The 57671-nt window shown below is 39.4% G+C and carries 55 protein-coding genes (1 of these 55 only partly in view); 37 read left to right on the forward strand and 18 right to left on the reverse strand.

Annotated features, from left to right (window positions below; all coding sequences use genetic code 11):
- Positions 1 to 3: 3 nt before the first annotated feature.
- Complete coding sequence (locus tag IEV52_RS18745) at positions 4 to 315, forward strand: hypothetical protein (RefSeq protein ID WP_229754372.1); 312 nt, start codon at positions 4 to 6, stop codon at positions 313 to 315.
- Positions 316 to 404: 89 nt separating this feature from the next.
- On the opposite strand, the gene IEV52_RS18750 is transcribed toward IEV52_RS18745, so the two are convergent.
- A complete protein-coding gene (locus IEV52_RS18750) occupies positions 405 to 2066 on the reverse strand; it encodes a glutamine--tRNA ligase/YqeY domain fusion protein (protein WP_188404103.1) in 1662 nt (553 codons plus the stop codon).
- A 125-nt stretch (positions 2067 to 2191) separates the two neighbouring features.
- Between IEV52_RS18750 and IEV52_RS18755 the strand changes: the two genes are divergently transcribed.
- The 6 genes from IEV52_RS18755 (at position 2192) to IEV52_RS18780 (ending at position 6786) form a co-directional block, all read left to right on the forward strand.
- Entirely contained in the window at positions 2192 to 3121 is a 930-nt protein-coding gene (locus IEV52_RS18755; RefSeq protein ID WP_188404104.1) for a dipeptidase, read from the forward strand.
- Between the two features lie 109 nt (positions 3122 to 3230).
- Entirely contained in the window at positions 3231 to 3914 is a 684-nt protein-coding gene (locus tag IEV52_RS18760; protein WP_188404105.1) for an SIMPL domain-containing protein, read from the forward strand.
- Between the two features lie 49 nt (positions 3915 to 3963).
- Entirely contained in the window at positions 3964 to 4293 is a 330-nt protein-coding gene (locus IEV52_RS18765) for an ArsR/SmtB family transcription factor (RefSeq protein ID WP_188404106.1), read from the forward strand.
- 22 nt (positions 4294 to 4315) lie between these two features.
- A complete protein-coding gene (locus tag IEV52_RS18770; protein WP_188404107.1) occupies positions 4316 to 5245 on the forward strand; it encodes an ABC transporter ATP-binding protein in 930 nt (309 codons plus the stop codon).
- Complete coding sequence (locus tag IEV52_RS18775; RefSeq protein WP_188404108.1) at positions 5242 to 6339, forward strand: ABC transporter permease; 1098 nt, start codon at positions 5242 to 5244, stop codon at positions 6337 to 6339. The genes IEV52_RS18770 and IEV52_RS18775 overlap by 4 nt, the downstream gene beginning before the upstream one ends.
- A gap of 24 nt (positions 6340 to 6363) precedes the next feature.
- A complete protein-coding gene (locus tag IEV52_RS18780; protein ID WP_188404109.1) occupies positions 6364 to 6786 on the forward strand; it encodes a DUF6526 family protein in 423 nt (140 codons plus the stop codon).
- A gap of 47 nt (positions 6787 to 6833) precedes the next feature.
- Here the strand turns inward: IEV52_RS18780 and IEV52_RS18785 are convergent, their stop codons facing one another.
- From IEV52_RS18785 to IEV52_RS18810, 6 genes are all read right to left on the reverse strand, one after another.
- Positions 6834 to 7901 carry a hypothetical protein gene (locus IEV52_RS18785; RefSeq protein ID WP_188404110.1) on the reverse strand — a complete coding sequence of 356 codons (1068 nt, stop codon included), beginning with the start codon at positions 7899 to 7901 and terminating at the stop codon, positions 6834 to 6836.
- Positions 7902 to 7939: 38 nt separating this feature from the next.
- Positions 7940 to 8746 carry a hypothetical protein gene (locus IEV52_RS18790; RefSeq protein ID WP_188404111.1) on the reverse strand — a complete coding sequence of 269 codons (807 nt, stop codon included), beginning with the start codon at positions 8744 to 8746 and terminating at the stop codon, positions 7940 to 7942.
- Between the two features lie 29 nt (positions 8747 to 8775).
- Entirely contained in the window at positions 8776 to 9153 is a 378-nt protein-coding gene (locus IEV52_RS18795; protein WP_229754373.1) for a hypothetical protein, read from the reverse strand.
- Between the two features lie 76 nt (positions 9154 to 9229).
- A complete protein-coding gene (locus IEV52_RS18800; protein ID WP_188404113.1) occupies positions 9230 to 10792 on the reverse strand; it encodes an LXG domain-containing protein in 1563 nt (520 codons plus the stop codon).
- Positions 10793 to 10809: 17 nt separating this feature from the next.
- Entirely contained in the window at positions 10810 to 11079 is a 270-nt protein-coding gene (locus tag IEV52_RS18805) for a YwqI/YxiC family protein (protein ID WP_188404114.1), read from the reverse strand.
- Between the two features lie 16 nt (positions 11080 to 11095).
- On the reverse strand, positions 11096 to 11473 hold the full coding sequence (locus IEV52_RS18810) for a YwqH-like family protein (RefSeq protein WP_188404115.1): 378 nt from the start codon (positions 11471 to 11473) through the stop codon (positions 11096 to 11098).
- 518 nt (positions 11474 to 11991) lie between these two features.
- Between IEV52_RS18810 and IEV52_RS18815 the strand changes: the two genes are divergently transcribed.
- The 7 genes from IEV52_RS18815 to IEV52_RS22620 all read left to right on the forward strand — a co-directional run bounded on the left by IEV52_RS18815 (position 11992) and on the right by IEV52_RS22620 (position 21855).
- The gene (locus IEV52_RS18815; protein ID WP_188404116.1) at positions 11992 to 12285 is read left to right on the forward strand and encodes a WXG100 family type VII secretion target; all 294 of its coding nucleotides are present in this window, start codon (positions 11992 to 11994) and stop codon (positions 12283 to 12285) included.
- Between the two features lie 74 nt (positions 12286 to 12359).
- Positions 12360 to 12599, forward strand: coding sequence for an ESX secretion system protein YukD (yukD, locus tag IEV52_RS18820; RefSeq protein ID WP_188404117.1), 240 nt, complete (start codon positions 12360 to 12362; stop codon positions 12597 to 12599).
- A 15-nt stretch (positions 12600 to 12614) separates the two neighbouring features.
- Positions 12615 to 13937, forward strand: a complete 1323-nt coding sequence (gene essB, locus IEV52_RS18825) for a type VII secretion protein EssB (protein ID WP_188404118.1) — start codon at positions 12615 to 12617, stop codon at positions 13935 to 13937.
- 11 nt (positions 13938 to 13948) lie between these two features.
- On the forward strand, positions 13949 to 18439 hold the full coding sequence (gene essC / locus IEV52_RS18830) for a type VII secretion protein EssC (protein ID WP_188404119.1): 4491 nt from the start codon (positions 13949 to 13951) through the stop codon (positions 18437 to 18439).
- A complete protein-coding gene (gene esaA / locus IEV52_RS18835) occupies positions 18436 to 21171 on the forward strand; it encodes a type VII secretion protein EsaA (protein ID WP_188404120.1) in 2736 nt (911 codons plus the stop codon). Before essC ends, esaA begins: the two co-directional genes overlap by 4 nt.
- Positions 21158 to 21643 (forward strand): type VII secretion protein EssA, encoded by a 486-nt coding sequence (gene essA, locus IEV52_RS18840; RefSeq protein WP_188404121.1) that lies wholly within the window; start codon positions 21158 to 21160, stop codon positions 21641 to 21643. The genes esaA and essA overlap by 14 nt, the downstream gene beginning before the upstream one ends.
- 89 nt (positions 21644 to 21732) lie before the next feature.
- The gene (locus tag IEV52_RS22620) at positions 21733 to 21855 is read left to right on the forward strand and encodes a hypothetical protein (RefSeq protein WP_268234792.1); all 123 of its coding nucleotides are present in this window, start codon (positions 21733 to 21735) and stop codon (positions 21853 to 21855) included.
- Positions 21856 to 21890: 35 nt separating this feature from the next.
- Here IEV52_RS22620 and IEV52_RS18845 read toward each other — a convergent pair whose 3' ends face one another.
- Positions 21891 to 22853 (reverse strand): LacI family DNA-binding transcriptional regulator, encoded by a 963-nt coding sequence (locus IEV52_RS18845; RefSeq protein ID WP_188404245.1) that lies wholly within the window; start codon positions 22851 to 22853, stop codon positions 21891 to 21893.
- A gap of 88 nt (positions 22854 to 22941) precedes the next feature.
- Here IEV52_RS18845 and IEV52_RS18850 point away from each other — a divergent pair, with 88 nt between their 5' ends.
- The 8 genes from IEV52_RS18850 (at position 22942) to IEV52_RS18885 (ending at position 30882) form a co-directional block, all read left to right on the forward strand.
- Positions 22942 to 23103 (forward strand): hypothetical protein, encoded by a 162-nt coding sequence (locus IEV52_RS18850; protein WP_188404122.1) that lies wholly within the window; start codon positions 22942 to 22944, stop codon positions 23101 to 23103.
- Positions 23104 to 23243: 140 nt separating this feature from the next.
- Complete coding sequence (locus IEV52_RS18855; RefSeq protein WP_188404123.1) at positions 23244 to 24005, forward strand: threonine/serine exporter family protein; 762 nt, start codon at positions 23244 to 23246, stop codon at positions 24003 to 24005.
- A 14-nt stretch (positions 24006 to 24019) separates the two neighbouring features.
- Positions 24020 to 24475 (forward strand): threonine/serine exporter family protein, encoded by a 456-nt coding sequence (locus tag IEV52_RS18860; protein ID WP_188404124.1) that lies wholly within the window; start codon positions 24020 to 24022, stop codon positions 24473 to 24475.
- A gap of 140 nt (positions 24476 to 24615) precedes the next feature.
- Positions 24616 to 25614, forward strand: a complete 999-nt coding sequence (locus IEV52_RS18865) for a cation diffusion facilitator family transporter (RefSeq protein ID WP_229754374.1) — start codon at positions 24616 to 24618, stop codon at positions 25612 to 25614.
- 133 nt (positions 25615 to 25747) lie between these two features.
- Positions 25748 to 27505 carry an ABC transporter ATP-binding protein gene (locus tag IEV52_RS18870; protein WP_188404125.1) on the forward strand — a complete coding sequence of 586 codons (1758 nt, stop codon included), beginning with the start codon at positions 25748 to 25750 and terminating at the stop codon, positions 27503 to 27505.
- On the forward strand, positions 27471 to 29270 hold the full coding sequence (locus IEV52_RS18875) for an ABC transporter ATP-binding protein (RefSeq protein WP_188404126.1): 1800 nt from the start codon (positions 27471 to 27473) through the stop codon (positions 29268 to 29270). The genes IEV52_RS18870 and IEV52_RS18875 overlap by 35 nt, the downstream gene beginning before the upstream one ends.
- 129 nt (positions 29271 to 29399) lie before the next feature.
- On the forward strand, positions 29400 to 30668 hold the full coding sequence (locus IEV52_RS18880) for an ATP-binding protein (RefSeq protein ID WP_188404127.1): 1269 nt from the start codon (positions 29400 to 29402) through the stop codon (positions 30666 to 30668).
- A gap of 43 nt (positions 30669 to 30711) precedes the next feature.
- Positions 30712 to 30882: a hypothetical protein gene (locus IEV52_RS18885; RefSeq protein WP_188404128.1), complete on the forward strand. Its 171-nt coding sequence runs from the start codon at positions 30712 to 30714 to the stop codon at positions 30880 to 30882.
- Positions 30883 to 31071: 189 nt separating this feature from the next.
- On the opposite strand, the gene IEV52_RS18890 is transcribed toward IEV52_RS18885, so the two are convergent.
- On the reverse strand, positions 31072 to 31578 hold the full coding sequence (locus IEV52_RS18890; protein ID WP_188404129.1) for a GNAT family N-acetyltransferase: 507 nt from the start codon (positions 31576 to 31578) through the stop codon (positions 31072 to 31074).
- 506 nt (positions 31579 to 32084) lie between these two features.
- Here IEV52_RS18890 and fni point away from each other — a divergent pair.
- The gene (fni, locus tag IEV52_RS18895; RefSeq protein WP_188404130.1) at positions 32085 to 33128 is read left to right on the forward strand and encodes a type 2 isopentenyl-diphosphate Delta-isomerase; all 1044 of its coding nucleotides are present in this window, start codon (positions 32085 to 32087) and stop codon (positions 33126 to 33128) included.
- Positions 33129 to 33379: 251 nt separating this feature from the next.
- On the opposite strand, the gene putP is transcribed toward fni, so the two are convergent.
- Entirely contained in the window at positions 33380 to 34855 is a 1476-nt protein-coding gene (gene putP, locus IEV52_RS18900) for a sodium/proline symporter PutP (RefSeq protein WP_188404131.1), read from the reverse strand.
- 418 nt (positions 34856 to 35273) lie between these two features.
- Here putP and abc-f point away from each other — a divergent pair, with 418 nt between their 5' ends.
- Entirely contained in the window at positions 35274 to 37178 is a 1905-nt protein-coding gene (gene abc-f, locus IEV52_RS18905; protein ID WP_188404132.1) for a ribosomal protection-like ABC-F family protein, read from the forward strand.
- Between the two features lie 248 nt (positions 37179 to 37426).
- Here the strand turns inward: abc-f and IEV52_RS18910 are convergent, their stop codons facing one another.
- Together IEV52_RS18910 and IEV52_RS18915 are read right to left on the reverse strand one after the other, a co-directional pair.
- Positions 37427 to 38983: an ABC-F family ATP-binding cassette domain-containing protein gene (locus IEV52_RS18910; RefSeq protein ID WP_188404133.1), complete on the reverse strand. Its 1557-nt coding sequence runs from the start codon at positions 38981 to 38983 to the stop codon at positions 37427 to 37429.
- A gap of 136 nt (positions 38984 to 39119) precedes the next feature.
- Positions 39120 to 39281: a hypothetical protein gene (locus IEV52_RS18915; protein WP_188404134.1), complete on the reverse strand. Its 162-nt coding sequence runs from the start codon at positions 39279 to 39281 to the stop codon at positions 39120 to 39122.
- Between the two features lie 419 nt (positions 39282 to 39700).
- Here IEV52_RS18915 and IEV52_RS18920 point away from each other — a divergent pair, with 419 nt between their 5' ends.
- Positions 39701 to 41053 carry an L-cystine transporter gene (locus IEV52_RS18920; protein ID WP_188404247.1) on the forward strand — a complete coding sequence of 451 codons (1353 nt, stop codon included), beginning with the start codon at positions 39701 to 39703 and terminating at the stop codon, positions 41051 to 41053.
- A gap of 5 nt (positions 41054 to 41058) precedes the next feature.
- On the opposite strand, the gene IEV52_RS18925 is transcribed toward IEV52_RS18920, so the two are convergent.
- Positions 41059 to 41214, reverse strand: a complete 156-nt coding sequence (locus tag IEV52_RS18925; protein WP_188404135.1) for a hypothetical protein — start codon at positions 41212 to 41214, stop codon at positions 41059 to 41061.
- A 381-nt stretch (positions 41215 to 41595) separates the two neighbouring features.
- On the opposite strand from IEV52_RS18925, the gene IEV52_RS18930 reads away from it, so the two are divergent.
- The 6 genes from IEV52_RS18930 to IEV52_RS18955 all read left to right on the forward strand — a co-directional run bounded on the left by IEV52_RS18930 (position 41596) and on the right by IEV52_RS18955 (position 47140).
- Positions 41596 to 42303 carry a hypothetical protein gene (locus IEV52_RS18930; RefSeq protein WP_188404136.1) on the forward strand — a complete coding sequence of 236 codons (708 nt, stop codon included), beginning with the start codon at positions 41596 to 41598 and terminating at the stop codon, positions 42301 to 42303.
- A 405-nt stretch (positions 42304 to 42708) separates the two neighbouring features.
- Positions 42709 to 43680, forward strand: a complete 972-nt coding sequence (gene qoxA, locus IEV52_RS18935; protein WP_229754376.1) for a cytochrome aa3 quinol oxidase subunit II — start codon at positions 42709 to 42711, stop codon at positions 43678 to 43680.
- Between the two features lie 18 nt (positions 43681 to 43698).
- Entirely contained in the window at positions 43699 to 45639 is a 1941-nt protein-coding gene (qoxB, locus tag IEV52_RS18940; RefSeq protein WP_188404138.1) for a cytochrome aa3 quinol oxidase subunit I, read from the forward strand.
- Positions 45640 to 45653: 14 nt separating this feature from the next.
- Positions 45654 to 46274 carry a cytochrome aa3 quinol oxidase subunit III gene (qoxC, locus tag IEV52_RS18945; protein WP_188404139.1) on the forward strand — a complete coding sequence of 207 codons (621 nt, stop codon included), beginning with the start codon at positions 45654 to 45656 and terminating at the stop codon, positions 46272 to 46274.
- On the forward strand, positions 46267 to 46662 hold the full coding sequence (gene qoxD, locus IEV52_RS18950) for a cytochrome aa3 quinol oxidase subunit IV (protein WP_188404140.1): 396 nt from the start codon (positions 46267 to 46269) through the stop codon (positions 46660 to 46662). The genes qoxC and qoxD overlap by 8 nt, the downstream gene beginning before the upstream one ends.
- 151 nt (positions 46663 to 46813) lie before the next feature.
- On the forward strand, positions 46814 to 47140 hold the full coding sequence (locus IEV52_RS18955) for a hypothetical protein (RefSeq protein ID WP_188404141.1): 327 nt from the start codon (positions 46814 to 46816) through the stop codon (positions 47138 to 47140).
- Here IEV52_RS18955 and IEV52_RS18960 read toward each other — a convergent pair.
- The 5 genes from IEV52_RS18960 to pdxK all read right to left on the reverse strand — a co-directional run bounded on the left by IEV52_RS18960 (position 47116) and on the right by pdxK (position 50659).
- On the reverse strand, positions 47116 to 48078 hold the full coding sequence (locus tag IEV52_RS18960; protein WP_188404142.1) for a nuclease-related domain-containing protein: 963 nt from the start codon (positions 48076 to 48078) through the stop codon (positions 47116 to 47118). The two genes, IEV52_RS18955 and IEV52_RS18960, sit on opposite strands and share 25 nt — an antisense overlap.
- Before the next feature lie 159 nt (positions 48079 to 48237).
- Positions 48238 to 48513: a spore morphogenesis/germination protein YwcE gene (locus IEV52_RS18965; RefSeq protein ID WP_188404143.1), complete on the reverse strand. Its 276-nt coding sequence runs from the start codon at positions 48511 to 48513 to the stop codon at positions 48238 to 48240.
- A gap of 201 nt (positions 48514 to 48714) precedes the next feature.
- On the reverse strand, positions 48715 to 49359 hold the full coding sequence (gene bshB2 / locus IEV52_RS18970; RefSeq protein ID WP_188404144.1) for a bacillithiol biosynthesis deacetylase BshB2: 645 nt from the start codon (positions 49357 to 49359) through the stop codon (positions 48715 to 48717).
- A gap of 14 nt (positions 49360 to 49373) precedes the next feature.
- Positions 49374 to 49724 (reverse strand): YojF family protein, encoded by a 351-nt coding sequence (locus tag IEV52_RS18975; RefSeq protein WP_188404145.1) that lies wholly within the window; start codon positions 49722 to 49724, stop codon positions 49374 to 49376.
- Between the two features lie 122 nt (positions 49725 to 49846).
- Positions 49847 to 50659: a pyridoxine/pyridoxal/pyridoxamine kinase gene (pdxK, locus tag IEV52_RS18980; RefSeq protein ID WP_188404146.1), complete on the reverse strand. Its 813-nt coding sequence runs from the start codon at positions 50657 to 50659 to the stop codon at positions 49847 to 49849.
- A gap of 310 nt (positions 50660 to 50969) precedes the next feature.
- On the opposite strand from pdxK, the gene treP reads away from it, so the two are divergent.
- The 6 genes from treP to IEV52_RS19010 all read left to right on the forward strand — a co-directional run.
- Positions 50970 to 52373: a PTS system trehalose-specific EIIBC component gene (gene treP / locus IEV52_RS18985; protein WP_188404147.1), complete on the forward strand. Its 1404-nt coding sequence runs from the start codon at positions 50970 to 50972 to the stop codon at positions 52371 to 52373.
- Positions 52374 to 52456: 83 nt separating this feature from the next.
- Positions 52457 to 54145, forward strand: a complete 1689-nt coding sequence (treC, locus tag IEV52_RS18990; RefSeq protein WP_188404148.1) for an alpha,alpha-phosphotrehalase — start codon at positions 52457 to 52459, stop codon at positions 54143 to 54145.
- A gap of 26 nt (positions 54146 to 54171) precedes the next feature.
- Positions 54172 to 54888, forward strand: a complete 717-nt coding sequence (gene treR / locus IEV52_RS18995) for a trehalose operon repressor (protein WP_188404149.1) — start codon at positions 54172 to 54174, stop codon at positions 54886 to 54888.
- Positions 54889 to 55243: 355 nt separating this feature from the next.
- Positions 55244 to 56647, forward strand: coding sequence for a Na+/H+ antiporter NhaC (gene nhaC / locus IEV52_RS19000; protein ID WP_188404150.1), 1404 nt, complete (start codon positions 55244 to 55246; stop codon positions 56645 to 56647).
- 37 nt (positions 56648 to 56684) lie between these two features.
- Positions 56685 to 57287: a helix-turn-helix domain-containing protein gene (locus IEV52_RS19005; RefSeq protein ID WP_188404151.1), complete on the forward strand. Its 603-nt coding sequence runs from the start codon at positions 56685 to 56687 to the stop codon at positions 57285 to 57287.
- Positions 57288 to 57397: 110 nt separating this feature from the next.
- A protein-coding gene (locus tag IEV52_RS19010; RefSeq protein ID WP_188404152.1) for a phosphatidylserine decarboxylase crosses the window boundary here: on the forward strand, positions 57398 to 57671 show its beginning. The gene runs 512 nt beyond the window's last position; the window shows 274 of its 786 coding nt (coding positions 1-274); its start codon is at positions 57398 to 57400; its stop codon lies off the right edge, out of view.

The raw sequence follows: 57671 nt of genomic DNA on the forward strand, positions 1-57671 counted from the left end.
TAAATGGGATGGCAAAAGGCTAAACAGCTAGTCAAAGCACAGGAGCTAAACAGAGGACAAAAAATGAATAAAAATGATTTAGAAATAAAACTTAAAAATTTAGGAATAGAAGAAAATGATTATAACCTAGGGGAGAAACCTATCCGTGACTTAGAAATTGGGTTAATGAAAGAAGTTAATGAATGGAAGGTCTATCAATCATTAGAAAAAGGCGAAATTAATATTATTGATACTTTTGATAATGAAAGTGATGCATGTGAGCTTTTACTAAAATACTTGGTTATGAGAAAAAATAAGAAAGAAAGAAACAGGTAAGCTTTTGGAAGCTCAAGAAAACGAAAAAAAGTAAAAAAACGATAATCCATATACAAAAAAGAAGGGTCCACTCAGGACCCTTCTTTCTTTTATAATTTAAACGAACTCTTCAACGACACGATTTCGTTAAATACGATTTTGTCTTCTGATGTATGCTTCGGATCTACGTTGAAGTAGCCATGGCGGAAGAACTGGAACTTGTCCTGTGGTTTTGCGTCCTTCATGTTCGATTCGATATACCCTTGTTTTACGATTAACGAATCTTTGTTCACGTAATCCAAGAACGTTTTGCCTTCGCTATCTTCTTCACTTTCCATATCTGCATCAGAAATTAATGGCTGATATAGGCGGAACTCAGCAGGAACCGCTTGTGTAGCTTCTACCCAGTGCAGGGTTCCTTTTACTTTACGGCCTGTGAATCCAGTGCCGGATTTCGTTTCGACATCATACGTACAATGAAGTTCAACGACGTTACCATCTTCATCTTTTATAAAGTCCTCACATTTAATGAAGTAAGCATGCTTTAAGCGAACTTCGTTACCAGGGAAGAGACGGAAGTACTTTTTTGGAGGATCCTCCATAAAGTCTTCACGCTCGATATAGATTTCACGAGAGAATGGAATCTGGCGTGTTCCCATCTCAGGATTTTCCGGGTTGATCTCAGCATCAAGCATCTCTACTTGCCCTTCAGGGTAGTTCGTGATCACGACTTTTAACGGATCAAGGATTCCCATCGTGCGAGGAGCTTTTACCTTTAGATCTTCACGGATAAAATGCTCAAGCATGGCTGTATCAGCTGCGCCAGAACCTTTTGAAACACCAACCGCTTTTACGAACTCAACGATTGATTCCGGCGTGTATCCTTTACGGCGTAACCCAGAGATCGTCGGCATACGCGGATCGTCCCATCCATCCACATATTCTTCGTCTACAAGCTGCTTTAATTTACGCTTACTCATAACGGTATTCGTAAGACCTAGGCGGCCGAACTCGATTTGCTGCGGCTGGCTTTCCATTTCAGACTCTTCTACAACCCAGTTATAAAGAGGACGTTGATCCTCGAACTCTGTTGTACAAAGCGAGTGCGTTACACCTTCGATCGCATCCTCAATCGGGTGAGCGAATGCATACATCGGATAGATGCACCACGTGTCACCTGTATTGTGGTGAGTCGCATGAGAGACACGATAAATAACAGGATCGCGTAAGTTAATGTTAGGTGAACTCATATCGATCTTTGCACGAAGTACCTTCTGTCCGTTCTCGAACTCGCCTTTACGCATTCGATCGAACAGATCTAAGTTCTCTTCAACAGAACGGTCACGGTATGGACTTTCTTTTCCTGGTTGTGTAAGCGTTCCGCGATACTCACGAATTTCATCGGCCGTTAAGTCATCCACGTACGCTTTGCCTTTCTTGATCAGAAGAACGGCACGATCATACATTTCTTCAAAATAATCAGAAGCAAAGCGAAGGTTCTCCCATTCGAAGCCGAGCCATTCAACGTCTTTCTTGATGGCATCTACGTATTCTTGATCTTCTTTTAATGGGTTTGTATCATCAAAACGCAGATTTGTTTCTCCGCCAAACTCATCTGCCAGTCCGAAATTGATCACGATCGATTTTGCGTGTCCAATATGAAGATATCCATTAGGCTCTGGTGGAAAACGTGTAACTACTTTTTTATGTTTTCCAGATTCCAGGTCGTTTTGGATGATTGTTTTAATAAAATTAGAAGAACTATTCTCCATCCCGTATCAAGCCTTTCCTTATATGTAAACTAAGATATACTTTACATTATAACAAAAATAAATTTCAACTAAACGTATTCTTTTAGTGATATCAGGGATTATTTAAATGAAATGGTGGGATCAATATGAATGTTATTGACTTGCATTGCGATGCATTATTAAAACTTTGGGAAAGAAATGGGAGATTGAGGTTTGCAGATGCACCGGAACTGGCAACGAACAAAGAGCGGCTTCAAAAAGGAAAAATAAAGGTTCAGTTTTTTGCGATTTTTGTTGAACCGTTCATTCCGTACGATCAAAAGTTCCAGGCTGCTCTTCAGCAAGTGGATCACTTCTATAAGGAAGTTCTCGGTAAGAATCCAGAGATGAAGCATCTTAAGGATTGGACTGATTTTGACACGTTAAAGGAAGGCGAAGTCGGGGCGATGCTGACTTTAGAAGGTGTTGACGCTATTGGTGACGACATCACAAAACTTAGCATCCTTTATCAGTTAGGTGTTCGGTTGATCGGTCTCACATGGAACCATGCGAATCTAGCAGCGGACGGGGCGCAGGAACCACGTGGAGCAGGACTAACGCTTTTTGGAAAAGAAGTCGTGAAATTTAATAACGAGCATCAGATTCTAACAGATGTCTCTCATCTGTGTGACAGAGCGTTTTGGGACGTGATGGAGCTGGCAAAGTATCCGTTAGCGAGCCACTCTAACTCACGTAAGTTGTGTAATCACCCACGTAACTTAACAGATGAAATGGCAAAAGAGATGTTCAAAAAAGGCGGCGTCGTTCACGTCGTATATAATCCGCCTTTCACAACGGATGAAGGAACGGCAACTATCTCAGATCTCATTAAGCATATTGATCATTTCTGCGGACTAGGTGGTGTGAAACAGATTGGTTTAGGGTCGGACTTTGACGGAATCTCTCAGCTCATTACAGATCTAGAGGACGCATCTAAGACTCAAAACTTAATCAATGAACTATTAAAGCATTATTCTGAAGAAGAAGTACGAGGATTTGCCTGCCAAAACTTCTTGAACTATCTACCTAAAAATTAAGCAGGAAAAGCATTTGTCACATTCGTGTCAGATGCTTTTTTGTTATTTCTTCTTTTTATAAGAGAGCACGCATAGCTTTTAGGGAGTAGAACTTGAAAGGAGCTATTACATGTATTACAACACCTATGGATATCAGAATGCGGTAAATGGGAAGTATGATCGGCAAATTAAACCAAACCGTCTCACTGTAACAGGGGAAGGTACGGTAACAGCAGCATCTGATGAAGCCATTATCACAATTGGAGTAATAAATGAGAGTCCAAACCTAAGCGCAGCTCAAAAAGAGAACGCTGATAAAACGGCTGCTGTCATACAAGCATTGATGTCGCTCGGCATTCCTCAAAGTGACATTCAAACTTATGTGTATCGGATCGAACCTCAGTATAATTACGAAAACGGCCAGCAAATCTTTAGAGGGTATCGAGTTGAGCACCAGCTGCAGGTAACGGTAAGGGATATTAGTAAAACAGGTCAAGTGATCGATCAGGCAGTTGCCGCAGGCGCCAATTCTGTTTCGTCCATTCAGTTTACGGTATCGAACCCAAATGCTTTTTATAATCAGGCATTGACCATCGCTATTCGAAATGCTCAGGAGAAAGCCATTTCAATGGCAAGAGCATTACAAGTTACGCTGCAGCCAGTTCCTGTTATCGTTCAAGAATTGTCGCAGCCGCTGCCGCCAAGGCCAATTCCTTTTCAGGCAGCAATGCTTGCTCAAAGTGCAGAAACGCCTATACAGCCAGGTGAAAATAAAATTATGGCCACCGTTAAAGTGGAATTTACGTATAGCTAGTATACGTATAAATTGACAGGGGGCATGAATATAATTTATATTTAACCAAATGGTTAAATATAATACAGATAATTTGAATGATGTATTTTCTGTTCTGTCTGATCCTACAAGGAGGAGTATCATCGAGCAGCTGTCAAAGGGGGAAAGGAGTGTTCAAGAGTTAGCACAACCTTTTGATATGTCTCTCCCTGCGATCTCAAAGCATTTAAAGGTTTTAGAGAACGCTGGTCTTGTAACTCACCGAAAAGAGGGCCGTTATCGATACTATTCTATAAAGCCGGACTCAATGGATGATGCTTGTGAATGGATGGAAACGCTCAAACAGCTTTGGTCGAAATTCGGAGGTATGTTTGGCTGCAGCAAAAATACAAAGCAATAAAGTGTAGTTAGGAGAGTGAAAATTGGAGACTCAGCAGGAAATTATTAAGGTGCAGAAACTAGTGAAACGATACGGGAATTTTACTGCAGTAGATGGCAGTGAGTTCTCAGTACATAAAGGAGAAGTGTTTGGTTTGCTCGGACCAAACGGAGCAGGGAAGACAACAACCCTTGAGATGCTTGTGGGACTACGCAAGCCGGATGAAGGAACGGCGATCGTTGGTGGTTTCGATATATCGAAAGAGCTTGATCGAGTGAAAGAGGTAATTGGGGTACAGCTTCAATCGACCACTCTATTTGAGTTGTTAACCGTGGAAGAAATTCTTCATCTATACGGAAGTTTTTATCCTGAACACATTTCAATTCCTGATCTTATTGAGGACATGCTCTTAACGGAGAAGAAGAATAGCAGAATTAAAGGTTTGTCTGGAGGACAGAAGCAGCGGCTGGCGATTGCGCTGGCACTCGTGCACGATCCACAGATCATATTTTTAGATGAACCTACAACGGGGCTTGATCCACAAGCTCGCCGTACATTATGGGATATTATTTTGCGTTTGAAGGACCGAGGCAAGACAGTTGTGCTGACTACACATTACATGGATGAAGCACATGTATTATGTGACCGTATAGCCATCATGGATCAAGGGAAGCTCATCGCACTTGATACACCAAGCGAACTCGTAAAAAACTTGCAGTCTGATAGTGCGGTCGAGTTCAAGTTTAATGAGGAAGATGTTGACGTAATCTTGTCAGAGATTGATGGTGTCAAGCAAGTAGGAAGTCAGAAAGATGTTCATGTTTTGTACACGGATGATCTGCAGAACACGTTAATGAGTTTAATTGCTATTGCTTCTGAGAAAAATCTGAAGCTTGTTGATCTGCAAACAAGAACTGCAACGCTTGAAGACGTATTTATTCATATGACAGGAAGAAGGTTAAGAGAAGGATGAGAGCTTACTACTTACTAACATTAGCACAGCTGCGGATATTCCTTCGAAACCGGCAAGTTTTATTTTGGACTCTTGCCTTTCCAATTGTTCTGATGGTCATGTTAGGTTCTTTCTTAGGTAATGGCAGTGGCATATCATTAACGGTGGCCGTTGTGGACCAAGACAAAAGTGAACAGTCAAAAACACTAATAAAAGAACTAGAGAAGAATGAAGCAGTCTCACTGGAGAAAAGTTCTGAAGAAAAAAGTGTGTTAGATCAGCTGAAAAATGGTGATTTAACCCTAGTCGTTACCATTCCAAAAGGATATGGCAGCAATCTTACTTCCGGTAATAAGGCAGACCCTTTTGAACTGCCAGTCTATTATAATGAAACAAATATGGCGATGTCCCAAGTTGGGCTCCAGCTAGTCAATAATGCAGTGGATACGATAAGTAAGAAACAGCTGGATTATCAGCCTTTGGTTGTCACTGATTCAAAAGGTGTAGATGCCTTGAACCTGCGTTACATCGACTTCCTAGTCCCTGGTATCGTTGCGATGATGATTATGAGTAACAACATGAACGGGGTAGCAGGTCAGATCTCCTCATGGCGTGAACGCGGGATTCTGCGAAGAATGCAAGGAACGACATTAAAAGCATCCACTTTTATAGCGGCTCAAATAACAGCCCGTTTTATGCTGAACGGTTTGCAGGCGATGATTGTACTTGCTGTTGCGTGGCTAGCATTTGGGATTGAAGTACGTGGGTCCTGGCTAACTGTAATCGCATTCGTCACGCTTGGCACATTAGCGTTTATGGCGATCGGTTTTATTATTGCAGGGATAGCGAAGACCCCGGAGAGTGCGGGTCCTATCGCAGGATTTCTTTCCTTCCCGATGTTGTTTTTAGGCGGTGTGTTCTTCCCGATAAGAGATATGCCTGAATTTCTCCAGCCGTTCGTACAGGTTTTGCCTATTGCTCATTTAAGTCATGCACTCCGAGAAACCATGAACGTAGGAGCTTCATTTTTAGATCTTGGCATGGAGGCTATAATCCTAGGCGGATGGCTGATTGGAGCATTTATTGTGGCAAGCTTTACTTTTAAGTGGGAGTAAATAAGAAGAGAAAGAGGAGAAGAAATGAACACACAAAATTATAAAAATCATGCACGTATGCATCCGATCTATCATTATGTCTTGTCATTGCTGGTGCTGGTGGGATCAATAGCAAGCGTAGTTTATCTGTTTCAAAGAGAGGACATGTTTTTAGGCGTAGTTCTTGTTGTCCTATCGTTTAGTTTAATAGTTACATTTATACTTTTGCGCATATACCCATTGAAAGCACAAGACCGGGCAATACGAGCTGAAGAGAACCTGCGTTATTATGTGTTAACAGGAAAGCTTCTAGATGCAAAACTTACGCCAAGTCAGATCGTCGCACTTAGATTTGCACCAGATAATGAGTTTCCGAGTTTGGCAGAAAAAGCGGCAGCAGAGAACATGAAACCGAAAGAGATTAAGCAAGCCATTAAGAACTGGAAAGCGGATCATTACAGAATATAATTCCAAATACTAAAAACGCATGGGCAAAGATCCATGCGTTTTGTTTTCTATCTGTTAACTTTTTTTGGAAAGCAGCTAAAAAAAGATAATAGTACAATCATGACTTCAGATATCAATATGTACAATAGTAATGTTCCATATCCATCTTCTACCCAAGAGCTTTTATTGATTAAGATGAAAAAGCTCATGATTAATAATACTAAGTTGCTTTTCCAAAAGAAATTCAAACCTCTTTTTATAGAGAATGGCTCCGGCTTGTCCTTTTTTTGACTGTTCGTTCTTTGTGACTTTTTAATTTTAGCTTTAGGCTTTGTATCAGTCGGCACTTGCTCAAAAAACTCATAAATGGTATCTTCAATCTTTTTAAAGTAATCTGAGACTGAAACAGGGATAAAGTATACTTTGTGTTCGCTGACTTTTTCATATTCCAAATGCCAAACCATGTCGTCTCCAGGCACAGAGAAAGCAACTTGATCTGTTCTGCTTTTTCCATCTACATAGTCTGTTTCAGTAAAGGTAAACGGATTAAATACTTTCCCGTTCTTTTTAAAAGCAACAATGAACTCCTTAAAAGACTGGTTTTCATTTTCGTTATTGAACATTTGTTCTATTTCCTCATCTTTGAGCTCATGCAGGGAATTATACACTTCTTCTGAAACTTGAATAGGCTGCATCTTGCTAAGATTTTGAGATGACCCAGGATCCAATTTGTAAAACCGAGCTAATTCTTCCTTATAACCTTTTCTATGATCTAAATATGTAAACGTATGCTGTTCTCCATCAACGAACTGACAGATGGAAAAACTTAGATCGATTTGATGAATAAATAATTCATGACCAAGTCTTTTACAGTGGAAGTTCCTTTTAGATTGTCCGACAGCATTCATAAGATCCTCTAAATCTTTTGATAGGTTCGTTTCTGTCCGTGCATGCCAAAAGCCCTTTTCCCGTAAGGATTGTTCCGCTTCTTCACTGAATAGATTTACGTCTTTCTTTTTTTTAGAGACCATATTTTTAGCTGAAATTAAATGGCGGACGAAACTGTTATATCCACACAAGGCCATAGCGCTCGCAAGCTCTTTCGAAGTCAAAGTAATCTTATCCGTATAATTCATAACAGTTCTCCTTTTAATAAACTGATATTATTGGAGTTTTATTGGTTAATTATAGTTTTTAGTTGAAAGTGCGTTTCGATTGTCTCTTGAATCTTGGTTAAATATAGACTGATAGGAACAGGGACAATAAATAGCTTTTCTTGATCTACTTGCTCGTAGTCAAGATGCCAAATATAACCATCAGATGGCAGTAAAAAAACTACTTGGTCTGTCGTGGTTTTGTCTTTCACATAATTAGATTTTAAAAATGAAATGTTGTCTAATTTTTGTTCATTCCATTTAAAGTCTTTTAGGAATGTTCGTAATGACATGTTAAGTTCCATATCGTTGATCATAGTGTGAAGCACCGATTGATCTATAGTATGGAACTCATTAAATACTTCTGTTGATATTTCTACTGTTTGCAATTCTTTATGAATGGCTTCCCCTTCATTTTTTCTTTCCAGTTGATTTTTCATGAGAGTTTGATAGCCTTCTGAATGAGGGTAGAAGGTAAAAGAGTGTGTTTGATCAGTAACCTGCTGTACAAGAGAGTATTTGTTGTTTAGTAAATGAATAATCAGAAGATGGTTTCCATTCACAAAACGAACCTTATTACTTGATTGAACAAGAAGACGCATCATGCTCTCTAATCCGGAAGCAAGCTTTGTTTCCCTGTTATCTTCCCAATAACCACGATGCTTTAGCATTTGTTCTGATTGTTGGACAAATCGATCGAACTGTTCTTCACTTTGAATAAGATTCTGGTCGTTCAGTATCTGACTTGCTGCCTTATCGAAACCGCATAATGCAAGAACAGCCACTAATTCATTTGTTGTAAGAGAAATAGACTGTGAAGTATTCAATCATTTAACCTCCTATAATAAGTTAATCATTATCCGTTATAAATGTGCATGATAAGAATCCATTGTATAAATAAAAAGGCAAAGAAAATAAGGGAGAACAATTTGTTAATTAGAAAAGGCAAACGATTTAATGCTGATTGCGCAAAATAGTTTAATCCGAAAAAAGCGAGTGTTGTGTATTTATTAAACAAAGATAAGATGTTCTGTTTTTCTGTATGATAATTATATTCAAATAAACCTATAATCGCGTTTTGCATAAAGATAGATAGAAAAGCAAAGATAGCATTGGTTAAAATTAAAAGAAATAAAACAGAGGAAGGCAATGGAATATCTATTCCAATAAAAATTAATGAAAGCAGGGAACAAAAAAGAATAGATAGTAGCATACTAGCAGATTTTGCGTTCATAATAATTCCTTTCTTTAAGGATTTTAATAATTGGCTTTAGAATAGCACATTTAAATGCAAATAGTTCAAATGAAAATTATCTAAACCATCCTGAGACAAAATCCGATGCATCTGATAAGGCATCTTTTACATTTTCTGTGGTATCTGAGATCGTTTCCTCAGTCCATTTACCAGCTTTCTCTCCCCAGCCTTTAACTGTGTCTTCAACAGCCCAAGAGCCAACTATACCGATTCCTGCACCAACTGCTCCTCCGATCACAGTTCCTACACCTGGGAAAATCATGGTACCAATAGCTGCTCCACCAGCAGTTAACCCGGCAATCCCAACATCCATACCAATTCCTGCTGCAAATCGCCCACCTTTTTCCCAATCAGATTTATACTGATTCTCATCGTTGAAAAACTCTCCAGAATTGGTGACTAAAGAAAACGCAACACCAACAATAGGAATTCTCTTCCCAACAGTGGTCAAACCTTTTGCCGTTTTGAATTGATCCACAGTTTTAGGAACATCTACCTTTGCTTTATAAGATTTTAAATCTCCTTCTTTAAATGCAAAAATTCCTTTATGCTCACTAATGATCTTGCCAAAACTTATTCTGGTAGTCCCTTTTTCTAATCCTATAATCTCTTTTAGGACACCACTTGGTTTATTATTGTATTTTCCTAAATACTTTAAAACTGGATTGCCAGATGTTTTATCTCCTGATTTAAGCAATTTATATATATTTTCTGCTAATTTGGATTCGTATTTCTTATTGCTTCCTTTAATCCATTTTGGCGATGCTTTCACGATAAAATTCCCGTTCCCATCTTTTGTTAGCTCAAGCATTTTAGAGGAAAGGATTGTAACTGCAAGTGCACCTTTTACTAAATCAAGGCCCCCAGTTCCTTTGCCTAGAGTATCTAGCCATTCAGAGATATCACCCATAAATGTAGAATCGCCTTGTTCTACAGATAATTCTATTGCATCATCAATCATGTTCTGTATTGTATCTGATGTCATAAAATATTCTTCGATTTCTAAAACCGTTTTTTCTGACAAATAGATACCACTGCTTGACCAGCCTTCAACTTTTCCAATAAACTCCGATACTTTGGATAAGTCAGCAGAATTTTCTTTTAGAGATGTAGTGCTGGTTTCATCTAAATTGTTTAGTTGGTCAATCGTCTTTTGGTTATTTCTCTGTGCTTCATTTATCTGAGAAACTAAAGATTCAGGATTTATATATGATGTACTGACAAGGTGGCTTACCTTCATTAAAATGTCATTCATGACCTCTACGGAATCTTGAGTATATTGTTCAACTTTTTCGAGTCCTTTGTAGACGTCCTGAACGATAAATTCTTCAGTAATGAGTCCATTATCAGTTTCATAACCTGTAATTCTATCTTTTATTTCTTTTAGTTCAGTTATATATTGATCTAAAAACTGATTGAGTAAAAGGGTAATAGGAACATGAAGGACTTTGAAATGTTCTTTGATCGCAATACCGCCTTCCCCTTTCAGCCCATGTTCAAGTTCTATAATTTTATTTAAACTGTTGCGAATCGCTAAAATTTGCTCTTTCTCACTTTCTTTTTTATGAATGGATTGGTCAATTTCTTGAAGTACTTCAGAAACCTTCAAAACTTTCATCTTCTTATTATCCTCCATCATTTCATCATTTTAGAAGCTTGCTGATCCGCCTCGAACAAGGTTTCAATGCTTTTCCAAGCATCTTGTTCCACAGTCGTGAGGATCTCTTTATATGTTTTCAATGTGTCATAATACATTTTTTCTATTTCTTCTATTTTAGCTGTGAGACTTAACTTTGAATCGGAAAACTGGCAGTTCGGATTTTCTGTATTTAATGCCTGAATCTTATTTCTAAAGTCATGAAATGCAGGCTCTACTTCACTTTTGATTACTTTAATTTCTGACATAAAGTCTCACCCCAATTTATTTAAGATTAGATATTTCGATTCTTTTTGAAGATATAGAGTTAGACAAAGAAGCGTTGGTGCTTTCTAATGAGTTTATTTTTGATAATATATTGTCTAACTGTTGATCGACTAAATCAGTTATAAGAGAATGCTGCTGTTCTATTTCTGAACGTTCTCCGTTAAAACGCTCGGCATGTTTGCCCCCCCATACTGAAGTATCCAACTTGGGCTGATGAATGAGTTTTTTGTATGAATTAAATTCTTGCTGCTCATTAGAAAGCTCATCATAACTTTTTTTCAACAGATTAATTTTTTCTTGGTTCCCAGCTATTTGATTGGATAGATTAGATATATCTGCATTTAACGACAAAATCATTTGAGAGTTATCCCTCATTAGATCACCTCATACTTTAATTGCATTTTCACTAATACATTTTACACATAAACGAGTTAATAAAATAATTACCCTTTAGTCCTGAATTTACATATTTTAGATAATGTTTCTAATGGCTTTTTACCCATATTGAATAGGGAGCTAACATGTGAAAATCATGACACTTGCTTCTGATAGTAAAAAAGATATGAATATTAAAAAGATAAATTGAAAACAGGGACTTTATTCATAGTTATAAGGATTCAAAGTTGGTTATTTTATAAGATTGTATTGAATTGTAGTGGGAAATTGTGGTAGTAATTGTTGTGGACATTATTATTTTAATTCAGAAAAGGAATATTCGTAATTAGTCGATATTAATAACTTAATAAGTATTTAGTATCATAAATTTTGAAATTTATGGTTTTTCTTTTTCCAAAATAGGGAAAATACAGGTGTGTTTATCCGAATTTATTCAGGAGCAACCGATCAACTAGATCGTTGTTTATAAATTACTTTAATAAAAGGGAGAGAAGAAAATGTCAGGAATTATTCGAGTTACGCCAGCAGAGTTAGTCGATATGTCAGGACGTTATTCTAATGAAAGCAGTCAAGTTGGAGAGCAAATCTCTAGACTTAACAGCATGATCAGTCAGCTTGAAGGAATGTGGGAAGGGGAAGCAAGCAGAGCGTTCAGCCAACAATACGAATCTCTTAAACCATCCTTTCTTCAAATGCAGCAATTATTAGAAGATATCTCCGTTCAATTGAACAATACATCTAAAGCTCTTGAAGACGCGGACAATCAAATCGCTAGCCAGATCAGAGGATAACTTTTGCTTGCTTGGCTATAGAAAAACAGAGCGCCTTCTTGTACTAGGCGCTCTTTTTAGTTGGGGTGTTACATATGTATGTTGAAATTACGATAGATTTAAAAAATTATTCGGGAGAGACGTTTGATCTGCGTCTATCAAACTTTCATTCAATTAAAAAAGTGGTCGATATCGTTTGGCAAACGAAGGGAATCGAGGAACGTCCAAGGGAAGGCTACTGGGTTCGTATTCCTAACAAAAATATGATTCTTTCAGGTAATCAAAAACTTTTGGATAACAGTATTACAACAGGTGATAGGTTTGAAATCCTATGAGGGGAGTCTAACTGAATGACTGAAGAGAAAAAAACATATTTGGAAAAATGTTTAGAATCCCACATTCATAGAAAAGAGGATTCTATTACTTTTGCATTCCAAAAGGAAAAAATCAAGCTTGATCATACACTAGAAATTGATCTGCTTAAGGAACTAGACTCAGACATCAAAAGAGATATTTCATTAGAAGATAATGAGTTAAGAATTACGGTAAAACCGAGCCCGCGATATCGCTTCTTCCAAGGAATCAAAGATATTAACGAAAGAAGTAGATGGATTCTTTCTTATCAACTTGTAAATAAGGTAAAGCAACACCATTTATCGCGTTTAAACTTAGTTGTTTGTCCGGAGAATATTGTGTTTGATCAGAGTCTGACACCTTATTTTCTTCATTATGGAGTTAAGGAATCCATCCCGCCTTATGAGTACAATCAAGAGCGAGTAAGACAGGAACTTAAAGCAACTATTGCCTTTATCACGGATGGGAAGTATGCGTTTCAGGATTATTTGAACCTTTATGAAACGATTGAACTCTCTCCTTCAGCAAGAAATATTTTAAAAGCTGAAGATGAGGAAGCGTTATTAACGTTTATCCAAAGCAAGCTTCATGAATTAGATGAAAGAGATAAAGTCATCGTAACTATTCCCCAAAAAAAGTGGAAGTTAACCCGTTATATTGCTTTAGGATTGCTGATCTGTTTTATCCCAGCACTTATTTATACGTTTTATTCCATCTTTTTTCTTCAACCTAGACAGGATGCATTCGTTACAGGCAATGAACACTTCCTAGGAAAAGAATATAGCGATGTTGTTGAGGTTATGGCAGAAATTGATGTGCAAGACATGCCGGACGTTGTAAAATATCAGCTTGCATCTTCGTACATAGTTAATGAGTCTCTTACTGAAGATCAAAAAGAAAATATTCAAAACACCGTTACACTTCAATCTGATCCGCTTTACTTTGAATATTGGATTCATATCGGGCGAGGCCACGCTGAGGAGGCACTTGAAATTGCTCGTAATATAGAGGACCAAGATCTTATTATGTTTGCTTTAATAAAATATCGTGAAGTTTTAAAAGCTGATAACGATTTAAAGAGTGAGGAAAAGCAGAAGAAGATTGATGAGGTTCAAGCAGAGATTGATGAATATCTCGATGAACAAGAAGCGATAGAGGAAGAAGAAGCACGTAAGGCAGAGGAAGAAAGAAAAGCATTGGAACAAGAAGAGGAAAAGAAAAAAGAACAAGAAGCTCAAAAAGAACAAGCCGCCACTCAACAATCAGAGAGTCAAGCTAACCCAGCAGCGAAGCCAAAAGCACCTGCTGCAGCTAATTAGAGGGGTGAAGTATGTATACACTTTGGTTTTTTTGCAATAAAACGTATCAGCAAATACCGATTAACAAAGATTTAAATCGCCCTATCACAGTGGGTTCCCAGATTCAACATACCGTTACGATAACTGGATTCCCTTTTACGGATGGAACTGTAGCCATTAAGAAAGATGTAGAACAGAATCTGCAAATCTTTCAAAATGATTTACACGTTGGTACACTCACTGAAAATGACTCTCTTATTTTAAGGGATGGGGAAGCAACTTTAACTCTTTATACAAAAGAGACACCAGACAAAACAGAAACGTATTATATCGGTGATAAAAAAGAATGCTTATTTTCCACTTCTGATGAAAAGGCACATATTAACTGTCCATCAGAAACATCAACTTTATTATCTAAAGACGATTCATTTGAACTTATAAAGATTAATGAAAAATGGATGATTTCTGTTAAAAGCGAACAAGTCTATTTAAACGGTCATAAAATCAACGGAATAACACCGTTAGAAATCGGTGATATTCTTTTTTGGCCTTTTATGACAGTAAAGCTGATTGAAAATGATCTGCTGCAAATTACGAGTAATGAAAACTATCATTCTAAACTGCCGTTTGCCTTAAAGCCCATTTCTGAGATGAGCAAGAAGTATCCCGTTTATAGAAGAACTCCAAGGATGATATATGAACTTCCTAAAGAAAAGGTGACTCTATCTTTTCCTGCACAAGAAGGAGAAAATCCAAATCGAGGTTTATGGCTGATCATCATGCCGCCGCTCCTCATGATGATTGTGATGGGAATTGTAGCCCTCGTTCAACCACGAGGAATCTTTATCATTGTTTCCATGGTTATGTTTGCTACGACACTCGTTACATCTTCTGTTCAGTACTTTAAAGAGAGAGGAAACTTTAAAAGACGCAAGATAAAACGCCAAGAAGTATACACCAAGTACCTTGACCAAAAGAGGGAAGAACTTCACGAATTAGCGGATAAGCAAAAAATGGTCCTGGATTATCATTACCCTGCTTTTGAGCAAATGAAATATCTTACTGAACAAATTTCTGATCGAATTTGGGAGCGGTCATTGGATAGCCATGACTTTCTTCAAATTAGAATCGGAACAGGCAGCGTCCCTTCGAGTTATACGTTAACTGTAAACAGTGGTGACTTGGCGAATAGAGAGATTGATGATCTTTTAGAACAATCTCAGAAAATGGAAAAGGCATATCGGGAAGTAAAGAATGTTCCTATAACCGTAAACGCATCAACCGGAGCCATGGGACTGATCGGTAAAGAATCAGTTGTAAAGAACGAGCTTCATCAGCTGATTGGACAACTTGCCTTTTTCCATAGTTACCACGATGTTCGATTTGTTTTTGTATTTAATGAAAAAGATTACAGCAAGTGGGAGTGGGTAAAGTGGCTACCTCATTTTCAGCTTCCGAACTCCTATGCAAAAGGCTTGATCTATAATGAACAAACAAGAGATCAATTGCTCTCATCGATATATGAACTGATTAGAGAACGTGATATGGATACGGAAAGAGAAAAAGATAAAATGCGTTTTTCTCCGCATCTTGTTTTCATTATTATGGATCAGACCCTGTTATCCGAACATGTTCTGCTTGAATATTTAGAGGGTGAATACTCTCATTTAGGACTATCGGTTATCTTTGCCGCTGAAACAAAGGAAAGTCTTACAGATAATATCCACACATTAGTGCGCTATATTAACGAAAGTGAAGGAGATATACTGATCGAGGAAAAGAAGGCTGTACAAATTCCTTTTAAGCTTGATGTGCATCATCAAGAAGGAAATGAAAAGTTTTCAAGGATGCTTAAGACGTTAGATCATCAGGTCGGTATGACGAATTCAATTCCAAATAGTGTCTCGTTTCTGGAGCTATATAGAGTTAACGAAGTAGAGGAATTGCCTATTGAACAGAATTGGGTTTCACGTGAATCTTCAAAGTCTTTAGCTGTACCAATTGGTTTAAAAGGTAAAGAGGATCTTGTAGAGCTGAATCTTCATGAAAAAGCCCATGGGCCGCATGGACTTTTAGCAGGTACTACAGGGTCAGGGAAGAGTGAATTCTTGCAGACGTACATTTTGTCTTTAGCCGTAAACTTTCATCCGCATGAAGTGGCTTTTTTGTTGATCGACTATAAAGGCGGCGGAATGGCCCAGCCATTTAAAGACATGCCGCACTTATTGGGAACGATCACAAATATTGAAGGCAGCCGAAACTTCACAGCTAGAGCACTAGCGTCCATTAAAAGTGAACTAAAAAGAAGACAAAGACTTTTTGATCAATACCAAGTAAACCATATTAATGACTACACAGATTTATATAAACGCGGTTCGGCACAGGAGCCATTACCGCATCTATTCTTAATTTCGGATGAGTTTGCAGAGCTGAAAAATGAAGAGCCTGAATTTATTAAAGAGCTTGTAAGTGCCGCACGTATCGGCCGAAGCCTTGGTGTTCATCTTATCCTAGCTACACAAAAACCTGGTGGAGTCATCGACGATCAGATCTGGAGTAATGCCCGATTTAAGATTGCTTTAAAGGTTCAGGATGCAGCAGACAGCAGGGAAATCCTTAAAAATGCTGACGCTTCATCCATTACCGTGACAGGACGCGGGTACTTGCAGGTAGGTAACAATGAAGTATATGAGCTCTTTCAATCGGCTTGGAGCGGTGCTCCTTATCTAGAAGAATCTCTTGAAGCTGAAGATGAGGTTGCTCTCGTTACAGACTTAGGTCTTATACCTTTATCGGATATTTCTTCAAATAAAAGTGAAAAGAACGATGCAGAAGCAGAAATCGATGTCGTTGTTGACAGAATTGAAGAGCTTCAAGAAAAGATGGGCATTAAAAAATTAAATAGTCCATGGCTTCCTCCTTTAAGCAGCCGTCTGTATAAACCGCAAAATCAGGAAGAATCAGATCATGAAGTTTACCTTGGATTGGTAGATGAACCTGAAAAGCAATCACAGACGCCTTATATTTACCGTGTGATGGATGATGGCAACATTGGTATTTTTGGTTCATCAGGCTATGGTAAATCACACACTGCGATAACATTGCTGCTTTCCATGGCTTCAAAATTAAGTCCTGAAGAAATCCATTATTATCTTTTTGATTTTGGTAACGGAGCGCTATTGCCATTGAAGCAGCTGCCTCATACTGCAGATTATTTTTTACTGGATGAAGAACGAAAAATAGACAAGTTTATCAATATCCTAAAGGACGAGATTGCAGATCGAAAACTTAAATTCCAGAGAAGTGAAGTTAGCAGCATTAAAATGTATAACACGCTAAATACAGAAAAGCTGCCGCTGCTTTTTATTACTATTGATAACTTTGATCTTGTAAAGGAAGAGATGCAGGAATTAGAAATGCAGATGACACAGTTTGCCCGCGATGGACAGGCGCTTGGAATCTACATGATCTTCACTGCAACTCGTATCAACTCTATTCGTCAATCACTGATGAATAACTTAAAAACTAAAGTGGTTCATTATCTCATGGATAATACTGAGTCTTATATGGTTCTCGGAAAAGTTCCTTTCGCGCCTGAGCCTATCCCGGGGCGTGCCATTATCAAAAGAGAGGAAGTTTATTTCTCACAAGTGTATCTTCCTGTACAAGGAAAAGATGATTACAAATTATTAGAGAACATAAAAAATGAGATACAGTCAATTAGTGCCAAGTATGCATCAGCCAACACACCTCATCCTGTTCCGATGCTTCCGACGGAGCTTACGATGGTGAACTTTACTCAATTCACAAAAGGAAAACAAACAACGGGTATTCTTCCGATCGGATTGGATGAGGAGTCTGTTCAGCCAGTCTATATGAATTTCATGAAGAATAATCATTGCTTGATCATTGGACAAACCCAAAAAGGAAAAACAAATGCTTTACGGGTCATGTTAAACACGATTCTGCTTCAAGATACAGAGAAAATCGGTTTGTTTGATTCCATTGACAGAGGATTAACCAGTTACGCTTCAGAAGAGAAAGTACGCTATTTAGAGACAAAAGAAAGCATCTCCGCATGGCTGGATCAAGCAGAGGAAGTATTCAAGAAGAGAGAAACAGAATACTTACATTCTATTACTCATAAAACCATACAACAGCTTGGCTTTAAACAAATCTATCTCGTAATAGATGGATATTCACGATTTATTCAAAGTACAGACAGTATGCTTCAAGAGCGCTTATCAAGATTTATGAAAAATTATAGCCACCTCGGTTTTGATGTAATCGTGGCTGGAAACAATAACGAACTTACAAAAGGATTTGATTCATTCACAAGCGAGGTTAAACAGATTCGCCAAGCTCTTGTATTAATGAAGAAGTCCGAACAAAGTTTATACACCTTGCCTTATAACCGGAAAGAAGAAGAGATCCAAGCTGGATACGGCTATTATGTTGAGAACGGCAAAGAAACAAAAATACAAATTCCTCTATGTGTGATTGAAAGGAAGATATACACATGACAAATCCTTGGATGTATAGGATAAAAATGTTTCTTGCAGTGGCTATTATTCTTGTATTTCCTCAGCTTTTTATGCATTTTGTAGGAGATAATCCGATGCAAGCAAAGGAAGAGGGGAAAGGTACGCGATCGATCGCCATTGTAAACGAAGATTTAGGTACAGAAGATGCAGAGAGTAATCTTCAATTAGGCAGAGAAGTTCCTGCTATATTAGAAGAAGATTCTGAGTATAAATGGACTGTATTGAGCCGAAGCTCGGCTGTTAACGGCTTAAAAGATAAGAAATATGATGCAGTTGTCTATATTCCGTCTAATTTCACTTCCAATATTCTAAGTTATGATGATACACAGCCAGCAAAAGCAGACTTTAAATACACCGTTCAAACCCAGCTTAATGCTGTGAATAAAGAGAAGATTCTTCGCGAATTAAATGATGCAGGGAGTCGTGTCAATAAACAAATGACATCACTTTACTGGAATTATGTCTCTCAAGATATGAAAAAAGTAAGAACAGAGTTTGATAGAATCCTTGAAAAAGAAATTGAATTCCAATCAACAATGATAAGTTTTTATCAACCAGGATCAAAAACGCTCTCTGATGAATTAGAGAGACAGAGAGATATGCTCGTGCAGCTGCAGTCAACCATTCAGCAAGCTGATGAAACTTCACCGCAGCGTGCTCAAAATCTAGATCAATTTGAACAAAATTTAGCTTCATTTGTGGAGTATGTTGAGCTTTATAAAAAATATCAAGCCAATCAGCAAAAGCTGCTTAATGATTCCATTAGCAATGGGAAAGAAAGTTTTGCTGCGCGTCAGGATGAAACGAGAAGAATATTTGGTGAACAAAGTGAAGCATTCTTATCAGATCTATCTACTATTAATGATTTAATGGCAGGCAACAATCAAATGTTCGAATCTCTTAATGAAGAAAGGCTTAAAGAGGTTGAACGGCAGATTAATGAAGTGGGCATGATTCAAAGTGACATGTTAGATTCATACGCAGAGCAGGAACAACTCACTTTAGAAGAAAAGATTACTGCCGCGCGTGGTCAATTAGGTGAAGGAAATCCTGGTGGAGGAGAACCAGATATTCCAGGGCAGCCTGGTGATCCAGCAGCTCCAAATTTTAAGAATGAGTTAGATGAACTGACAGCAATTAATCAACAACTCCTTGACATTGTTAAAATGTTAAAGTTAATCCCTGATCCTAAGCCAGATAACGTTAATAAAGCGATTACTGACTTAGAAGCCTTATCAGGAAGGCTAACTAATGTAAAATCAAACCTTGAAGAAAAAATAAACCAGAATAGCTGGACAACAGAGTACCAAAAATTAAAGACTGACTATATTAATCTTATTGATGCATATGAACAGCTGATTAAGATTAATAATGCATCTGTTAATAATGCAGATATTTTTAGTCAAATCAATAAGAAAGAAAAAGCTATCATAAACCTTAATAACAAACTATCCGGAGTGTTAAAAGGTGATGTCTACCAAGGATCTACTGAAAAAGCCCTTTCATATTACGCGCTTTTGTCTGAGTACGAAGCCTTATTAAAAGGTTCGAATTCTGGTCTGAAAGATGCTGTACTATCTAATGAAGGATTGAAAAATCGCATACAGGAGACTTTAAGTGTAAGTGTTGAAGAGAAGGGGAAGTGGGAAGAACTCCAATCTAAAATCCCAACCACTCAAGATGAAGTGCAAGGGTTCGGAACTTCTTTCGCAAACTTTAAAGAAGCGTATCAAATGACTCTAGATGACCAGCAGCTTGCACTAATGAATGACATTCAATCCATTGAAGATAGTGCAAATTCTGTTTTGACAGAGTTAGAAGATATTCAAGCTCAACAAGCAGGCCAAGGAACATCATTATTAACCAACCAAAAAGGAATTAACCAAGAAATCACGAACCTCAACACCTTAATGGATTCTTTAGGAGAAAGACAGAATTCCGTTGTGAGTTCAGCTAGTGATTTACAAGTTAAAGTAAGCAGCGTTCAAAATAATGCAACAGTCTTAAATGAAAAATGGTCCGAGAATGTAGATTCTACAAAATCGGTCAGGGACGATGTATTTGATGTACTTGGAAATACGTATGTAGACGGTCAAAGCAATGGATATGTTTATGATTATCTAGCAAGCCCTCTTCAGGTTTCGGGTGATCAATCCCAAGTTGGTACAGAGTCAACAAAAGCCATTCCGCCGGTTGTAATCTTAGTCGTTATTTTAATCAGCAGTTTACTAATAGGATATTTCACTCACTATTTCAGCACTTTGCCGTTCTTAGTGAAAAATGCAATGTTTGGTTTATTAAACTTAATTGTAGGTCTTGTTATAAGCTTGTTTGGATTGGAGATATACTCGCTATCCAACAACAGCTCTATTCAATTCTCTATTTTCACTATCCTTTTATTGACGGCCGCATCAACGCTAGTTCGCGTAGCCTTCAATTTAAATCAATTTATTGGATGGCTCGCATCAATGGGATTAATCCTGTTCTTTGTTAGCCCGTTGCTTGCATTAGCAGCACCAAACTTCTCATACGAGGATCCAATGTCTACAGTCTATATGTCCATTCAATATGGAACAGGCAACGAGTTTAGTATAGGATGTTTCACATTGGTAGGAATAATTGCTCTATTTTCACTCATTCCTCTTGCAGCCAAGTGGTGGAGTAAACCAGATAAAAAGGCTAATTCGGATACAGCAAATGAAGCATTCTAAATTTTTAACGTCTTTATTGTTTTTGGCTGTTGCCTTTATTTGGGGAACGGATGCACAAGCAAGTAAAAACATTGAAGAATTAAATCCAAATCTGTATGAAGAAAAGGAGCGGAAGGATCAGTCCAATTTGATCTTGGATGAATCTCTTTCTAAAAATAAAAGAGAAATTCCAGAGGAACAAAAGGGACTTTCCTTTAATCAAAAGTCTTCAGACCAACTAGAAGATGTTCAAAACGGTTTATTTGATACTACAGATTCGGCCCAGAATAATAGCATTTTATCAAAAGCAAAAAAGATGAATCTTTTCTCAAAAAGTGAGGAACATGCTTTTACAGCCTTACCTCAAGAGGAAGAAGATGAGAGTTCAATGTCAAATATATCGCTTGTCTATTCTGTATTAATTGGACTTGGGATCCTTTTGATTGTTGCCATCATGTTTCAGGGAGCAAAACCGAAATTTAAACGTAAGTAAGCAGGGACTTGTGAGTTCCTGCTTTTTTTAATAAAAGATGAAACTTTTACAAAGATAGAAGGCTCTAATAGGTGAAAGGGGGCAGGGACTTGATAAACACTAACGTTGTAAAAAAAGCAATGAAAGGAAATGAAGAAGCGTTTGAACAACTCGTTACACTCGAAAGTGATGAACGAATCCAACTTCCGCCACTAAAAATTCAAATCAAATAGAACGAACAAAAAGCATGGAGGTGTTCTCCATGCTTTTACACGGTCTGACGTTCAATGAATCGTACTGGAATCTCTTCATGTGATACATGCTCGCCTTTCATGGCTTGACCAAACAGTTTCTTGCCTACTTCTACAAGTGGGATCTCCAGTGTGGTGATGTGCATCACCTTTGAAATCGGCTGGTTATCAAAGCTCATAATGGCAAGGTTTTCTGGAACCAATATGCCCTGTTCTCTGCAGCGGGTTACGATTCCTGCTGCCACTTGGTCACTAGTAACAAGTAGAGCAGTTGGCCGGTTCTTCATCTGTAAAAGCTTTTCAACCACCTGATCTCCATCCTCAAAGTTAAAGCAGCCTGAGAAGATGTAGCCAGGCTCATAGGAAAATGTATGTCTCTTTAAGAAATCCTTGTAAGCGGCATCTCTTTGTTTACTGTTCGTTCCAGATTGACGACCGATGGTGTAGCCGATCTTCGTATGTCCTTTTTTGTACAGAAAATTCAAAGCCATCGTGAAGCTTTTGTAATGATCAATAAATGTGGAGGATACACGCTTATCTCGAGCATCTTCACAGAGTACGATCGGACCGTTCGCTGAACAACCTTCAATCAAGTTCCATTCACAGATTCTTGAACAGATGATCAGTGCATCAATCTGTTTATCCTCTAACATCTTTAACGCTTCTAGCTCCTTATCTTCTTCATAATTGGTCTGGATAAGGACAAGCTTATAGTTGTTCTCCAACGCAGCAGTAGCTATACCTTCCAGCAATAATCCAAAGTAAGGGTGGTTTGAAAAGGGAACGACTACGCCGACTAAAAAAGTTTTTCCTTTGCTTAAATGAACGGCATTGATATTTCGGTGATAGTTATATTTTTTCATAGCCTCTATAACAGCTGATACTTTTTCAGCACTTACATAAGGATGGTTATTTAAAACACGGGAAACGGTCGTTACGGAAACACCTGCCATTTTTGCAATATCTCTTATATTCGCCATAGGTTCACCTTCTCTAAAAAGTTTTTCTTGCTCTGAAACGCGTTTCATATCATACGCTTTGTTTGTGAAGGAAAGGAGGAATAAAAAAATGGTGATTTTATCAGGAATCTTTAATCTGATTTTCATGTGTTTCTCTATTGTTATTCTGTCTTCATTTCCTGTTTCGCTGCATAAGAATAATGGCTATAAAAATAAAAAGGATGATACACACGATCAGTTTAGTTATTTATTTAATGTTTATCGTGACTAATTCATGAATTCATTGTAGTAACATCTGTAAAGTTGTTCAACTCCATTGCCGAAAACAGTTCCAATCAGTTAAACTGTAAAAATATTAACTATCCCTTTTTGGGTAGAATGATAGGTAAGTATTCAATTGGAGAGTTTGCTATGGAGATAGAAACACAAGAAACATATGACATAATGGCGGTTTGTCTTTTGGCGGGCAAAATCATGCTTCAAAGCGGGGCGGAAACATACCGTGTTGAGGATACGATGATGCGTATTGCAGCTTCTTTTGGTGCCTATCAATCGCATCCATATGTAACCCCGACCGGGATACTGTTCTCAGTCGAAGGTTCAGAGCCTACTAAAACAAAGCTGATTCGGATTGTGGAGCGTACAACAGACTTAGAAAAAGTTGCCCAAGTAAACGGGATTTCACGTAAGATAAGCGCAGGAGAGTTCACGATCGAAGAGGCATACAAAGAATTAAAGAGAATTAGCGAAACAGGGTCTCCTTATTCACTTTGGATTCATGTATTAGCTGCAGCCATATCCTCAGGCTGCTTTTTAATCATGTTTCAAGGTACTTGGGGAGACTTTATTCCAGCCTTTATCACTGGAGGCTTAGGATTTCTATCGTTGCTTTATTTCCACCAGCTTGTTCCTATAAAGTTTTTCTCAGAGTTTTCTGCTTCCTTATTGATCGGATTGCAGGCCCTCTTTTTCGTATCAACAGGGATTGGCGATGAACTGGATAAAATCATAATCGGTTCTGTCATGCCGCTTGTTCCGGGACTTTTAATAACGAATGCGGTTCGTGATTTGATGGCAGGGCACCTTATATCAGGACTGGCTAAAGGCGCTGATGCATTTCTAACCGCTTTTGCCATTGGAGCCGGTATTGCCGTTATCTTTTCACTTACCTAGATTGGAGGATCCGGATGACAATTATTGAACAGTTAATTACAAGTTTTATTGCATCGGCGGCGTTCGTTATGATTTTTAATGGGCCAAAGCGAACATTGTTCCACTGTGGGCTAGTAGGGATGATCGGCTGGATTCTCTATTTTCTATTAGAAGCCAATGGGGTGGATATGGTGTTGGCAACCGTTATCGCTTCCTTTTCGATTGCGATTGCATCTCAATATTTTGCAAAAAAATATAAGACTCCCGTAATCATTTATAGTGTCGCTGGAATCATTCCGCTCGTACCAGGCGGCATTTCATACAATGCGATGAGAAATTTCGTCCAAAATGATTACAACCTGGCCATAAATTTAGCGGCAAAGGCATTCATGATATCAGGTTCAATCGCGATAGGACTTGTATTCTCTGAAGTGATTAATCAGATTATACGAAAATCAAAATTGAAGACGATTGTAAACAAAACAAAGTAGGAAAAACCAGTGTAAATGGATTACACGGGTTTTAATTGAAACAGGCTGTTTTTATGCAGCCTGTTTTTATATTGGGTTTAAATTTACTGCATTACAGGAATTCTTATTAAAAAGACATAACAGGAGTGGAGGCATTTATTTTGATTAGTCTACTTAAAAAAGGTAATAGATCGTCTGGAATAGCTGCCTTAGGAAATACAGTTCTAGCCATTGCGAAAGGAATAGCAGCGGCTGTCAGCGGCAGTGGTGCCATGTTTGCGACCACACTTCACTCGGCAGCAGATGCCTTGAATCAGACCTTTGTCTTTTTCGGAAGCGCCCTCTCGGAAAAAGAGCCTACTAAAAAGTTTCCAGCGGGGTTTGGCCGTGTTGTAAATTTATTCGTCTTGATCGCCGTTATTGTTGTTTCGATTATGGCTTACGAGACAATATTGAAAGGTTGGAAGCTGATCCAAGATCCACATCCTTCAACGAATCTGCTGCTAAATATAGGGATCATGCTTTTAGCCATCTTAGTTGACGGTTTTATTTTAATTAAGGCGATGAAAGAAATTGTCCATGAAACGAGAAGCGATGCAAAGGGATTTGGTATTGTAAAAGAGTCTTTTAAGAATGTAAGTCTAGCTGCACCACCTACACGCCTTGTATTTTATGAAGATTTAATCGCGACTTCAGGTGCATTATTAGCCCTGATTTCAATCATTTTAGCTGATTTAACAGGTGCCTATATCCTTGATGGAATCGGTACGCTCTTAATTGGTATTCTCCTGGTGGTTGTTGCATTCAAACTAGGTATTGAAAACACGCGAGGATTAATCGGTGTTGCGGCACCAAAAGTGGTAGAAGATCGAATCGCGGATACGATTCTATCTGATAGAGATGTAGTAGATATTAAGGAGCTGCGAATTCTGCAAGAGGGAAGAAGATATCATGTTGAGAGCTACATTGAGCTAAAAGAAGGATTCACACTGGCAGATGCTGATGATATCAAATTCCGGGTAAGAGACACTCTTCTAGAAGACCCTGATATCGGTGATGTAACGATGGGTATCCTTGAAACGGACCATGTCAAAACGTGGCCAAAAGAAGCTGTGATTGAAGTGAATGGCAAAGAAGATAATACGGAAAAAATCCGCTGAAGCCAATCAGCGGGTTTTTGTTTACAAAAAATAGGATAAGAAGTCGAAATAGTTAAATATTTTTATGAAAAAGGATAGAATAGAAATAGATTGTTAAGTTTGTTAAACATCGGGAACGTTCGGGGGATAACTTATGTGGAAAGTCTTTTCTTATTTAAAAACGTACCGTTTCGCGATCGGAGTTGCTCTTTTTCTAACACTCACTGAGCTGGCAGTTGAACTCATGCAGCCTTTAATCATGGCGAAGATCATTGATGACGGTATTTTAAAAAGCGATCTAAATGTTGTTAAGTTTTGGGGAGCGGTCATGTTCGGTCTTGCTCTGGCTGCTTTTGCAGCAGGTATAGCAAACTCCTTTTTCTCAGCACATGTCAGTCAAAACTATGGTTTTGATATAAGGCGTCTTACGTTTGAAAAGGTACAATCTTTCTCGTTTGTGAACTTTAATAAATTTCCTGCTTCCTCCTTAATTACAAGAATGACTCATGATGTGACTCAACTGCAAAATACTGTTTTTATGAGTTTGCGCATCATGCTGAGAGCTCCTCTATTATTAGCAGGAGGAGTAATCATGTCCCTCATTGTTAATTGGAAGCTGGCCATGGTATTGGTGGTTGCCTTGCCGTTTCTTTTGTTCTTCTTGAAATGGGTTCTTCAAACAGCTGGAGGCATGTTTCGGGATGTACAAGATAAACTGGATGGCGTAAATCGTGTCATGCGAGAAAATTTAATGGGAATGCGATTGATCAAAGCTTTTTTGAGAAGAGATTTTGAGACAGATCGATTTGAACAGGCAAGCAATAATTTAAGAGCTCGTACTGTGTCATCTCTTCGTTTGATTGAGGTTTCTATACCTGTTTTGTTATTTGTAATGAATATAGGCATTCTTTTTATACTTTGGTTCGGAAGCAGACAAGTTAACCTTGGGGCGATTGAGGTTGGGGAAGTTGTGGCGATTGTTAACTACTCATTCCGCATATCATCTGTGCTTACCATAATCTCTTTTATTATCATGGCTTTCTCTCGGGCGAAGGCTTCCGCACAGCGAATCGGCGAAGTGCTTGATACAGAAGTGGACTTAGTAGAATCTGTTGAGGCAGATCAATCTCTTTTTTTAGAAAAAGGAGAGGTGGAATTTAAGAATGTTTCTTTCAGCTATCCAGAAAGTGAAGTTCCTGTTCTGCAAAACTTATCCTTTTCAGTAAAATCAGGCGAAACATTAGCCATTTTAGGATCCACAGGTTCGGGTAAAACCTCTTTGTTTCAGCTCGTTCCTAGGCTTTATGATGTTTCGGAAGGGGAAGTGCTTGTTGACGGAAAAAATGTAAGAGATTATCCGATCGAAGCGCTGCGAAAAGGTATCGGTGTGGTCCCGCAGGAAGCTGTTCTTTTTACAGGTTCCATCTCTGAAAACATTAGTTGGGGCAAAGAGGGAGCTGTTCAGGAAGAAATCGTTCAAGCAGCAAAAGATGCGCAAATCCATGAAACGGTTTTAAAGCTTCCTAACCAATACGATACAAGAGTGGGTCAGCGTGGGGTGAATCTTTCTGGAGGACAGAAGCAGAGATTATCTATTGCTCGTGCCTTAGTCCGGAAACCGAAAATTTTAATGTTAGATGACAGCACAAGTGCACTTGATCTAAAGACAGAAGCTAAATTGCTGGAAGCATTAAGAAAATACGCCTGTACCACTTTTATCATTACTCAAAAAATTAGTACAGCGATGGAAGCGGATCATATTCTGCTTTTAGATGACGGCTCAATAGAAGCCTGGGGAACACACGAAGAACTTTTAGAAACTTCTCCGCTGTATGTAAAAATCGTACAATCACAGTTTGGGGAGGAGGATTTCCACCATGTCAAAGGGTTCAAGCAAACCTCATCCACATAATCATTTATTTGGGGAAAAAGTGAAACCGAAGAACTGGGCTAGTACCATCAAACGGATAGGAAGTTACTTTTCTAATCAGAAATGGCTATTAAGTTTGGTGCTTCTGATGGTAGTTATCAGTTCTGCCTTAAGTTTGCTTGGCCCCTTCTTAATTGGTATAGCGATTGATACCTACATTGTTAAAGGAAAAATGGATGGACTGAACAAGCTGCTGATTGGCCTGATCTTTGTTTTTGTAGGACAATCCGCATCTATCTGGCTGCAAAACTATTGGATGATTGGAATTGCACAAGAAACGGTTCTAAAAATGAGAAACGATCTATTTAAACAATTTCATCGGCTTTCCATTTCCTTTTTTGATAAAAGGCAGCATGGCGAGTTGATGAGCCGTGTCACAAACGATATTGAAAACGTCAGTTCTACACTAAACAGTTCATTTATCCAAGTGTTCTCCAGTATTCTTACTCTCGTGGGTACAGTTGCTGTAATGATTTATTTAAGTCCCCTATTAACGCTTATCTCTCTTTCGATCGTACCGCTCATGTTCTTTGGATTAAAGTGGATTACGAAACGAACAGGTGCGCGGTTTAAAGAGCAGCAGAGAAACCTGGGAGAGATCAATGGGTATATTGAAGAAATAACATCAGGACAGCGGATTGTTAAATCTTTTTCACAAGAAAAACGGGTTATTGAAGAATTTATGGAAAAGAATGAACGTCTAAAGGAATCAGGATATTGGGCACAGACCTTCTCCGGCTTCATTCCTAAATTAATGAACGTTCTAAACAACGGAAGTTTCGCTTTAATTGCTGGAATTGGCGGTGTCTTAGCTCTGAATGGAAAAGTTTCCATAGGTGTTATCGTCATATTTGTTGAGTATTCTAGACAATTTACAAGGCCGCTGAATGATTTAGCGAACCAGTTTAATACCCTTCTGTCTGCTGTTGCAGGAGCTGAAAGAGTTTTTGAGATTCTAGATGAATCACAAGAGGAAATGGATGAAGCAGATGCAGTTGAGCTTTCTTCTGTAAAAGGAAAAGTAGATTTTCTTGATGTTGCTTTTTCATACGAAAAAGATGAAAAGACCGTATCAGGACTAAGCTTTTCTGTTAAAGAAGGTGAAACCGTTGCTTTAGTGGGGCCGACTGGTGCAGGAAAGACGACAATTGTTAATTTACTTTCACGTTTTTATGATGCTGATTCTGGTCAGATATTAATCGATGGACACGATATAAAGAAAGTAAAACGCACCTCTCTTCGAAGTCATATGGGATTTGTATTGCAAGACTCCTTTTTGTTTGAAGGAACAATCCTTGAAAATATCCGTTATGGACGTTTGAATGCAACAGATGAAGAGGTAATTGCAGCAGCCAAGTTAGCTAATGCTCATTCGTTTATAAAAAAATTACCCAAAGGGTACAACACGATATTAAATCAAGAGGGCAGCGGCATCAGTCAAGGTCAAAAGCAGCTTATATCTATTGCAAGGGCTATTTTAGCAGATCCTTCTTTGCTTGTTTTGGATGAAGCAACGAGCAGCATTGATACGATCACAGAGATGAAGATTCAAGAAGCTTTGCAGCGTTTGATGAAAGGGAGAACGAGTTTCGTTATCGCACATCGGTTAAACACGATACAGCAAGCCGACCAAATTCTGGTTCTTAACGAAGGGGGAATTCTTGAAAAAGGGACACACGAAGAGCTGTTGAATCATAAGAAATTCTATTATTCTCTGTACCATAGTCAGTTGAAGCAAGAAGCTTAAAAGTAAAAAATGAATACTTTAGTCATATGAAAAACGATACTTTAGTCATAAAAAAGGGCGATTCTTGAAGGAATCACCCTTTTTTTGTCGTATTCTTAAACACAAGCCATTTGAACTGGGGAGTAGACAATGATTGTAGAGAAGATGTTTTTACATGTTTTAATTGTACTTGCACCCGTACTAAGCTATAGCTTTTTGTTCGAAAATCATAAATTAGGAAAATCCCCTTACTTTTTAGGCATCTTATACGGCGCGTCTGCTTCGCTTTGTATGTATTTTTCGTATTTTGATACAGCGTTATATTGGGATTTGCGCTATGTTCCTGTCGTATTGTCTATTTTTTATGGAGGTCCGATCTCTGGATCCATTACTGTACTTGCTCTTTTAGCCACCAGAACCGCAATGGGTGGTGATACCCTTTTTCTAGCTTACATAATTGCAGTAATTGCATGTACGGTACCATTTTTACTTTATAAATATTTTTGGCGTTCTGCTCCCAAAAAAAGAATTTATCTTTCTATCTTAGCAGGGTTTTGGCCTGCTTTTGTTAAACTCTTTGTACTCCTAACTTACCTTTTCATCAGTGAAAATTCAATCCGATTAAATCAAAATTTTTACATATACATAGCGGTATTTGGTACGATACAAATCTTGGCTGTTGTGTTTGCTGCTATCTTAAATGAGGCAGTCATTGAACGAAATTTAATGAAAGATGAGATACGCCGTTCTGAAAAACAGCATACCCTTGGGGAACTAGCAGCTTCAATCGCACATGAAGTAAGAAATCCTTTAACCGTGGTAAAAGGCTTTCTGCAGCTGATGGAGGGCGAAGACGAACGGCATAAGCATTATTATCCACTTATCTTGAGTGAATTAGGACGGGCGGAGCATATCATAAGTGATTATCTAAACTTTGCAAAACCTGAGTTTAAAAAGATTGAAACCTTTCCTATCGCACTACTGATCATAGACTTAAGCATCTTATTAAATCCTTATGCATTAAAGGAAGGAATCTCACTCACTCATTCCATTGAATCGAATGCAGAAATCACCACAGACCGTAATCAGCTTAAACAAGCGTTGATCAATATCTTGAAAAATGCTGTTGAAGCTACACCGAAAGAAGGGCGAGTTTCTATAAAACTTATTCGAGAGGGAGAGTATGTAAAAGTGATCGTTAGGGACACAGGTAAAGGAATGACGAAAGAACAGCTTTCTCGTGTGGGGTCCTTGTTTTTTTCTACAAAAGAACAGGGTACAGGTTTGGGAACGATGGTATCAACCCGGATTATTGAATCGATGGGAGGAAGGGTTGAATATACCAGCAAGATAGGGAAAGGAACTAAAGTGAGTGTGACATTGCCTTTGAAAAATACGTCTGAGGCAGAAACAGTTTAAAACTTGTGATAAAGGGGAAAATGCTGACAAGAGGTGAAGCAGCATGGATAACTTTATGTCAGATCTATTTCGTTTCTTAGGCGGCTTTTTAAACGTAAGCCTATTATTAGTAATTATTATCGTTATTTTAATTGTCAGGCAAGCTCGTAAGAAAAGGCTGAAAAATGAGGAAGAGGACTATCTTAATCATAAGGAAAATCATCCAAAGAAATAACATTCAGAAAGCCTGTATAATATACAGGCTTTTTTGTTTGAACACAGAATTATAGAGTGTTCTCAAGCAGAGCGTACGTATCGAGTTCGGAAAAGGGATATATCTTAAATCAGATCGCAGCCAGATAATAAAAAGAGCTGATGATTAAGGTAATACCTGATCGATCGGCTATTTATAACTACGCGGTAATTATTTTAGAAACAATACCATATGTTCTTCATCAATAAACTGATTATCTACTTTTAATGCCTTTTCCTCATATCCATATGTTTTAAAACCAAGTGAGATATACAGATTCTTAGCCTTTTCGTTATTTGCGGCAACGGTTAAGTTTAGCTTCTCAATAACAGGGATGCTTTTGGCATATTCAATAGCAGCCTGCATTAATGCTTTCCCAATTCCAGCATTTCGTCTTTTTGCACTTACATACATCGCATAGATATTGCCGCGGTGCTGCATCTTTAATGCTTTTTCTTGTACTAAAGTGACAGTGCCTAGGAACTCTTCTCCATCAAACATACCAAATGTGTAGGCGCCTTCCTCTTGCAGTCTTTCCGCTACCTGTTTAATGGGTTCTTTCCTTTGCATAGCCTCTTCGTAGCTTGAAGAAAAAGCTTCAGGGCTAAGCTTTAGTGCTTCTAAGCGGAGCTCCCAGTACACTTCTGCATCTTCCGGGTTTAGTAAACGAACTTCCATGGTCCATCCCCCAATATTGTTTAGAAAATAGTGTACCACAAAATGGAAAGTGTATGAAAGTGGTATTTAAAAAGGAGCAAACACCCTAGGGTTTTGCTCCTTTTTTTTGATTTATGATAATTGTGTGGGGACAGTCCCCCATGTTAGAGACCTCCTAAAATGCCGCAAAGTATTAAAAAAAGTTGTTCGCCCACACTAGTGAAGGAGGGAGTATGCCAAATACAAGAAGGATTAGTCCTATGCTGTACCTAAAGATAAAGAAGCGGAATAATGCTTTATCGATGGTGCTTTGCTTTTTGCAAAAATCCCCGATCTCGGTTGAAACTGTTTTTTAGGCTTCTTCTATTAGTCTGCTGTCTGACCGGATAACGTTACCATAGGTACGCCGCCGGGCTTAAATCTTAAGTTTTACAGGTTGATGTAAAAGTTTTGCACTAGGTTCAACCAAAACACCCCTTGCATCATTGTTATAATAAATCGATAGAACGAAAGAGGAGGGAGAACTGTTGGATATTTCGAAGGACCTTACAGAAAAGCGTAAAACCGAACATATACGAATAAGTTTGAATGAAGACGTAGAAGGAAAAGACATCACAACAGGTTTAGAGAAATATCGTTTTGTACCAAACGCTTTGCCAGAACTAGATTTTGATAAAGTATCACTTGCTACAACATTCTTGGGACGGCATGTACATACGCCTTTTTTGATTAGTTCCATGACAGGGGGTACGGATACGGCATATAAAATCAATCAAAATTTAGCTATCGCAGCTCAGGAAAAGGGATGGGCGATCGGACTTGGTTCAATGCGAGCGGCCATTGAAAATGAGGACCTTGCTTACACGTTTCAGATACGCAAATGGGCGCCTGATATACCAGTCATTGCAAACATTGGAGCTGTGCAGCTGAATTACGGCTTTGGAACAGAAGAGAGCAAGAAAGCTATAGAGATGGCGGAAGCTGATTTACTTGTGCTGCACTTGAATACACTTCAGGAAGTGTTTCAGCCGGAAGGTGATACAAACTTTTCAAACCTTCTCTCAAAAATAGAAAAGCTCTCGAATGAGTTAACTGTACCAGTAGGTGTTAAAGAGGTCGGAATGGGTATTGACCAAGACACGGCTAAAAAGCTCATCTCAGCGGGGGTTCAGTTTATAGACGTCGCAGGTGCTGGTGGAACGTCTTGGATCCAAGTGGAGAGTTTTCGTTCAAATGATGCAATTCGAAAGGAAGCAGCAGAAGCATTTTTAGATTGGGGAATCCCGACTGCCGATAGCATTGTTGCAGTACGGAATTCGGATAAGAATATCCCGGTAATCGCTAGCGGAGGCATAAAGCATGGAGTAGATGCTGCAAAATCAATCGCTTTAGGTGCGAACCTGGCTGGGTTTGGCCGGTTGCTTTTACATTCTGCAGTAGAAAACCATCCAGAAGCCCTTCTTGTTCAGATGGGACGGATCGAATTCGAATGTAAAGCAGCCATGTTTGGTATTGGTGCTGCTAATATAGAAGAACTTGCCCATACAAAACGGCTTATTAAGAAATCATAAGGTTCTTTTCAAATAGATTTTGTGAAAACACCCCGTTGATCAAGAAGTTGATAGGAGTGGAAGGTGCGAAACTCCTGCGGGATCAGCGGAACAGTCGAAAAGCCGAGGAGGCTCACCGCATGCCACGCGTAAAGCGAGCATCCGGAGCGGATGTTCAGCATCTTTTATCTTTAATAAAAAGCAACAAAATTTCACAAAACAGCCAAGCATAAAAAAGCGCTCCTGGTTATCAGGAACGCTTTTTGTTTACCTTATTTTAGTTCTTCTAATGTTTCTTCCATAGTATCAAATTGGTTCTGTACCTTTTTAGAAGGATTTTTCGTAAATAAGCTTACGATTATAATAGCAATTAAGCTTAAGAAGAAACCTGGAATCATTTCATATATTTGTTCTTTTAAATCTGGGAACTGAACCCACGTAAGAACGGTAACAGCACCAACGATGATACCTGCTAAAGCTCCCCACTTCGTCATTTTTTTCCAGAACAGACTTAGAAGTATAAGCGGTCCGAATGCTGAACCGAATCCTGCCCATGCATAACCAACAAGGCTAAGAATCGTGTCACTTGGGTTAAGGGATAGCAGGATTGCAATAACTGCAATAATTAATACTGACATTCTGCTGATGAAAACAAGTTGCTTTTGTGAAGCATCTTTCTTAATAAATTGCTTATAAAAGTCTTCTGTAATAGAAGAAGAGGTTACAAGCAGCTGAGATGAAATGGTACTCATGATTGCTGCCAATATAGCTGCTAACAAGAACCCTGTAATTAACGGGTGGAACAATAGGTTAGCGAATTCAATGAATACTGTCTCAGGGTCAGCAAGTGCTCTGCCTTCTCTGGCAAACCAAGCTACACCGATCAAACCAGTTAATGAAGCACCGATAAGAGAAATAATCATCCAGCTCATACCGATTCTTCTTGCTGTTTTAATGTCCTTAACAGATGTAATCGCCATAAATCGAACGATAATATGCGGTTGGCCAAAGTAGCCAAGTCCCCAAGCTAAGAAAGATAGTAAGCTTAATGTTGTAAGTCCTTTCGTTACTTGAAGAAGCGACGGATCTACACCGCGAACCGTATCAATAAGTGTCTGTGAATCGCCAATGTCTGTGAAAGCCACAATAGGCACTAGCACTAAAGCGATAAACATGATACAGCCTTGAACAAAGTCTGTCCAGCTAACAGCAAGGAATCCGCCAAATAGCGTATACGCTACTACGACTGCACCTGTTAAAAGCATTCCTGTCGTATAGTTTAATCCAAATGCACTATCAAAAAGTTTTCCGCCTGAAACGAGACCTGCAGAACAATACAGTGTAAAGAAAATAATGATTACGAGTGCTGAGACGATACGTAATATTTTCTTTGTATCGTTAAAACGATTCTCAAGGTAGTCTGGAATCGTAATGGAATCATCTGCAACTTCCGTATACGTACGAAGCCGGGGTGCAACAAGAATATAGTTAAGATATGCACCAATCGTCAGCCCTACTGATATCCAGATACTGCTGATTCCTTCTGTAAACATAGCACCTGGGATACCCATCATCATCCATCCACTCATATCAGATGCCCCTGCAGATAATGCAGTTACAGCCGGTCCGAGTCCTCTTCCACCAAGCATGTAATCAGAGAGGTCAGATGTTTTTTTGTATGCCCAGTAGCCGATATACAGCATACCAGCCATGTAAATAATTAAAGAAATAATTACTCCTGTTTGCATGTAAAAATTCTCTCCTTTTCTTTTTTCATGAAATGGGTCATGTTTGTTTGCTCAACGGATGACTTGTTTATGAAAAAGTTGGCAGGTTGTTTCATAGAGCTTTTTATTTGCAAAAAGAGTTTGCGGGGAGTATCAGAAAAAAACTTGAAGTCAAAAGCGCGGTCGATATACGCAAAAAACATTTGCCGGGATCAAGTATACCCAGCATCAACTACAAGAAAAAAGCAAAGCCGATTAATTAAATTGAAAATAGGCGGCATCCGTTTTGAGCAAAAAACGTGCCCACTTCTTTTCAGAACATGTTTACCACTATAACAAAGGTTAAGAAAAAAATGCAAATCATATCCCGAAGATGCGATTCTGACGTGGTTGAGCTACAATAGAAAAAAAGACTTTAACCTTAAGGAATGATATAGTTTTGAGTATTTTACTAGTCGAAAATTTATATAAAACATATGGAGAGAAAACTCTGTTTGATGACATCTCTTTTTCTATAAGTGAAAAACAAAGAATAGGATTAATTGGACCAAACGGTACGGGAAAATCCTCATTGTTAAAAGCTCTAGCAGGATTAGAGCCGGCAGAACGCGGGACGCTGTCACACGCAAATCAATTTCAGATCGAATATGTGGCGCAAGAACCCGAACTAAACGAGGAGCTTACAGTCTTGGACCAGATCTATTATGGCGATTCTCTCATTATGAAGACAATGCGAGAGTACGAACAGGCACTATTAGATCTGGAGTCAGACCCATCTGATGAAAAAAAGCTAAAACGTTTGATGAACAGCCAGCAAAAAATGGATGAAAATGAGGCGTGGGAAGCGAATACAGTTGCTAAAACCGTCCTAACAAAACTAGGATTGCGGGATTTTTCCAGGCAGGTTAAACAGTTAAGCGGCGGGCAAAAGAAGCGTGTAGCCATTGCAAAAGCCCTGATTCAGCCTGCAGAACTATTAATTCTAGACGAGCCGACCAACCATCTTGATAATGAAACGGTTGAGTGGCTTGAAACCTTTTTAGCAAGCTATAAAGGTGCTTTGCTAATGGTTACACATGACCGTTATTTCTTAAACCGAGTTACGAACCATATTTTTGAAATGGATAACGGTAAACTTTACGTCTATGAAGGCAATTATGAGACGTTCTTAGAGAAAAAGGCAGAGCGTGAAGAGATCGCTCTGCAGAATGAGGACAAGCGCCAAAACACGTTAAGACGTGAATTAGCGTGGCTGCGACGTGGTGCAAAAGCACGTACAACAAAACAAAAAGCAAGAATTCAGCGCGTTGAAAGTCTACAAGAAGAAACAGGTCCAGCTGCAAAGGGTTCTGTGGAGTTTGCGATAGGTTCACAGCGTCTCGGAAAAAAAGTGATTGAAGTCGAGAGGTTAAGCAAGAGTATCGATGGAAAAGAACTTATAAGAAGCCTGGATTATTTGATTGTTCCTGGTGAGCGTCTGGGGATCATCGGGCCGAACGGGAGCGGTAAGACAACTTTATTAAACATGCTGGCCGGAAGAATAGCACCGGATTCTGGTTCTGTTGAAGTCGGAGAAACCGTGAAGATCGGCTATTACACACAAGACCATGATGAATTAGATGGCAGCCTTCGAGTAGTTGACTATATTAAGGAAACTGCTCAAGTGATTACTACGGTAGAGGGGCAGTCGATAACAGCGGAACAGATGCTGGAACGTTTCCTGTTTCCTCGTTATATGCAATACACGTATATCCGGAAACTTTCGGGTGGAGAAAAACGCCGCTTGTATATGTTGAAAGTTTTGATGGAAGAGCCGAACGTTCTGTTTTTGGATGAGCCTACGAATGATCTGGACATTCAAACGTTAGGAATCTTGGAAGAATACTTAGAGAACTTCCCAGGTGTTGTTTTAACAGTTTCCCATGACCGCTACTTCTTAGATCGAGTGGTTGATCACCTGCTAGCCTTTGAAGGCAGTGGAAAAGTTGTGAGGTTTCAGGGAAGCTACTCAGATTATATGGAAGAGAAGAAAGAGCGTGATGAGCAAGCGGCGGTTGTCAAAAAAGAAGCTGCTGTTGTGGCGGAAGGTGTCCCACAGCCCCGTAAAGAAAAGAAGAAAAAGCTATCATACAAGGAACAGCAAGAATGGGATACGATCGAAGACCGCATCATGACGCTAGAAGAAAATAAAGAGAAGATTGAAGCCGACATTGTCGCTGCAGGCAGTGATTTTGGACGGATCAGTGAATTATACGCGGCACAGAAAAAAGTAGAGAGTGAGCTCGAGTCAGCGATGGAACGCTGGGAAGAGCTCTCCCTGCTTGTCGAAGAGTTGAATAGTTAAGTTTTGGAACACCTCTTGCGTGAAATCGGCAAGGGGTGTTTTTTTTTTGAGGATGAGGAAACTCGGCTTTGGCCGAGTGACATTTTTAAAGGGGGTGGGTTTTCGCCGCTTTGTTGTGTTTTGTCGAAGGGCCTTTATTTTCTTTTTAAGACTTAATTGGACCTGGTTTAGACTTAATTTGTACTAAACAAGACTTAATTGTATTTCCACAACCTAAAAACCCCCTCACCATAGTGAGGGGGATCATATTAAAACACTTTCGTTGTCCAGCTTTCACAGTTCCAAACGTCGTTTGCAACTTCTTTATAAAATTCAGGTTCATGGGAGATCAACAGCACACTGCCCTTAAATGCCTTCAGAGCGCGCATCAATTCATCTTTCGCCTCAACATCCAAGTGGTTTGTCGGCTCATCCAGAACAAGAACGTTATTTTCGTGGTTGATGAGCTTACATAAGCGAACCTTTGCTTTTTCCCCACCGCTGAGCACTTCTACTTTACTTTCGATGTGTTTTGTCGTTAAACCACATTTTGCAAGCGCTGCACGAACTTCATGATGAGAGAACCCAGGGAACTCGTTCCAGATCTCTTCGATACATGTGTTATAGTTCGCTGTTTTTACTTCTTGTTCAAAGTAACCGATCTCTAAGTTTTCGCCGCGTTCAACGCTCCCAGAAACAGGCTTGATCTCACCTAGAATACTGCGGAGCAATGTTGTTTTACCGATACCGTTTGCACCGACTAGAGCGATTTTTTGACCGCGCTCCATACGTAAATTCAGCGGCTTAGACAATGGCTCATCATAACCGATCACAAGGTCTTTCGTTTCAAAGATCAGCTTGCTTGGTGTACGGGCTTCTTTAAAGTTGAACTCAGGCTTCGGCTTTTCTTTTGCCAGTTCAATAACATCCATCTTATCAAGCTTTTTCTGACGAGACATCGCCATGTTTCGAGTAGAAACACGCGCTTTGTTACGGGCAACGAAATCCTTTAAACCGGCAATCTCCTGCTGCTGACGCTTAAAAGCCGCCTCAAGCTGAGATTTTTTCATCTCATGAACGGATTTAAAGTGATCGTAATCACCGACATAGCGGTTTAATTCTTGATTTTCCATATGGTAGATCAAGTTGATAACGCTGTTCAAGAATGGAATATCATGTGAGATCAAAATAAACGCATTTTCATATTCCTGCAGATAGCGCTTCAGCCACTCGATATGCTGTTCGTCCAGATAGTTTGTCGGCTCATCCAGTAATAGAATCTCTGGTTTCTCTAATAAGAGCTTAGCCAGCAACACCTTCGTACGCTGTCCACCGCTAAGATCGTGTACGTCTCGGTCTAACCCGATCTCATCAAGTCCTAGACCTCGAGCGATCTCTTCCACTTTTGCATCGATTACGTAAAAGTCGTTGTTTGTTAATGTGTCCTGAATGACGCCAACATCTTCCAGCATTTTTTCAAGCTCTTCCGGAGTCGCTTCACCCATTTTTTCGTACATGCCGTTCATTTCTGCTTCCATGTCTAGCAAGTATTGAAATGCGCTCTTCAACACGTCACGGATGGACATTCCTTTTTGTAGGACTGTGTGCTGATCCAAATAGCCAACACGCACTTTTTTCGCCCACTCCACTTTACCTTCGTCTGGCTTTAATTTGCCTGTAATTATATTCATAAAGGTTGATTTACCTTCACCATTTGCGCCTATTAATCCGATGTGTTCTCCTTTTAGCAGACGGAAAGACACATCATTGAAGATGGCCCTGTCGCCAAAACCGTGGCTTAAGCCTTGTACCGTTAAAATACTCATCTATATAACACCTTTTCTGTCAGTAATTTGTACCCTCTTGATTATAGTATTGAATGGGGAAGGAACTCAATAGGTGCATAGCGAATCGTGAAAAAGAAAAAGCACCCAAGGAAAATATTCCTAGGGTGCGCTGTAACTATTCTTGTTCGCCTGTTCGGTTTTTAAATGCCTCTTTTGTAGCAAGATTTACTGAATCCGTCTCGTCACTTTTCTTAACGAGTCTGTTTTGAAGTGTATTGTCAGGAAATCTTCCTGGGTGGCCTTGTTTTTTATGTTCAAATGATTTGCCGCGTGACATGTTTTTCACTCCTCATCTCTTTACAATTTATTGTGTCCAAGAGAAGAGCCAATTATGAACGATTAGAAAGGTACTCCCACCATCAAAATAATGAGGACATTGAAGGTATTTAAAATAAGTGCAATGGAATATAGCACCTGCTCATATGAATTTGCTACAAAAACAAGCATATTTTATTTCAGGTCAGAATATATCTGAATCACAACTAAATATTTTCTCCTACGACTAAATCATAATCACACTAAAGGCTAGCTTCTCTTATTTAAGCTTGCCTTTTTATTGTGAGGGAGGTGAAGGCTAAAAGTATTCCCAAAGTAATTCCTACTTGACAGATGGGTTTAATTGTATTAATTTTACTTTTGTTAACTAAAGGGGGATTATAGGTGACTACTTACTTAGTTTTATCGAATATTGCTATTATGCTTATTCTTTTAGGTGTTTTGTATTACATGCAAAAAAAGCACGTGTCTTTCTCAAAACGTGTTTTTACGGGTCTTGGTTTAGGGATTCTTTTTGGTCTTGTACTTCAGTACGGTTATGGAGCCGACTCTGAGGTAGCCGCTAAATCGACAGACTGGTTTAATCTAGTTGGTGGGGGATATGTTACGTTCTTAAAGATGATCGTCATGCCTCTAGTGTTTATTTCAATCCTTTCAGCGTTTACCCGTTTGAATCTTAAGGGCAACATCGGAAAATTAAGTGGATTGATCATTGGGATCTTAGTAGGAACAACAGCAATTGCAGCAGTTGTGGGAATCGGTACTTCTGTAGCTTTTGATCTTGAAGCCGTTCAAATCGAGCAAGGTGATGCGGAAACAGCTCGTGGTGAAGAAATGGAGGGGACTTTTGCAGAAGTAAAAGACTTAACGCTTCCTCAGCAAATTCTATCTCTATTGCCCGCGAATCCATTCTTAGATTTTACAGGGGCTAGACCAACTTCAACGATTGCAGTTGTTATCTTTGCAGCCTTTATTGGAATTGCATATCTTGGTGTAAAGCGAAAACAAGAAGAGCATGCCGAGCTTTTTGCTAAAATCGTCGATGCGTTCTACTCTGTCATCATGCGTGTTGTAACGTTAATCCTGCGTTTAACACCATACGGAGTATTAGCTTTGATGACTAAAACAGTAGCCTTAAGCGATATGGATGCAATCGCGAAGCTTGGAAAGTTTGTTATCGCTTCTTATGTGGCGTTGCTTATTATGTTCGGAATTCACTTATTGCTATTAACATTCGCTGGTCTTAACCCAGTCACATATATGAAAAAAGCATTCCCTGTTCTATCTTTTGCCTTTACATCCCGTACGAGTGCAGGAGCGCTTCCGTTAAACATCCGTACACAAAAGAGCATGGGTGTACCTGATGGAATCGCGAACTTCTCAGGATCGTTCGGGCTCTCAATCGGGCAAAATGGTTGTGCAGGAATCTATCCAGCGATGCTTGCTGTAATGATTGCTCCGACTGTTGGCATCGATCCATTGTCACCATCGTTCTTATTAACACTGGTTGTAGTTGTAGCGCTTAGCTCGTTTGGTGTGGCAGGTGTTGGTGGAGGAGCAACGTTTGCAGCTATTCTTGTATTGTCTGCGATGGATCTTCCGATTGCTTTAGCAGGTCTATTGATCTCTGTTGAACCATTAATCGACATGGGCCGTACAGCTGTTAACGTAAGCGGTGCGATGACTTCTGGACTATTAACAAGTAAAGTTCAGAAGCAGCTTGATACTAATGTTTATAACGATAGTGAAAATCAAGTTGAAGTAAGTGCATAACCATTTCAATAAACGATCTTGCCTTTATGGGCAGGATCGTTTTTTTTGCTGTTTTCGATATTTTTGCTGTTTAAGGACAAAGAGAGGCGAGGCTGAATTCCGGCTTCAGGATGCTCGCTTTCCGCGGGGCATGCGGTGAGCCGCCTCAGCGCCTTGCGCATGCGGGGTCTCACCTGTCCCGCTGATCCCACAGGAGTCTCGCACCTTCCGCGCCAAGCAACTTCTTTATCAACGGGCTGCTTTTACATAACCTATTTAAAAACCACAATCAAATAGAAAAAAACTTTTGTTATTCTAAAAGCTTGAACGGTTGTCCATTTCCTTGCATAAAATACAAAAAGTTCAAAAATTGAGTGGAGGAACTCTTTGTGAGTTGTGGGAATATACGACCAAATCAACCAAAATTAAAGTGTGATAAATGCAAGTGCGGCGAAAGTATTTGTACAAGGGAGCTCAGGGAGCAATTAAGAAAAATCGTTGGAAAGAGGATTACATTGCTTACGAGAGCCAGTATCCCAAATGTTGTCTTTATTGTGGGGAGATTGATTAAAGTAGATTGCGGCACAATTATTGTTGAAAGTGAAACTCAACTGATTACAGGACCAATACTAATAAAAATATGCGATATTATTGGCTTTTCATGCGGCAATGCCTTTGCTCCTTCTCAAACTACAGTGTGTGACTTTGTGCAAGAGAAGCAGGATGAAACTTGTTTAACTTGTAAGTGCAAGTGTACAGAGAACGAATGTATAAGGGAACTAAGAAAAGAGTTGCAACAATGTATAGGGAAGGAAATTGGAATCACGACGCCTGCTTTGCCTATAAATGGAACATTATTGAAAGTAAGTTGCGGTTTTATTGTTTTAAGAGATAATCTTTCAGGTGCTGCTTTTATTTTTTCTCTATGCGCAATTTCGAGTGTGGTACAGTTTAATAACGCTAATTCTTTCTGCAGTATGAAGAACCAAAACAAGGAATGTAAATTAGTATGTCATTGTGAATGTGTAAATGATATCTGTACGGAAGCATTAAGAGATGAATTAAAAGATTGCATAGGGAAGGAAGTTACCATTACTACAGAGGGAAATTTCATTGAACTTGGAAGAATAGTGAAAGTGAATTGCGGAACCATTATCCTTCAACTGGGCTTACCTATCCTCATTTCTATTTGTTCGATAACTTCTGTGAGATTAGGGAATCAGTTGCCGCCCAATGGGTTGGGGACAAATTTAAGAAGAATTATCCGTTAATGTAATAATAAATAAGGGCGCAGGACTAATCATCCTGCGTTTTATTTTGTTTGTAAAATTACACATATAAGGTGTGAAGTTTTGCCAATTAGGGTAAAAATTAAAAACTGAACTTTCAAAAAGTAAAAAACTTCTTTCCAGCAGATGTAGGCTCTTCCAAAATCGTGAACATTCTATGGCAAAACTGTGATAAAGTTGTGAGCTTTGTTTGAAGTTCTCGTGACATTTGGATGACGGCTGGTCACTTTTATTAGGATTCTGGTACTATGAGGGCAAAGGTTTTTTGTCATTTTGGATTTGCCTATGATTGACATTGTGATTTAGTTCACAATGTACTATAATCACTTTTGGTTCGTTATTAGGCAAAAGAAAATGCTTTTAAATAGAGAAAGGAAGGTGGACCTGGTGATGCGACGGTTAAAGCCGTTTTTAACATTCGGGTTATTGATGGCCGTGTTCATGCTAAGCGGCTGCAGCGATATGGTGATTTTAGATCCAAAAGGGCCTGTAGGAGAGCAGCAAAAGGACCTTATTATGTACTCAATTGGATTTATGACATTTATACTTATTGTCGTTTATGCACTTACAACTTTTATTGTTTATAAATATCGTGACCGCAAGAATCATAAGGGCTATGATCCTGATAATGAAGGAAGCCATTTGCTCGAAACGATCTGGTGGATCATTCCTATTATAATTACAATTGCTTTATCCGTTCCAACAGTTAAGACGATCTACTCTCTAGAAGGACCTCCTGAAGGGACTAAAGATCAGAAGCCATTGGTGATTCATGCAACATCTGTGGATTGGAAATGGGTGTTCACTTACCCAGAGCAAGATATTGAAACAGTTAACTATCTTCATATCCCAGAAGATCGACCTGTTTTGTTTAAACTGACTTCAGCTGATTCTATGGCATCATTTTGGATTCCTCAGCTAGGCGGCCAGAAGTATGCGATGGCAGGCATGGAGACAGAGCTTTACTTGCAGGCTGATGAACAAGGTACGTATGAAGGCCGTAACTCCAACTTTACAGGAGAAGGGTTTACTGACCATACCTTTGATGTAATGGCTATGTCAGACGATGAATTTGAAAAGTGGGCGAGTGATGCAAAAGCGGATGCTCCAAAGCTTACGAAGGAGCAGTACGACAAGCTTATGCTTCCTGGCCATGTAAAAGAAATGACATTCTCTTCTACTCATATGGGGTGGGTTGACCACGCTGATGAAGCGGATTATGCATTAAATGCTCGTGAGCGTTTAGGTTATGAGCCAAAAGTGCCTCACTCAAAAGCAGCTAAGGAAGAAAAGAAGAAACGTGAAGAAGAGATGAAGCAAGAAGAATCAGAGTCTCATGGGGATTCACATGCCCATTAACAGAGGAGGCAACTTAACATGAAATGGGATGAATTTTTCGTAACAGGTGACCCGTTGATCTATGGGGCTGACGTTTCCATTTTGCTAACGATGGTAGGAATCCTGTTTTACCTTACTAAATATAACAAGTGGAAATGGTTGTGGGATGAATGGCTTACAACGGTTGACCACAAAAAGCTTGGTATCATGTATATCGTTTCAGCTGTGCTCATGCTGTTCCGTGGTGGTGTCGATGCGCTATTAATGCGTACTCAGCTCGCGGTTCCTGATGCAAAGTTCCTTGATTCACAGCACTATAACGAAATCTTTACAACACACGGTACAATCATGATCATCTTCATGGCGATGCCGTTCTTGATCGGTCTTATTAACGTTGTTGTTCCATTGCAAATTGGAGCTCGTGACGTTGCTTATCCGTATTTAAACGCAGTTAGTTTCTGGACATTCTTTATCGGAGCGATGCTGTTTAACATCTCATTCGTTATCGGTGGTTCACCAGCAGCGGGTTGGACGAGTTACATGCCGCTCGCAAGTAACGAGCTTAGTCCAGGACCTGGACAGAACTACTACTTATTAGGTCTGCAGATTGCAGGTATTGGTACACTTCTAACAGGTATTAACTTCCTTGTTACGATCCTTAAGATGCGTGCACCGGGAATGACATTGTTCCGTATGCCGATGTTCACATGGTCATCTCTAGTAACAATGGTAATCATTATTTTCGCTTTCCCGATTCTAACGGTGGCACTAGCACTTATGACATTTGACCGTTTATTCGGAAGTCATTTCTTCACCCTGCAAGGGGAAGGGATGGATATGCTTTGGGCTAACCTCTTCTGGTTATGGGGTCACCCAGAGGTATATATCGTAATCTTGCCGGCATTCGGTATGTTCTCAGAAATTATTTCTACGTTCTCTAGAAAAACCTTGTTTGGTTACAAAGCCATGATCTGGTCTATGCTTCTTATCGCAGGATACAGTTTCTTGGTTTGGGTCCACCACTTCTTTACGATGGGCTCAGGTGCAGCCGTTAACTCTGTTTTCTCCATCACAACGATGGCGATCGGTATTCCGACGGGGGTTAAGATATTTAACTGGCTGTTCACCATGTACAGAGGTAAGATTCAATTTACAACGCCGATGCTCTGGTCAATAGGATTTATCGTAAACTTCGTAATCGGCGGGGTAACAGGTGTCATGCTTGCGATGGCAGCTGCTGACTATCAGTACCACAACACATACTTCCTGGTATCTCACTTCCACTATGTGTTGATCGCTGGTACAGTATTTGCATGTTTCGCTGGTTTAATCTACTGGTATCCTAAAATGTTCGGATACAAACTTAACGAACGTATCGGTAAGTGGGTATTCTGGATTTTCACAATCGGATTTAATGTATGTTTCATGCCGCAATATTTTCTTGGTCTAGACGGTATGCCAAGACGTGTTTACACGTACAGTGAAGAGTCTGGCTGGGGTCCATTGAACATGGTATCTACAATTGGTGGATTCATGATGGGTATTGCATTCTTAGTTCTTGTTTATAACATGTATTACAGCTTCCGTTATGCTAAACGTGAAACAACAGGTGACGCTTGGGATGGTCGTACGCTTGAATGGTCTACTCCATCGGCGATGCCTCCGTTCTATAACTTTGCTAAGATTCCAGAGGTAACAGGTCTTGACCACTTCTGGAGACAGAAGCAAGCAGGTAAAGTTGAAAAGTTAACAGCTAAAGATATTAAACCGATTCATATGCCTAGCAACTCTGGTGTACCATTCATCATGGCATCATTCTTCTTTGTTGCCGGATTCGGAATGGTATTCGACTGGATGTGGATGGCAATCATCGGATTGATCGGTGTGTTTGGAACGTTGTTCTACCGTTCATTCGAGTATGATGATGGGTATTATGTAAGTGTTGAAGAAGTAATCGAAACAGAAAAGATTTCTAAATAAGGAGGCGTGAAAAAATGGCACATGCAGAAACACACGACCCCAACACGCCTTTAGAGTATCGTTCGGAGATTGGGCGTCTTAACATTCTCGGTTTCTGGATTTTCCTAGGGGCAGAAATTGCGTTATTCGCAACTTTATTTGCAACTTATATGGTGTTAACACCTCGTATCGCAGACGGTCCGGCTCTTGGTGAATTGTTTGAAGTAAAAAGTCTTTTAATCCAGACGTTCTTGCTATTAACAAGTAGTTTCACCTGCGGACTCGCTGTTCACGAGATGCGCCGTCATAATGTTAAAGGCCTAATCACTTGGATGGTAGTTACGCTTGGACTAGGTCTCGGATTCCTTTACTTCGAGATTCAGGAGTTCTTGCACTTCATTCACGAAGGCGCGAACATTGGCACAAGCGCGGCATGGTCAGGATTCTTCGTACTAGTAGGTACTCACGGTGCCCACGTAACGTTCGGTATCTTCTGGGTAACGATGGTCTTGATTCAAGTGGCTAAGCGCGGTCTTACACCAGCTACTTCTGCAAAAGTTTTCATCACCAGTCTATACTGGCACTTCTTAGACGTAGTGTGGATCTTTATCTTCACAGCCGTTTATCTGATGGGGATGGTGATGCATCATGGCTAAAACTACAGCTGAACACCACGGTTTTCCGTGGAAGCATTTAATCGGATTCGTGTTGTCCATCGTGCTTACATTGTTCGCACTATGGGTTGCACTTTACACTGATTTATCTGTGACATGGATTTTGATTATTATTTTTGGTTTTGCGATCTTGCAGGCTGCCTTGCAGCTTCTGATGTTCATGCACGTAACAGAGAACTCGACGAGCAGTAATCTCACGAGCCGTGTACAAATAGGTAACATCCTATTTGCAGCGTTCGTTGCGATCGTTATCGTTATCGGCTCTGTCTGGGTATTGACAGCAGGTCACGCGAAGCATGATAAACATGACGAACCGAAGACCGAGAACCATGGCGGCAGCCATGATTCGGAGGAGCATGGAAGTCATTAATGAAAAGGGAAAGCCTCCTGCTTATTGAAGCAGGAGGCTTTTTTGCTTATTGGTTAGATATGAGGGCTCTCGTCACACGAGAGCCTTCGTTATTGTGTTTTAGTTAGATAATGGGGCTCTGAGGGAGGAAGAGCCTTCTTTAATTAGGATTTTGACTAATTTACGAGCGGAACAAGAAATTTACGAGCGGAACGAGAAATTTACGAGCGATACGAGAGATTTACGAGCGGAACAAGAGATTTACGAGCGGAACGAGAGATTTACGAGCGGAACAAGAGATTTACGAGCGGAACGAGAGATTTACGAGCGGAACAAGAGATTTACGAGCGGAACGAGAGATTTACGAGCGGAACAAGAGAAATTACGAGAGGTACGAAAGATTTCCGAACGAAACAAAAATTTCAAGAGCGCATCAAGGATTTCAATATTAAAAGGGACTAAAAAGATTTTTGCTTACTCGGGTTCTGGTAAAATATAAATTCTTCCCTTAAATCCTCCAGAATGATGGAGGTTCATTTCAAATAAAAGACGTTTTGCAACATGCCTTGACGACAAACATAGAAAATCACAAAACTGCTGATTAGTAATTTTTGTGCCAAACAAGAGTGCAAAATCCATTAAAGTATTAAGGTGAAGATCATTTGATTTATAGCTGCATTTGGGACAAAACCAAGTGCCTCTTTTTCGATGAACAGGCATAAAAAAACACTTCGTACAATAAACACCTTTAATAATATCCTTTTCTTCAATCTGATACCTTTTTAAAAGATCAGGGTTTTCGGGGGTGTGCTGATGGATCAGTATCTTCGAGAGTTTCCCGATCTGCTTCCTAGTAAATTTCTCTTCTATAAACATCTTTTCAAACACTTTAATTCTTTCCTGCAGATAGGGACTATGCGTAATATATTGAGAAACTTCTTTGTTAGATGGAGGGGCTTTGATGATGGTTTTCGGGTTGCTCATCACGACAAGGGAGCGAACGGGAATTTGAGGAATCCGATTCCGGGCCATCCATTCAATCAAATGTGATTGCTGGCGCTTCACTTGAAAAATAGGGTTTTGGAAGGCTTCTTCTGTACCGTCATCCCTTATTCTGATGACTTGATTGAGGTGGTCGAAAATTAGTGTACCGGTTATGTATTTAACTTCAAGAATTAAAAGGAAACGAGGGGACAAGAGCAGGGTGTCGATTTGAAAAAAGCTATCGTGAGCAGAGAGTCTGAGGTCATGAAGCACAGAAAATGAATTGAAAGGTTTTAAAAAATAATCATTGGACTGTTCGCCATAGTGCCCAGCCAACCTTCCGCCTAATTCATCTTCAATCGATAAAAACCTGGGGTGGTGCCGAACTAAACGGCGCTGAATCACCTCCAGCTTTTTTATCCGAATAGACTTCGTACGATCCTTGATTAACATGAACGACCTCCTTTTTATAAGATTGATTTCGACTCAAAAAGCCCCTTTACCTGCTACATTATCACAAAAGAAAACAGCCCCCTAAATGGGACTGCTCTAAAAAAATATTCCATAAAATGCAAAAACCCCTCTGTTTAAAGAGGGGATCACTATTTTAATTTAGTATTTCGCTTTTTCCATTTTGCGTTTCGCCAGATATGGACGTCCCCATACGATGTATGCTGCGTAATGAGCAAATACGACGTTAGCAATAAAAACTGTGATGAAGAAACTGTGGACGAATAAGCTTAAGCTGTCATTTGCCAAAAATAACACTACGTAAGTCCATAACAGGGCGATGAACGGCGTTTGCCATAAGGCTAACTTACGACTATCATTCCACAAAAATAACGGCGTGGCAGTTGCGACAAATAAGTAAACCATAAAAACATCCATTACGAATCAACCCCTTGAAGTATTGGTACGCTTACAATTTTGACGATTTATCGTCTAAAATGTGAACGATTTGTTACAATTAGTATACCACAATAGGAGAAAAATGCCACATGGATTTGTACATTTTTTGAAAATTCTTGTTTTTGAGATAAAAAAAGAATCCGTTACCCCCTTAAAGGCAACGAATTCTGAAAGTTTATTTTATAATGGATAACGCCAAAATCTTTCGTTCTTCACCCATTCCATCATGCCTGCTTCTTTTTCTACACGATCAACGAGCCACTGGGTTTGTGACTTATGGGCTTTAATACAGTTCATCTTATCCTCGAAAACATCAGATACATCTGTCACTATATGCGGAGCCCCGAGATCTTCCTCTGAATTCTTTGCAAAAGCCACACATAAAAGCTCAGGTCGTTCCATTTCAGCCATGCCTTTTACCGCGCGGACTACAGCCCTTGCTGTGGCTTCATGATCAGGGTGTACACTGTATCCCGGATAAAAGGTGATGAGTCTTGCTGGCTTCACTTCTTCAATAACCGCCAAAAATTGGTCAGCCAAAAACTTCTCATCTTCAAACTCTACTGTCTTATCACGTAGTCCGAATTGACGTAAATCCTTAATACCAACTGCAGCACAAGCATTCTCCAACTCTTTTTGACGGATAAGAGGAAGTGATTCACGTGTAGCAAAAGGCGGGTTTCCCATGTTTCTGCCCATCTGGCCAAGAGTTAGGCAGATATAAGTGACAGGGGCCCCTTTTTTGGTATGTTGAGCAATCGTCCCCGAAACCCCGAAAGCTTCATCATCTGGGTGAGGGAAGATAACTAATAAATGATCATTCATGAAGGTAACCTCCTTTATACATCAAATGGGGAAGAACTGAGTTGAAGGGCTACTGCTAAGCGGCCTTCTTGATCATGACCGGCCATCAGCAATCTTCCTTGTGAGTCAATTTCCCAATGTGTTAAACCCTCTGCATAAATCCATCCTAATTCAATTTTTAAGCCGACACGGTAAGGACCACTGCCCATAATTTTTCCTGACAGAGGAGTAACCTTTCCATTTCGGATATAAGCATTTACGGTAAGAACACTGTCATTATTGTGATTAGCATAGGCGCCATTTGTCGTTTCTAGATGTAAATAAAGTTCCTTTCCAATCAGCTGATCCAACGCTGTTTGGACATCAGTGGGTTGTATAGGCTGCATACCCTTCACTCTCCTGTGCAGAATAGATGTACTTATTATAATTCAAAACCAGAAATTACGTGTATGATATGCTTGTTGCTAGAAAAAAGAAGACCGATCAATAAGATCAGTCTCTCCAAAGGTTATTTATTTAATTTTTCACGGTAAGCACCATGCCAAGTTGGTCCTACATACTGGTTTAATTCAAAACCTCCGGCAATAGCCTCCGTAATGAAATCTTTTGCTGTTAAAATTGCTTCGCGAACAGGTTTTCCTTTTGCAAGTTCAGCAGTTATGGCTGCTGAGAACGTACATCCTGCACCGTGTGTCCACGTCGTTTCAATTCTCTCAGACTCCAACACTTCAAACTCATTTCCATCATATAAAACATCTACAGCACTTTCATGTTCCAGTTTGCCGCCGCCTTTAACGATAACGTATTCTGCTCCGTTCGATTGGATCTTATGAGCAGCTTCCATCATTTGTTCAACCGTGGTAATAGGAGCCATACCAGCCAGTTGTGCAGCTTCGAAAAGGTTCGGTGTAACAACTGTCGCTTTTGGAACTAGTACGTTTTGTAGAGTACTGGCCAGCTCTGGGTGAAGAGGCTCCGCACCTTTACATACCATAACTGGGTCAACAACAACATTTTGAAGGTTATGCTTTTCGATGAATTCAGCAGTTGCTTGAATGACTTCAACAGAAGCCAGCATTCCAGTTTTCAGTGCGTCTACTCCAATACCAGAAACGACTGTTTCTAATTGTGCCTTGAATAAATCTAGCGGCAGCAAGAAAACTTCATGAAACCATTCACGGTGAGGGTCTTGGGCAACTACAACATTAAGAGCAGTCATCCCATAAACGCCAAGCTCTTGAAATGTTTTTAAATCAGCCTGAATACCTGCTCCACCGCTTGTATCAGAACCTGCAATCGTAAGTGCTTTTTTAGGTGACATTCTGCAAAACTCCTTTATTCTCTGTTTCTCTAACTGTAACAAATTATAGCAAAAGATAATTAGAAAAGGAAAAGTTGCAGGTATCAGGCAAACGGTAAATAACACCAATAAAAACATAACAATTGACTAATTTGTATATACAGGTTAAATTATCTTTGTGATATGTATATACAAGTCGAGCGATTTATGAAAACGCTTAGACACATTAAGAGTAAAGAACTAGTTTTCAATCCATCATAGATAAGGGTATAGAGCTACAAGGTCTTTTTTTATCGTGTTGAATGGAAACGGTTTCTAGGAGGAAAAGACAATGAGCAAAATCCGTGAATCAGCTGAACAAATCGTCGAAGCCCTCGGCGGTAAAGAGAATATATCAGCAGCAACTCACTGTGTCACTCGACTTCGTCTTGCACTTAAGGATGAAGGTAAAGTGGATGAGAAAGCATTGGAGAGTATTGATCTTGTTAAAGGGTCATTCTCAGCAAACGGCCAATATCAAGTAGTAATCGGACAAGGGACAGTTGATAAAGTGTACAACGAGTTTATCGATATTACCGGAACAGGCCGAGCTTCTAAAGAAGATATTAAGGATGAAGCAAGCAAGAAGCTTAATCCGCTTCAACGAGCGATCAAAGCTCTTGCAGATATCTTTATTCCGATTCTTCCAGCAATCGTAACGGCAGGTTTATTGATGGGGATCAATAACATTCTGACTGGCCCTGGCATCTTTTATGACGAAAAATCCTTTATTGATGTTCACAAAAACTGGGCGGATCTCGCTGGAATCATTAACTTAATCGCGAACACGGCGTTTGTTTTCCTGCCAGGTCTTATCGGTTGGTCAGCGGTTAAGAAGTTTGGAGGAAGTCCATTACTCGGTATCGTTCTTGGGTTAATGCTTGTCCATCCGGATCTATTAAATGCATGGGACTATGGTAAAACGAAGGACATTCCAACATGGAACCTTTTTGGTCTGCCGATTGAAAAAGTAGGTTACCAGGGCCAAGTACTTCCAGTTCTAATCGCTTCCTATGTACTGGCTAAAATAGAACTATTCTTAAAAAAACGTATTCCAGATTCATTGCAGCTTTTATTGGTAGCACCAATCACTCTTCTTATTACAGGATTTTTAGCTTTTATCGTTATCGGACCGATCACGTTCTCAATCGGTAACGGGATTACTGATTTCTTTGTATCCATCTTTGATAACTTTGCTTGGCTAGGCGGTCTAATCTACGGTGGTTTCTACTCACTGCTTGTAGTAACAGGAATGCACCATACATTCTTAGCAGTCGATCTGCAGCTTATTTCAAATACAGGCGGCACATTCTTATGGCCTATGCTTGCATTGTCTAATATCGCTCAAGGTTCTGCAGCACTTGCCATGTTTATGGCTTCACGTGATGAAAAGCTTAAAGGTCTTGCTGGGACATCAGCAATTTCCGCGTATCTAGGAATTACTGAACCAGCGATGTTCGGGGTTAACTTACGATTCAGATATCCATTCATCTTCGCAATGATTGGGTCTGCAATTGCTGGTATCGTCATTACGATTGCAGGAGTTCGTGCATCATCAATCGGTGTAGGAGGTATTCCTGGTTTCCTTTCTATCCTGCCAGGCAGCTGGGGATCGTTCTTTATCGGTATGGGGATCGCACTTGTCGTACCATTTGTATTGACGTACTTCTATGCAAAAGTAAAAAAAGCGAAGTAAGACAATTAAACAGAAACAACCGGGAGGGCAAAACTTTTTCCGGTTGTTTTCATGACTACTACATTTTTTATGGCGGTGAAAATATGAATAAGGAACCATGGTGGAAGCGATCAGTCGTCTACCAGATCTATCCGAAAAGCTTTAACGATACTACTGGGAACGGAACAGGGGATATCCAGGGGATCATTGATAAATTGGATTATCTAAAAAACTTAGGAGTAGATGTGTTATGGCTTACTCCGATCTATGACTCCCCACAGCGGGACAACGGTTATGATATTCGTGATTATTACAAGATCTTTGAAGATTACGGAACGATGGAAGACTTTGACCGATTATTGGCAGAAGCGCACAAAAGAAACCTGAAAATCATTATGGACATTGTGGTAAACCATACAAGTACTGAACACGAATGGTTTGTACAATCTCGTTCTTCAAAAGACAATCCATACCGGGATTTTTATATTTGGAAAGATCCTGTTGAAGGTGGCGCGCCTACGAACTGGGTATCGAAGTTCGGCGGTTCTGCTTGGAAGCTCGATAAGGAGTCAGGGCAATACTATCTCCATCTCTTTGACGTTACACAAGCGGATCTGAACTGGGAGAATGAAGAAGTTCGTCAAAAAGTCTACGAGATGATGAACTATTGGTTTGAAAAAGGGGTAGATGGCTTCCGTCTGGATGTGATCAATCTCATTTCAAAGGATCAGGAGTTCTTGAATGATGATGGATCTCTTGCACCTGGTGATGGCCGTAAATTCTATACAGATGGGCCGAGAGTTCATGAATATATGCAAGAGATGAATAAAAAGGTTTTCTCAAAATATGACGTTCTAACAGTCGGAGAAATGTCCTCAACAACAATTGATAACTGTATAAAATATACGAATCCTGAGCGTAACGAATTGAGTATGACATTCAACTTTCATCATCTAAAAGTGGATTATCCGAACGGCGAAAAATGGAGTGTCGCAGATTTTGATTTCTTAAAGCTAAAAGATATTTTATCTACCTGGCAAATAGAGATGCATAAAGGCGGTGGCTGGAATGCACTGTTCTGGTGCAATCATGATCAGCCAAGAATCGTGTCCCGATATGGTAACGATGGTCAATATCGTGTGGAATCAGCCAAAATGCTGGCAACAACCATTCACTTGATGCAAGGAACGCCTTACATCTATCAAGGGGAAGAGTTCGGGATGACAAATCCGAAGTTTGAGTCGATCGACCAATACCGAGACGTTGAATCGTTAAACATGTTCAATCTTTTAAAAGAACAAGGACTCAGCGAAATCGAGATTTTAGAAATTTTAAAACATAAGTCACGTGATAATTCCCGCACACCTGTCCAATGGAATGATAGGAATAATGCAGGGTTCACTATAGGTGAACCATGGATTCCTGTTGCTTCTAACTATAAAGAGATTAATGCTGAAGCTGCTGTACAAGATCGTAATTCTATTTTCTATCATTACCAAAAGCTAAATCAGCTTAGAAAAGAACTGGCTATTATCACATACGGTGATTATGAGCTGATTTTAAAGGATCATCCTGAAATCTTTGCCTATACCCGCAATGGAGAAAACGGTGAAAAGCTTCTTGTAGTAAACAATTTTTATGGAAGAGAAACAGATTTTGTGCTTCCGGAAGGTATAGATGTTTCTGGTCTTAAAGCGGATGTGTTGATCAGTAATTACGATTCTAATCCAGAAAGTCTTTCTTCTTTTACGTTAAGACCGTATGAATCTGTCGTTTTTCACTTGAGAAAATAATGCTACAATGTTCATGGTGAATAATGATGCGAAAAAATAAATTTCAAGAAATCTATCAGGAACTATCTTCTCAAATACAGGAAGGCATTCTGCGTGCTAATACGCAGCTCCCTTCTGAACATGAGCTCGCTGACCGATACGACACCTCAAGGGAGACGGTCAGAAAGGCACTCAATCTCTTATCACAGAACGGTTTCATACAAAAGATTCGAGGCAAGGGCTCGATCGTACTAGAAACCAACAAATTTAGTTTTCCTGTTTCGGGTCTAGTGAGCTTTCAGGAGCTTTCCAAGTCCATGGGAAAAAGCAGTAGGACAACCGTTCATGATTTTGGACTGATCGAACCAGACCCATTTTTACAGCAGCAGCTTCAAGCTGACTCCGATGAGCTGGTATGGAAAGTTCTTCGCTCGAGGCAGATTGATGGAGAAAACATCATACTCGACAAGGATTATTTCCTTAAGAAATACGTACCTAAGCTGTCAAAAGAAATTGCGGAGAAATCGATATACGCATATTTAGAAAATGAGCTGAGGCTGAAAATCAGTTTTGCGAAAAAAGAGATTGTGGTTGTAGATTGTACAGATGAAGATAAACGTTTATTAGACTTAGGTAATTTTCAACATATAGTTGTGGTGAAAAACTATGTGTATTTAGATGATGCGAGTCTTTTTCAATACACAGAGTCACGCCATAGATTAGACAAGTTCCGTTTTGTAGATTTTGCGAGACGTGGAAGATAATGAATTGAGGAGTGAGGTTCAAGTAACCTCACTCTTTTTTTATATGCTGCTAGGATTGCCGTTAATTGTCGAGATTTGCAGATTCGTGGATATCTACCTAATTTTCCTGGATAAAAGGTAAAATTTCGTGGATTTATCCTAAAATCTCGTGGATAAAAACGCAAAACTTCTGGATTTCTTAAAATTGTCTTTAATTTGTTATGTGTCTCTTCATAATTTTACCATTGCTGGTATGTTGACAGCTTCTGTAAAGTCCGTTATGATGAAAAACAGTTGCCAACACGCTTCAACGCGTAAAAGCGTTTAAGCAAATAAGTAAACTGTATGGCAGAAATACGAACGGAGAGAATACATCATGAAAAAACAAATGACATTGCCCTTGGCACTCGTTTTATTCGCAGTCATATTTGCTGTTATGTTCACGAGTCTTGTTTTTATAAAAGTAGAGCCTCATATTCCATTGATGGCTTGTTTAGTTTTGATTGGAACTATAGGTGCAGCATACGGTGCATCGTGGAAAACAATTGAGAAAGGCATGCTCAATGGAGTAATTGCTGGTTTACAGCCTATTATGATCCTTTTAACAGTGGGTCTTGTAATGGCGAGCTGGATGTTAAGCGGAACAGTTCCTACTCTGTTATTTTACGGAATGGATATCATTCAGCCTGAGTGGTTTGCAGTTAGTGCACTCGTTATTACTATTATTGTGTCATCTTTTACTGGAAGTTCATTTACAACAATCGGTACAGTAGGGGTTGCTTTAATGGGGATCGGCCACGTTTTAGAGGTAAATCCCGCGTTGGCAGCAGGTGCGATTATTTCTGGTGCCTGCTTCGGTGATAAGATGTCACCACTATCTGATTCAACAAATTTTGCACCAGGTGTTGTTGGTGTAAATATGTTTGATCACATCCGTCATATGATGTGGTCAACGGGTCCGGCAATCCTTTTGACAGCGGCAGCATTTTTTATATTAGGCGGAGGTAATGCAGGAGCGGCCAACTTTAAAGAAATTCAAGAAATACAATCTGTACTTTCAAGTGAGTTTCCAATCCATGTTTTGACCCTTGTATCACCGGTAGTTGTTCTTATTCTGGCATACCGAAAATTGCCAATTATTCCGATCCTATTAACAGGTGTAGTTGTTTCAACTGCCATTTCCTTTTTCTTAGTACCTGATCTGTCGATGCAAAAAGTGATCAATGTATTACAAAACGGTTTACAGATGAATACAGGAAATGAAGCAGTAGACAACATCGTGAACCAAGGCGGATTATTAGCTATGATGTGGTCGATCTCACTTGTTCTTATTGCTCTAGGTTTAGGAGGAGTGATTCAAGCGCTCGGATTGTTTGATCTATTGTTTGCTGCTGTTAAAAACTCTACACAAAAAGCTGGGAAGCTGATTGCTACAACATTAGCGTCATCTATTGGGATCAACCTGCTCGCTGGTGAAATGTACTTGTCCATTCTATTGCCGGCTCAAGCGTTAAAAGATGTATATGTAAAATCAGGAGTACCTTTAAAGAACTTGTCACGAACGATAGAGGATGGGGGGACTCTCTTTAATCCGCTCGTACCTTGGAGTGTCAGCGGGGCATTCTTCGCTTCAACACTAGGTATATCTGTAATTGAATACATCCCATATGCTATATTTCTATGGTTATCACCAATGTTCACATTGCTGCTGGCTTACACCGGATGGAGCATTGGGCAAAAGAAAAGTGATAAACAAGATAAAGAACATGCAGCTGCATAAGAATGAAAAGCGCTCTTTAAATAGGGCGCTTTTTTAGTTGACTAACAAAGCAATTATTATTATCATTATCGATAACAATAACAAAAGGATGATCTTTATGAAGCAGAGCAAAGCGGATTTGATTTTACATCCTGTTCGAATACGAATTATACAGCATCTTTCAAAAGGTTCTGCAACCGTCTATGAACTAAAAGAGTGGATCACAGATGTTCCCCAAGCCACACTCTATCGACATTTAAATACACTCCATAAAAATCAAATTATTTATGTAACAGATGAACGGAAAGTTCGTGGTGCTGTTGAACGGACCTATGCACTTGAAAAAAATACAGCTTATATTACAGCTGAAGAAGCAGCTAAACTGTCAAAAGAAGAGCATATGAAGATGTTTATGACTTTCCTATCTCATATTACGGGGGAAGTGGAAGCTTACCTAGATGGAGACCCCAATTTGAGTACAGACCTCTTTGGCTATAATCAGCTGGACCTTTATCTCAATGAAGAGGAGTGGGAAGATTTAAGCCGTGGAATGCAGACACTCATAAGTAAATATATTCCGAATAGGCCTTCTAAGCAAAATAAAAAGGTGACACTTGTGCAAATGCTAGTACCAGAACCAAAAGAGAAAGAGAAAAGCTGATATATACCAAAGAATGATTTATACTTTTTATATAGAAAAAAATTTTTACGTCATTATGAAACCTTTATCAATAATGATAATATTCAAACGAAAAGAAGGTGAACTTTTAAATGAAAATGACTCGTTTTTATAGAAATATTTTTGAATTGAATGGCCATCCGATTGTGGCACGTTCTTTAAAAAGATTCGCACAATCAAAGGTCAGCAAACCTTTAGTTCCTTCGTTCGTTAAATTGTATAAGATAGATATCAATGAGGCGACGCGCCAACTTACAGACTATAGTTCACTTCATGATGTTTTCGTTCGTGACTTGAAACCGGGAGCACGTCCGATTACAACAGCACCGAATGCGTTTGTTAGTCCTTGTGATGGTGTTTTATCAG

It is taken from the genome of Fictibacillus barbaricus (assembly GCF_014635025.1).
Lineage (GTDB): Bacteria > Bacillota > Bacilli > Bacillales > Fictibacillaceae > Fictibacillus > Fictibacillus barbaricus.

Excerpts from the sequence above, each read along its gene's own strand:
- essC (WP_188404119.1), top strand. The coding sequence starts at position 13,949 with ATGTATACACTTTGGTTTTTTTGCAATAAAACGTATCAGCAAATACCG.
- essA (WP_188404121.1), top strand. The coding sequence starts at position 21,158 with ATGAAGCATTCTAAATTTTTAACGTCTTTATTGTTTTTGGCTGTTGCC.
- IEV52_RS18750 (WP_188404103.1), bottom strand. The coding sequence starts at position 2,066 with ATGGAGAATAGTTCTTCTAATTTTATTAAAACAATCATCCAAAACGAC.
- qoxD (WP_188404140.1), top strand. The coding sequence starts at position 46,267 with ATGGCTAAAACTACAGCTGAACACCACGGTTTTCCGTGGAAGCATTTA.
- qoxC (WP_188404139.1), top strand. The coding sequence starts at position 45,654 with ATGGCACATGCAGAAACACACGACCCCAACACGCCTTTAGAGTATCGT.
- IEV52_RS18765 (WP_188404106.1), top strand. The coding sequence starts at position 3,964 with ATGGTTAAATATAATACAGATAATTTGAATGATGTATTTTCTGTTCTG.
- IEV52_RS18875 (WP_188404126.1), top strand. The coding sequence starts at position 27,471 with ATGTCAAAGGGTTCAAGCAAACCTCATCCACATAATCATTTATTTGGG.
- IEV52_RS18870 (WP_188404125.1), top strand. The coding sequence starts at position 25,748 with ATGTGGAAAGTCTTTTCTTATTTAAAAACGTACCGTTTCGCGATCGGA.
- IEV52_RS18880 (WP_188404127.1), top strand. The coding sequence starts at position 29,400 with ATGATTGTAGAGAAGATGTTTTTACATGTTTTAATTGTACTTGCACCC.
- IEV52_RS18965 (WP_188404143.1), bottom strand. The coding sequence starts at position 48,513 with ATGGATGTTTTTATGGTTTACTTATTTGTCGCAACTGCCACGCCGTTA.
- IEV52_RS18815 (WP_188404116.1), top strand. The coding sequence starts at position 11,992 with ATGTCAGGAATTATTCGAGTTACGCCAGCAGAGTTAGTCGATATGTCA.
- IEV52_RS18915 (WP_188404134.1), bottom strand. The coding sequence starts at position 39,281 with ATGTCACGCGGCAAATCATTTGAACATAAAAAACAAGGCCACCCAGGA.
- IEV52_RS18885 (WP_188404128.1), top strand. The coding sequence starts at position 30,712 with ATGGATAACTTTATGTCAGATCTATTTCGTTTCTTAGGCGGCTTTTTA.
- IEV52_RS18805 (WP_188404114.1), bottom strand. The coding sequence starts at position 11,079 with ATGTCAGAAATTAAAGTAATCAAAAGTGAAGTAGAGCCTGCATTTCAT.
- IEV52_RS18760 (WP_188404105.1), top strand. The coding sequence starts at position 3,231 with ATGTATTACAACACCTATGGATATCAGAATGCGGTAAATGGGAAGTAT.
- treP (WP_188404147.1), top strand. The coding sequence starts at position 50,970 with ATGAGCAAAATCCGTGAATCAGCTGAACAAATCGTCGAAGCCCTCGGC.
- treC (WP_188404148.1), top strand. The coding sequence starts at position 52,457 with ATGAATAAGGAACCATGGTGGAAGCGATCAGTCGTCTACCAGATCTAT.
- IEV52_RS18920 (WP_188404247.1), top strand. The coding sequence starts at position 39,701 with ATGCTTATTCTTTTAGGTGTTTTGTATTACATGCAAAAAAAGCACGTG.
- IEV52_RS18850 (WP_188404122.1), top strand. The coding sequence starts at position 22,942 with ATGGTGATTTTATCAGGAATCTTTAATCTGATTTTCATGTGTTTCTCT.
- IEV52_RS18845 (WP_188404245.1), bottom strand. The coding sequence starts at position 22,853 with ATGGCGAATATAAGAGATATTGCAAAAATGGCAGGTGTTTCCGTAACG.
- IEV52_RS18755 (WP_188404104.1), top strand. The coding sequence starts at position 2,192 with ATGAATGTTATTGACTTGCATTGCGATGCATTATTAAAACTTTGGGAA.
- nhaC (WP_188404150.1), top strand. The coding sequence starts at position 55,244 with ATGAAAAAACAAATGACATTGCCCTTGGCACTCGTTTTATTCGCAGTC.
- IEV52_RS18795 (WP_229754373.1), bottom strand. The coding sequence starts at position 9,153 with ATGAACGCAAAATCTGCTAGTATGCTACTATCTATTCTTTTTTGTTCC.
- IEV52_RS18890 (WP_188404129.1), bottom strand. The coding sequence starts at position 31,578 with ATGGAAGTTCGTTTACTAAACCCGGAAGATGCAGAAGTGTACTGGGAG.
- qoxB (WP_188404138.1), top strand. The coding sequence starts at position 43,699 with ATGAAATGGGATGAATTTTTCGTAACAGGTGACCCGTTGATCTATGGG.
- IEV52_RS18925 (WP_188404135.1), bottom strand. The coding sequence starts at position 41,214 with ATGCGCAAGGCGCTGAGGCGGCTCACCGCATGCCCCGCGGAAAGCGAG.
- pdxK (WP_188404146.1), bottom strand. The coding sequence starts at position 50,659 with ATGTCACCTAAAAAAGCACTTACGATTGCAGGTTCTGATACAAGCGGT.
- IEV52_RS18785 (WP_188404110.1), bottom strand. The coding sequence starts at position 7,901 with ATGAATTATACGGATAAGATTACTTTGACTTCGAAAGAGCTTGCGAGC.
- IEV52_RS18855 (WP_188404123.1), top strand. The coding sequence starts at position 23,244 with ATGGAGATAGAAACACAAGAAACATATGACATAATGGCGGTTTGTCTT.
- IEV52_RS18745 (WP_229754372.1), top strand. The coding sequence starts at position 4 with ATGGGATGGCAAAAGGCTAAACAGCTAGTCAAAGCACAGGAGCTAAAC.
- essB (WP_188404118.1), top strand. The coding sequence starts at position 12,615 with ATGACTGAAGAGAAAAAAACATATTTGGAAAAATGTTTAGAATCCCAC.
- IEV52_RS18780 (WP_188404109.1), top strand. The coding sequence starts at position 6,364 with ATGAACACACAAAATTATAAAAATCATGCACGTATGCATCCGATCTAT.
- IEV52_RS18975 (WP_188404145.1), bottom strand. The coding sequence starts at position 49,724 with ATGCAGCCTATACAACCCACTGATGTCCAAACAGCGTTGGATCAGCTG.
- treR (WP_188404149.1), top strand. The coding sequence starts at position 54,172 with ATGCGAAAAAATAAATTTCAAGAAATCTATCAGGAACTATCTTCTCAA.
- bshB2 (WP_188404144.1), bottom strand. The coding sequence starts at position 49,359 with ATGAATGATCATTTATTAGTTATCTTCCCTCACCCAGATGATGAAGCT.
- IEV52_RS18860 (WP_188404124.1), top strand. The coding sequence starts at position 24,020 with ATGACAATTATTGAACAGTTAATTACAAGTTTTATTGCATCGGCGGCG.
- IEV52_RS18960 (WP_188404142.1), bottom strand. The coding sequence starts at position 48,078 with ATGTTAATCAAGGATCGTACGAAGTCTATTCGGATAAAAAAGCTGGAG.
- esaA (WP_188404120.1), top strand. The coding sequence starts at position 18,436 with ATGACAAATCCTTGGATGTATAGGATAAAAATGTTTCTTGCAGTGGCT.
- IEV52_RS18775 (WP_188404108.1), top strand. The coding sequence starts at position 5,242 with ATGAGAGCTTACTACTTACTAACATTAGCACAGCTGCGGATATTCCTT.
- yukD (WP_188404117.1), top strand. The coding sequence starts at position 12,360 with ATGTATGTTGAAATTACGATAGATTTAAAAAATTATTCGGGAGAGACG.
- IEV52_RS18800 (WP_188404113.1), bottom strand. The coding sequence starts at position 10,792 with ATGAAAGTTTTGAAGGTTTCTGAAGTACTTCAAGAAATTGACCAATCC.
- IEV52_RS18910 (WP_188404133.1), bottom strand. The coding sequence starts at position 38,983 with ATGAGTATTTTAACGGTACAAGGCTTAAGCCACGGTTTTGGCGACAGG.
- putP (WP_188404131.1), bottom strand. The coding sequence starts at position 34,855 with ATGCAAACAGGAGTAATTATTTCTTTAATTATTTACATGGCTGGTATG.
- IEV52_RS18810 (WP_188404115.1), bottom strand. The coding sequence starts at position 11,473 with ATGAGGGATAACTCTCAAATGATTTTGTCGTTAAATGCAGATATATCT.